Source organism: Micromonospora maris AB-18-032 (assembly GCF_000204155.1).
Classification (GTDB): Bacteria; Actinomycetota; Actinomycetes; order Mycobacteriales; family Micromonosporaceae; genus Micromonospora; species Micromonospora gifhornensis.
Genome location: NC_015434.1, coordinates 1087505 through 1145175, shown reverse-complemented (window position 1 = coordinate 1145175; position 57671 = coordinate 1087505). Strand labels below are relative to the sequence as shown.

The following is a 57671-nucleotide window of genomic DNA, read 5'->3' as shown; positions in this document are numbered from 1 at the left end:
GCTGCACGATCGCCGTGCATGCCCCGGAAGTAGCGGGTTTCGGTGTATGCCTGTTCACCCGCGTCACCGACGGTCACCCCGACCCGCCCGTAACCACGGAACACCGACCAGGTCTTCTCGTCCTTGTCGACGAGCCCGTCGTCATCCGTATAACGCCAGGCGGCGCCGTCGTGGTAGCTGTACGAGTAGGCCTTCCGTGGGCTGCCGAACGGCGGCGACCCGCCGGTGTGGTCGATCTCGTAGATCGTGGTGACGACGTACTTGTGGAACCAGTCGGTCACCGCCGACTGGTAACCCTCGGGGGTCCACCGCACCGGATAGCACCGTCTGGTGTTGGTCTGCGCGGTCGGGGTGCTGCCGGCGACGCAGTCCTCCTGCGAGTAGGTGATGTTGATCGTTCCGCCGGTCTCGTTGCGGATCCGGGCGATGCGCCACCAGTTCATCGCCGCGGCGAAGTCGATGGTGTCGACCCGGTTCGCCAGCTGGATGCCGGTGAGTTCAACGTCGGGCAGCGTGGTGCTGCCGCCGACCAGGCCCTCGTGGGAGATCTTCTCCAGCCAGAGACCAGCCCGGGTGCCGTCGCCGGGGTCGGGGAACCCGTGGGTCAGGCTCCACCGCTCGACGTTACTGAATCCACTGCCGCTGCGAATCTGCGTGGTGACCGCGCTCAACCGCTTGCTGGACCAGAACGTCGGGCTGAACTTGTCGACACAGGTCGAGCCGGTGCACTCCGAGTCCCACGGAGTGTCCGGCCACCGCACCTCGTTCTTGGTGGTGCAGTTGCTCAGGCACCGATCCGCCTCGGTGAAGACCACCCGAGCGCTGGCACCGTTGTCCAGCGCCGAATCACGGCCGGCGGTCACCCTGGTGCCGTAATCGATCCGCTTCAGGTAGCCACCACGGTCGTAGCTGACCGCGTCACTCGCGGTCTTGTTCCGGCCGTACTTGTTCGTCTCCTTCGTGTACCAGAACGACATCGAGTCGCCGTTCAGGTTGGCGACGTGTTCAAGGTTCCACCGCCAGGTGCGCTCACAGGAGGAATCGGCGAACGCAGGCTTCCGGCAGGGCTCGTTCACGTCGTTGCCGAACACCGGCGCGTTCCACGCCGAGTTCGTCACCGGGTCACCAGAGGTCCAGCCGGGCAAACGGTTCGAGCCGAACCGGTACTCCGTGCCGTCGGTGGTGGTGAGCGTCCAGAATTCGCCGTCCTCGTCGCCGTTGGCCGCGCCCGTGTGCCGAACGATCCGCGCCCCGTCATCAGTACGCAGGTGCCACCTTTGCTCGGACGAGTTGTAGAGCAGTTCGCCGGAGAAGCCGTCAAGGTGCAGCGTCGCGTTGTCGGTTTCCCAGCACAGGTCGTACGTCTTGGTGGTGTTGTTTCCTCCGGTGTCCTTGGCGCAGGAGCGGTACCGGCGCTCGATGTAGCCGCCCGGCCAGAACTCGAACCCCTCGCCGACCCAGGACGGCTGGTTGTTCGACGCCGCGTGCCGGCCGTCCACCGACTGGGACGAGTAGCCGAACGCCAGATCGGGCTCCAGCCCGCCCGGTGCCGGCGGCACCCGCATCGGGTACGACCAGTTGAAGGAACCGGTGTTCCCTCCGACCGACCAGGTCGACGACGGTTGCAACGGGGTCGCCGAGTAGTCACCCGCCGGCCCGGTAGCGCCTGCGGCCACCGCCACCAGCGTGCCCGCCGCCGCTACCGGAAGTTGGGCCGACACCGTCTGGGCAACCGGGTTGTTCCGCGACTTCAGCGGTGTTCCGGCACAGCGCTGCTGCTCCGGCGTGGTCAGTGCGCACTCCGGCAGGGTCACCAGCCGCAGGCGGGTAGCCCAGTCGGCGCCGTAAGCGGTGGCGAACGACGAGTAGTCGACTGTCATCCGCAGGTCAGCCGACCCGGCGTCGGCCCGGGCGGCATCAGTGGCAGCGGTGTCGGCCTGACCGACACGCATCAGCACACCCCGGATTCCGGCCCGCTCGGTGGCCTTTCGATCCAGGGTCTGCACCCGCACTCGCTGTATGTCCAGGATCTGCGCCCGCATCCGTTGGGAGGAAGCCGCCCCGACTCGTTCGACCCGAACCGGTAGGCCGCCGACCCGCGCCGAGGTGACCGTGGCGCTGCTGTCCAGTTCCGCTACGGCGGTCGCGGCCGACGGCCAGATCGGCGCCGGTTTGGCACTGGCGCTGCGCATCGCGGCGGCTCGTGTCGGCGCGGTGGTCGCCACATTGGTGACCGGCACCGTGGGCACCGGGCGGGCCTCGGGCTCGACCGACAACGGGTCGTCGGGCCGGGCCGACGCGGGGGCTTGCAGCAGAGTCACGGCCAGGACGGTCGTGATGAAGCCGGAAAGGGTCGAGCGGCGACGTCGCCGCCATCGTGCCGAGTTCGACAGCGAATGTAACCGAGGGGTTGCCTTCACCGGTGATACCTCCGAGGCCGAGTTGGTTAGCCAGGGGCAGGGACGGATGGACGGGATCGCCGGGACCGGTCCGATCGGACCGGTCCCGGGCAACTGGTCGGGCCTACGGAAGGCGTTCGATTCGCAGTCCGGTTCCGGGGTGGAGCACAGGCTGTCGGTAGGTGTAGCGCAGAGCGCTGGTGCCGTCTGCGTTGTCGATACCGATCGTCGAGGCACCGCCCTGCTCGATGTGGGTGCCGTCGTTGTCGGTGTAGGCGAAGGTGTAGCCTCCCGCCTCGTCCATGATCACCTCGAAGGAGATCCTGGTCGTCGGGTCCTCGTACGATCGGACGTTGCGCCACTCGACGATGAATCGGCGGTTCGGCCCGCTGCCGGTGGTGGCCGTCCGGACGCTGGCGTCGGCGTCGACGATCCAGTCGTGCCACAGGGGGTAGATCGCCGCCTTCGGCAGTTGTGACTCCGCCGATGACGGGATCGGCCAGGCGTCCGGTGACGAGGCCGCGGGTTCGACGAACGTGAGCAGGCCGTTGGTGTCGACCCATGCGGTGGTGTACGTCTGGCCGTAGTGGGTGACCGGGAACGGCAGGGTGATCGGGGTGTAGGCGTCGTCACCGGTCAGCGGCAGCACCGTGCCGTCGGCCGGCACGAAGCTGACCGGCTGTTCGGCGATCGTGTAGCGGGCGCCGGACGGTGTGGCGCCCCGGTCGAAGTTCACCGCGCTCGTGGTGTTCGTGCCGACCGTCACCGGCGTCACCGCCGACCCGACACAGGGTCCGGAGCTGAGCGTCACGATCACCGCGTACGTCCCGCCGGGCACATCGTCGAACTGGTACCCGCCGCCAGCGCTGGTGGTGGCGCTCCGGCCGGCCATTGCCACGGTAGCCCCGGCCACCGGCGTTCCCTGGCAGGTCACCGTGCCACTGACAACGCCGCTGCCCGGCGGGTTGGGCTTGAAGAAGATGCCCTTCCCGGTGGCGAGCACAGCTTCCTTGTGTGAGTACTGGAACGCGATGGTGCCTGCACCGTTCTCGATGCCGACTGTGGCCGCCGACCCCCGTTCACCTGCGTGAGCGGGGTTGATGTCGGCATAGGTGAACGTGACGTCGCCGTTCTCGTCGAAGACCGCCGAGAAGGAGGCCCGGGCCGAAGTGTCACCGTAGAGATGCACGTTGCGCCACTCCACCACCCACCGCCGGTTCGGCGCGGTGCCACTGGTCGCGGTGGCGATCCGGGCCGCCGAGTCCACGATCCAGTCGTTCCAGTGCACGTAGACGGCGGCGTTGGGTCGGCCCTCCGACAGCGGCGATGGGATCGGGGTCGAGTTGGCGTAGATCCAACCGTGGAAAGCCGGGTTCCGGAAGGTCATCACACCGTTGGCGCTGATCCAGGCCGAGGTGTACGACTCGCCGTACAGCTTGATCGGGAATGGCGGGTTCTTCTGCCACACCGTGTCGTCGCCGCTCCACGACTCGGTCACATTGCCCGGGATGAAGGGCTGCGACCCGGTCCTGCACCCATAGCCAAACTCGTCGCCATCGATCATCACCGAGAGGTCGATCCAGCTGGTGGTTCCACCGGCGAAGTTGAACACTTCCCGGGCGTACTGGCCGGCACAGCGGTCGTCACCGGTCGCCGCGGCAACGACGTGCTCACCGATCGGCACACCGGTGAACTCGTAACTGCCGTCTGCGGCGGTGGTGGTAGTCGCCCCCGACGGCGTCAGGGTCACCGTCCGACCGGCGACCGGCTCACTGGTGACCGCAGTGGTCACCGTGCCCCGGACCGTGCCCGACGTGTTCGGGCTGTAGACGATCGACCCGTTGCTCGGCACCACTGCCGTCTGGAAGGAGTACAGGGCAGCGACCTCGGCCCGCTCCGTGCTCTCCAAGCCGACAGTGGCTCCCGCACCCTGCTGGATCGGGGTGGTCAGGGTGCCGTAGTGGAACCCGATCCGCCCGTCCTCGTGCAGCATCAACTCGAAGGTCACCCGGTTGTTCGGCGCGGCGACCCCCTGCATCAGCACGTTCCGCCACTCCACCACGAACCGCCGATTCGGTGCGGAACCCAGCAGCTCGGTACGGATGCTGGCCGACGAGTCCACGTTCAGGTCATCCCAGAACGGGGCGATGACCCCGTTCGGAATCGCCGCCGTCGGCATCGTCGGGTTCACCCAGATCTGTTGCACGTTGCCCGGCTCGGCCCCAAAGTTGATCAGGCCATTGGTGTGCAGCCATGCCTTCGAGTACGGCCGGCCGTGATAGGTGAACGGGAACGGCAAGTTCAGGTTTGCCCAGGCGTCGTCGCCGGTCAGCGCCACCACATTCGACGCCGCCACGTAGCCCGACGCGCCTACCACACAGGCGTACCCCATCGTCCCGTGGTCCGGGCCCAACCGGAGATCGACCGTGCGGTTGTCGTCCAACTCCACCTGGTCCTCGGCGCTACGGCCGCAGCGGGCCCCGACCCGGGTCGAGACGGTGTAGCTGTCCGCCACCAGATCCTCGAAACCCCACGCCCCACCCGGGCCGGTTGTCGTCGACAACCCACGCGGGTCGAGCGTCACCGTCGCACCCACCACCGGGTTGCCGTTCTCGTCGCGCAGCACCCCGGAAAGGTCATGCAACTCCAGCGTGCCGTCCTCCTGCGGGTGCACGAAGGTGACCGCCTGCCCGCTGGCCAGCGCAGGCTCGTCCACCGAGTACGCCAGACCGACCTCCCCGTCCGGCGCCTCGATACCGACCGCCGCGTAAGCACCTCGCACGGGATCGCTCGTGAGACCGTCGTAGTTCGTGGTGATCGTGCCGTCCGGCGCCAGGACCACCTCGAACGAAAGCCGCTGGGCCGTATTGCCCTTGCGGTGCACGTTGCGCCACTCGACCACGAACCGTTGGTCCGCTCCGCTGCCGGTGCTCGCCGTTCGCACACTCGCCGACCCGTCCACCACCAGGTCGTCCCAGAACGGGGCGATCAGCGCGTTCGGGGCTGCCGGCAGCGGCCAGGTGCCGTTGGTCTTCGGATGCGACCCACCGGGGTCGATGAAAGTGAGATAGCCGTTGGTGTCCACCCACCCGGACAGGTACGCCTGACCGTAGAACGGGAAGGCGAACGGCAGCGACACCTCGGTCACCGCATTGTCACCGGTCAGCGGCAGCACCGTCTCGTTGGCAGTGGCGAACGAGGCCGTCCGGCTAGCGCAGGTGTAACCGGAGTCGTCCGTGTACGGCGCGAGGTAGAGATCTCGCCACCGCGGCGAACCAGCGGTGATGGTGATCGTCGCGCTGGCGGTCAGGCCACATCGGTCGCCGTAGCTGGCCGTGAGCGTGTACGTGCCCGGTGGCATTCCGGTGAAGGCGTAGGCCCCGGAGTTGTCGCTCGTCGTCTGGAACCCGCCCGGTTCCAGCGTCACCACCGCACCCACCAGCGGACTGAAGTCGGCGTCGTCCAGCACCGAACCGCTGAGGCTGGTCGCCGCGGTCACCTCGAAGTACGCCTGCGCGAGTCCGCTACGCCGGTTGCCGTCATCGACGGCCACCACGAACAGGGAACGCTCGCCAACCACGCTGCCCACATTGATCGACACTGTCGCCGTGCCACCGGGTGCGGATGCGGACACCTCGGTGTCCACCGCAGTGCTGCCAACGCTGTAGCGGAACTTCGTGACGTTGGTGTCCCCACCCGCGTTGAAGGTGACGGCAAGCTGGCTGCCCGTGTTCGCCTCGGTGCCACCGGGGAATGCGACCACCGCCGGCAGCGGGACCGCCAACTCGGCGAGGTTGGCCGCGCTCTCCGCGAAGTTGTAGATCCGCACGTCGTCGATAGCACCGGCAAAGAATCCGTCGTCCCCGCCATTCCACTTCCGCTTACCCACGGTCACATTCGTGGCCGCGTTGAAGCCACCGCTCAACGTCGCGGTCGCCGTCTGCGCGACACCGTTCACGTAAAGCCGCAACGTGCTCGTCGACGCGTCGTAGACCGCCGCCAGGTGGGTCCACCTGCCCGCCGTGGGGGCACTGTTGGACAACACCGAGAACAGCGCCGGATTGTCCGCGTCCGCACCCGCCATGGTGAACCGCCAGCGGTTGTCCGGGCCCGAATAGCCAAGCGTGTAGGCGAACACCCGCAACCCGTTGGCCGAGACAATGGTCCGCTGGCCGGTCACCCCGTTCGTCGAATCGACCCGAACCCGCGCCGTGACGGTGAAGCTGGAATCCGTGCGCATCGAGGTCAACACGTTCGTGTCCGGATGCGGGTAGCGAACCGCCCCGGTCACCACCCCGTGTCCCGTCGTGCCGTTCACCGACAACGCGCTGCCCACCCCCGACCGACCGGCCGTCCGCGACGCGCCACCGGCCAGGGAAAGGTCGTTGTCGTGCTCGGTCACGTCGCCAGCGCTCCCGCTGGCCTCGTCGAATGTCCAGTGCGCCGCCGGGCCGGCGCCGGCCCGCACGACGAAGGTGTACGTCCTGGGCGTCGCCGAGTAGCGTCCGGCATGGTCCTTCGACCACACCCGCAAGGTCTGCGTCCCGTCTCGGACCGGCTTCACCGTGAGGGTCGCACCGTAGTCTCCGCTACGGGCAGGGACCGTGGCGGCGTTCAGGTAGGTCCCGGAGTCCAGCGTCCAGGCGTACTCCTTCACCTCGTGCCGACGCAGCGTCGGAGCAGTGACCTCGAAGGTGCCCTCGATGCCCACGCCGCCGCGTGGCGTGCTCCCCGTCGGGTAGTCGGTGGAGGCCACGTTGGAGGGCGTTTCCGGGGGCGTCGCATCGACAACGAACTCACAGGTTCCCGACCAGTCGCTGTAGTGGCTCCCATCGTGGGTACGCGACTGCCAGACGTACGTACCACCGTCGACCAGCTTGCTGGCCGGGATGGCGCGCGACACCGTGGAGGGGTTACCCGAGGCCTGCGAGATGCGGTCGGTGTCGTTCCGTGAGCCGCCGAGCGGCCACCAGTGGAACCAGGTGGTCAGCGACTGCTGACCGGTGTCCGGGTCCGACTGCCGGGCGGCGAGGGTCGGCGTCAGGGTCAACACGTACGGCCGCGCGGAGCCGGTCGCGCAGGCCCTACCGTCCGACTTGCGGTCCGTCGGCGCGGCCGGCTTGGTGTTGTAGGTGATGGCCAGTTTCGGCGAGGAGTGGTTGAACCGCTTCCACTGGTTCTTGGTGCTCTCGTCGACCGCCCGCAGCCCGACGGTCATGGTCGACTTCTTGTCCTGCTCCGCCACCTTCTTGACCATCGAAAGGACGTTGAACTCGATCGGGCCGACGCCCAGGCAGCCGTGGACCGCGCCGTTCTTGCGGTTCGCGGCGGTCTGTGCGGTGTAACTGCTGTTCCAGGTCGGCTGTTTGTTCCACGTCGTGCTCGACGAGATGTCACCCGTCAGCCAGAGCTTGGCGTTCGACTTCGGGCTGCACGTCCAGGAGTGGCGTTGTTCGATCCGGAAGGTGGCGGCCTGGATGATCTTGCCCTTGACGCCGGAGACGTCCATCCGGAAGAACGACCGGATGATGTGGTCACCGCATCCCGCGCAGTCCTCGGTCCGGCCCGCGCCGGCCGAGCCGTTGGTGGAGCCGTTGTTCAGCGCGCTGGCGTTCTTCCAGAACGAACTGGTCTTGTACTTGCTCCACACCGTCGTCCACGAGCTACCGGAGATGTTTCCCGTCCACGCCGGGTCGATGTAGATCGGGAACGTCGCCGTCGGGCTGTTCAGCAGCGCCTTGTCCGGCACGATCGTCAGGCTGTTCCGACCGATCTTGACGGGCATCACCGCCCGCCGAGCACCCTCGGCCGGCTCGCGCGCCGCCGCGTCCGCCGATTTCGCCTTCGCGTCCTTGTCAGCCGCGGCCGTGGCCGGATCCTCGCCCTTCCGGCGTGCCGGAGCAGCTCCAGCCGGCGGAGAGCTCAGCCTCAGCTCATCGCCGGGTAGGTCCGAATTGACCGAGGAGTCCCACATCAATGGTGCCGGGGCCGTGAACACGGCGGATCCCCGGTCGTCGTGTGCGACGAGCGTCCCCCCGTCGCCTTCCTTGACGGTCACCCCTTTGGTCGACATCCCGAACCGGAGTTCGGACAGCCGGGAGTTCTTCGCGGCCCTCGGCGTCCGGACCACGAGTACATGGGAGAATCCCAACGCGCTGGCGGTGACCTGAAGATCCGTTTCCGGCAGCACCTCACGGTAGATCGCGGTGTCTCCCGACAACTCCGGTGCAGGCAACGGATCCGGCCAGGACACCGACAACTCCCGGCTCCCGTCCACGACCCGCGCCAACGGTCCGTCGCCACCTGTGGAGAGGAAGACCGGCAGCACCGACGCCTTCGGCGAAACTCCCTGCGATGTCGCCTTCAGTGTGGTGTTCACCGGTACCCACGATGACCCGCGCCGCACCCGCACCGGCGCCAGACTCTCCTCCAAGGTCCGCGACCCGTCCGGGTTCAGGAAGGTCTGCGACACCTCGGTTCGCTCGGAGAGAATCTCTACCCGACTCTGACAGATCGCCACCATCGACTCGGCGCTGCGCGCGTCCGGCTGCTCATCGACGCAGGCTGGTTCAGCCGGCGCCGCCGGCTCGGCAGCGGCGGGAGAGGTCGCCACGAGCGAGCTGGCCACCATCACGAGCGCGGCCAGCCCGGCCGTACGGGCTCGCCAGACGTACCTGTGCCGATTGTTCCGGCCACGGATTCCCAGCGCGGTCGACATTGATGCCCTCCGAGTCTGCGTTCGAGCGGTGAGATGTGCCCTTGACGTCGGCACAGGGATAGGAGTGGCCGTGCTATTGCTACGGCTGCGCCAGGTCCTAGATGGGGTCAGCGGAGGTGAGCCAGCCGGTGGTGAGCCAGCCGGTGGTGAGGCGCGCTGGCAGATGCCGAGGCGGGTCAGGCCCAGGAACTCGTTATCGCCATTGACGAAGCCCGTGAGGCCGGGACAGGCAAGATGGTTGCCACGCCGATCGCCGTAGGAGTCTGACGGCATCCGGAAGACAACGCCGATGGCGATGTTCTGGGGCGCGCTGGGAGTCGTCGGCAAGCCAGGTGAGCCCGCCGAGGGTGCCGGCGGCGATGATGCTCGACACGGCGCAAACCGCCAGCCCTTACGTCACCCTCTGCTGCTAACTCCGCCGTCCACGCACGCCGCGACACGCCCATGCAGATACCAGCCCCCGTGATCATGCACATCGATGCGCTAACTGTAGGAGGGGACACGATCTGTGTAAATAGCCGTCACACGCAGCGACCACAAATCGGGCATTTGAGCTTCGAAATCGCCGAACGTGATCACGGGATTCCTGCCAGCACGAGCCCGCCCAGCTCACGCCCGTCACCGGAGTGCAGTGTCGGGCGCTGGGTGACCATGGCCGCGACCACGAGATCACGGAAAATCGGCACCAGTCGATGACTGGTGCCGATTTTCCTGCACAAATACAAGGTGGAGCCGAGGGGACTCGAACCCCTGACCCCCACACTGCCAGTGTGGTGCGCTACCAGCTGCGCCACGGCCCCTTGCGGTTGTCCCCGGTCACCCGGGCACTGGAAGAACTATACACACGGCACCCGGCATGGTCATCTCGCGGGGTCCCCGTCGGGCGGGTCAGTTGAGCGTCACGTCCGGCGGGAAATGCGCCACCGCGGCCATCATGCCGCCCTGCCGGCGCAGCACCATGGGCCACAGGTCGTCGGGGCGCTCGACGAAGGCGTCGCCGGGCAGCGCGTCCAGCACGAACCAGGAACCCTCCTCGATCTCCTGCTCCAGTTGCCCACCGCCCCAACCGGCGTACCCGGCGAAGACCCGGATGGTCTGCACGCTCTCCCGTAGCCGGTCCGGGTCGACGGACAGGTCGAGGGTGCCGACGGCTCCGGAGACCTGGTGGAAGCCTTTGAGGCGGCGTACCGGCGAATGCATCCGGGCCAGGCAGATCGCCGACTCGGGCTGCACCGGGCCGCCCTCGAACAGCACCGCCGGGTGCCGGGCCAGATCACCCCAGTCGCGCAGCACGTCGGCCACCGGCACCTCGGTCGCCCGGTTGAGGACCACGCCGAGGGCGCCGCCGGGCTCGTGGGCGACCAACAGGACCACCGTACGGTCGAAGTTCGGATCTTTCAGTGCGGGCGTCGCCACCAGTAGTTTCCCGGTCATCGACTCCATGGCTCGCCCGCCGATCGCCTGCCCCTCTCCCTGCATCACGTGTACCCGTCAGCCGTGTAGCAGCCGAGAGGGCCGGTCATGAAGACCGTCAACGAGCCCTGTCGATGCCATCCGCGCTGTCGTAGCCATGTCTGGCACGATAGCTTGCGTCCCCGGCCGTGGCGACGGTCTGATCGTCGTGTGATCGACAGTGATGCCCGCAACGCCGAATGGCCCTGTCGGCCGAAGCCGCCCGGTTAGATTCAGGGGCGATGGCAACGGTCCGTGACACCACCTACGAGCTGCTCCGTGCGCTGGGCATGACCACCGTGTTCGGCAACCCCGGGTCGACCGAGGAGCCGTTCCTGCATGCCTTCCCCGACGACTTCCAGTACGTGCACGCGCTGCACGAGGCGTCGGCGGTCGGCATGGCCGACGGGTACGCCCAGGTCACCGGACGACCGGCGCACGTCAACCTGCACACGGCACCCGGCACCGGTAACGCCATGGGCAACATCGTCACCGCCTGGCACAACCGGACACCGCTGATCGTCACCGCCGGGCAGCAGACCCGGCAGATGCTGCTGCTCGAACCGCGCCTCACCGCCCGCCGTCCCACCGAGCTGCCCCAGCCGTACGTGAAGTGGGCGTACGAGCCGGTCCGGGCGCAGGACGTGCCGGCGTCGCTGATGCGGGCGTACGCCACCGCGATCCAGCCGCCCGCCGGGCCGGTCTTTCTCTCCCTGCCGCTGGACGACTGGGCGCAGCCCGCCGATCCGCCACCCGCGGTCCGGTCCGTGGCGACCCGGTTCGCGCCCGACCCGCAGCGGCTGCGGCAGTTCGTCGCCGCCCTGACCAGCGCCCGGTCACCGGTCATGGTGCTCGGTGCGGCGGTGGACCGCGCCGACGCCTGGGACTCGGCGGTGGCCGTGGCCGAGCGGCTGGCCGCGCCGGTCTGGTCGGCGCCTGCGCCCGAGCGGACCGCCTTCCCCGAGAGCCACCCGCATTTTCAGGGCGTGCTGCCCTACGCCGCCGGGCCGCTGGCCGAACGGCTGCACGGGCACGACACCGTGCTGGTGGTCGGTGCCCCGGTGTTCCGGTACTACCCGCACGTGCCCGGCGACACCGTGCCCGAGGGCGCCCGGCTGCTGCACGTCACCGACGATCCGGAGGAGGCGGCTCGCGCACCGGTCGGTGACAGCCTGCTCGGCGACGCCGGACTCACCCTCGCCGCCCTGGCCGAGCTGCTGCCGTCGGCGGACCGACCACCGCCGGCCGCCCCACCCGATCCGCCACCGGTCGAGGATTCCCTCCCGCTGAGTGCGGACGCGCTCTTCGCCGCGTTGGCCCGGTACTGGCCCTCCGACGGGGTGCTCGTGCAGGAGTCGCCGTCGAACCTCTCCGCGCTGCGTCGCCGGCTACGGTTCAGCCGACCCGGGTCGTACTTCACGATGGCCAGCGGTGGGCTCGGTTACGGGCTTCCGGCGGCGGTCGGCATCGCGCTGGCGCAACGGGACACCGGCCAGCACCGGCCGGTGATCGCGGTGATCGGCGACGGCTCGTTCCACTACTCGGTGCAGGCCCTGTGGACCGCGGCCCAGCTGCGACTGCCGCTTGTCGTCGTCGTACCGGTGAACCAGCAGTACGCCATCCTCAAGGCGTTCGCCGAACTCAAACACACTCCCGGCGTACCCGGGCTGGATCTTCCCGGCATCGACGTCAGCGCGGTGGCCCGTGGTTACGGCTGCGCCACCGCGGTCGTCGAGAGCCCCGACCAGCTCAGCGAGGCCCTCGACGTGGCGCTGCGCGCGGACGGCCCGACGGTCCTGCCCGTACCCATCCGCACCGACATCCCCCCACTGCTCTAGGGGTGAGGTGTAAGGAAGGTGCCCTTCTTAACGCCTGGGGTATAGGAAGGGCCCCCTGTTAACGCCACAGGGCGCTCACGGCGCTCAGTTGCCGCCGATGCGCAGCGGTGCGCCGGTGAGCGCGTCCAGGACGGGCCGGGCGCCCAGCGGCTCCTTGAGCGTCACCTCGACCGGCTCCATCCTGAGCATCGCGTCGCAGACGTCGGTGGAGCGCACCACCGTGCCGCCCACCACCACGATGTCGTCGCGCTCCTGCACCAGCGGGGTGATGTCGGTGTCGCAGCTGCCGACCCCGAGCCGGAAGGCCAGCCGCGTTCCGTCCACCTCCACGATGTCCTGCGCGGCGACCAGCCCCTCCGGGGCGGTGTCGGAGGGTGCGACCGGCTCGGGCACCGCATCGACCGCGTGCGGTGCGACGGCGGCGGCGGCCACCACGGCGCCGATCTCCTCGACGGTGAACAGCCAGGCCGGCACCTGCGCCTCGCCACGGCTGGTGCGCAGCGGCGCGGTGCCCAGTTCGACCTTGCTGATGGTGAGCGCGACGCACTCCCCCTGCGGCCGGCTGGCGACCGTGTCGTCCGGTTTGCCGCCGGGCGCAGGCGGCGGCGGGATGGCGGGCTCCTTCGACCCCGGGCACGACGGGGGGTCGCTGCCGCGGGTGAGCGCCAGGAACGCGTCGGTGGCGCTGACAAGTGGTACGCGCAGCTGCCCGTCGGGGAAGCGGATGGTGCCGTCGTCGGGCTGCCGCACGGGCAGGTCGGCCGGCTTGCGGTACCAGCCGGCCTGGAACGCCGTCTGGGTCGCCGGCGTGAAGTTCGCCTCGCCGATCAGCACCGCGGGGTCCTGCAGCGGTACGTAGCCCTCGCGCCAACCCGGCCCGGGTTGCCACGCCTCGGCCACCGCGGTGGCCCGGCGGTCGAACGGCCCCGGGTCGTCAGCGGAGCTGATGGGACCGGTCGGTGCGGTTCCGGTTCCTGCCGGCGCGCAGCCGGCTACGACGATCATCAGGGGCAGACCCAACCGGGCGGCGAAGAGACGCATACCCCGTCTGACGGGTCTGGCCTGCACTTGGTTCCCACGGCACACCGGTCGGGCCCTTCTGGCGCAGACGTGCCTCTGGGGCACGAACGTGTGATCAACCTTTCAGCGTAGACGCGACTGCGCGCCCCGGCCGGGTGGCCGGGGCGCGCAGTCAGGTGGTGGAGGTGCCGGGAATCGAACCCGGGTCCTTCGCCGCCTTGTCAGGGCTTCTCCGAGCGCAGCTCGCTGTGCCTCTACTCGGCCCCTCCGATCACGCGAGCGAGTCGGTGTGACGGGCCCAGTCGCTGATTGATCTCGCCGCACGGACCCCGCGACCGGGTCCGATTGGCCAGCCTTCTAGCTGATGCCGGCTAACTGGGTCGAAGGCGCTCCCAGGCCGACAGACTTGCTACTCGCCTCAGGCGGCGAGAGCGAAGTCAGCGCGATTGTGCTTGGCGCTTATTGGTTTCCGACGAACGATTCTCGAGACGACGTCGGCTTCCTCGGCTCGCTTCCCCTGCCGCAACGTACGAAGTCGAAACCAGTCACCCCCTCGACAGGCCGCCAACTTCCGGCGGCTCCGACAAGCGTAACGCCTGCCGCAACCCGATTCATCCCCAGGCCACGTCGCCGACGCGACCGAAGGGCGAACCGGACAACTCACTCAGCCATGCCCTTTCCTCGCCGACCGACCGCACGTTGGATCTCCCGGTCGGCGTCCCGCTTGGCGAGGTCCTGGCGCTTGTCGTACGCCTTCTTGCCCTTGGCCAGGCCGATCTCGACCTTGGCCCAGCCGTCGGAGAAGTAGACCTGCAACGGCACCAGGGTCAGCCCGCTCTCCCGGGTCTTGCCGATCAGGCGGTCGATCTCCAACCGCTTGAGCAGCAGCTTGCGGGTACGCCGAGGCTCGTGGTTGGTCCAGGTGCCCTGGGTGTACTCCGGGATGTGCATGCCGTGCAGATACAGCTCACCGTCGCGCTCCTGGGCGAACGCGTCGACAAGCGACGCCCGCCCGGCCCGCAGCGACTTCACCTCGGTGCCGGTCAACGCCATGCCCGCCTCGTACGTGTCGAGGATGGCGTAGTCGTGGCGGGCCTTCTTGTTGGAGGCGACGACCTTGCGCCCCTTTTCCCGTGGCATCGCCGCGCCACCTCCTTTCGTTGCCCGCTCCCCCGCCCGACGTGCCGGCCGGAGAGCGGAGATCATGCTACCCGAACGACAAGGGCCCTTCCGCGCGGTTTATTCCAGCGCCGAAGAGCCCTTGCGACGGTCGTACCGAAAGCTAGACCCGCAGGTAGAAGCGGAGCGTGACCCAGGCGGTGACCGCGCTGATCAGGCCACCGACGCCCGCCATCACCGGGAAGGTCAGCAGCACCTCGCTCCAGCTGACCGGGGCGAACAGGCCCTGCAGGGCGCTGAGGGCGTCGTCGAAGAGGAACTTCTTCAACGCGACCAGGGCACCCAACCCGAGCACCGAGCCGATCAGGCCGGCGACCACCGCTTCCAGGACGAAGGGTGCCTGGATGAACCAGTTCGAGGCGCCGACCAGCTTCATGACCGCGACTTCACGCCGTTTGCTGTACGCGGCCACCTGAATCGTGTTCGCCACCAGGAGCAGCGCGGCGACGGCCATCGCGATGGCGGCGGCCAGCGCGACGTTCTGCCCGGCCGTGAACAGGTTGAAGATCTTGTCGAGCACCTGACTCTGGTCGACCACCTGGTCGACCCCCGCGGCCGAGGAGTACTGCTCCGAGATGGACTTGTACTGCTCCGGGTCGACCAGGTTCAGCCGGTACGACTCGGGCAACTGGTCCGCCTTGACCGCGCTGAGCAGGTCCGGCGAGTCCCGGAACATCTCCTGGAAACGCTGGAAGGCCTCGTCCTTGTTGACGTAGGTGACCTGTGAGATCAGCGGGTCGGCCTCCAGCCGGGAGCCCAGTGCCGCACGGTCCTCTTCCGAGATGTCGGTCTTCAAGAAAATCGACACCTGGATGTTCTCGAAGTACAGGTCCTTCATGTCGGCGACCTTGGTGTAGATCAGGCCGCTGGCACCGAGCATGGTCAGCGAGACGCCCAACGTGATGATCATCGCGATGGTCATGGTCACGTTGCGCCACAGTCCGACCAGTACCTCGGACAGGACGTATTTCATCCGCATCGGGATATTCCTCCGGCTCTCCGGCGTGAGGTGTTCGTCGTCAGATCGGGGTGCGGTGGGCTGCGCTCGTCACCCGTAGACGCCGCGGGCCTGGTCGCGGACGATGCGGCCGCTCTCGATCTCGATGACCCGGCGGCGCATCTGGTTCACGATGTTGGAGTCGTGCGTGACCATCACGACTGTCGTGCCGGTGCGGTTGATCCGGTCCAGCAGGCGCATGATTTCGATTGACGTGTCCGGGTCCAGGTTTCCGGTCGGCTCGTCGGCCAGCAGGATCAGGGGACGGTTCACGAACGCCCGGGCGACTGCGACACGCTGCTGCTCACCACCGGAGAGCTCGTGCGGGTAGCGATGCTCCTTGCCACCGAGACCCACCAACTCCAACACCTCCGGCACGACCCGGCGGGCCACCGCCTTGGTCTTGCCGATCACCTCGAGCGCGAAGGCCACGTTCTCGTACGCGGTGCGGTTGGGCAGCAGCCGGAAGTCCTGGAAGACGCAGCCGATCGAGCGGCGGAAGTGCGGGCGCTTCCAGGACCGCATCGAGGTGACGTCCTTGCCGTTGACCACGACGCGACCCTTGTTGGGGGTCACCTCGTGCAGCAGCATCTTGATGATCGTGGACTTGCCGGAGCCGGATGGGCCGATGAAGAAGACGAACTCGCCCTTGTCGATCGACACGGACACGTTGTCGAGCGAAGGCCGCGACGCCTTCGGGTACGTCTTCGTCACTTGCTCAAGCTGAATCACGGGTGGTGAGTCTACGCCGTGTAACTGTCGTGCCAAGTCCTACGCCCCGCCGTTGCGGGGGAAGTCATTGATCCAGCACGTCATGTGGAGATCGATGACGCACTCCGCCCACGACCGGTCACGCAGCGTCGCCGGCGAGCTGCTGCTGCTTGCGCCAACGGATCCCGGCTTCGATGAAGGAGTCGAGGTCACCGTCGAAGACCGCGCTCGGGTTACCGGTCTCCTGCTCGGTACGCAAATCCTTCACCATCTGATACGGGTGCAGCACGTACGACCGCATCTGGTCGCCCCACGAGCCCGCGGCGTCGGTCTTCAGGCCCGCCATCTTGGCCTGCTCCTCCTGCCGCTTGCGCTCCAGCAGCCGGGCCTGCAGCACCCGCAGCGCGGACGCCTTGTTCTGCAGCTGCGACTTCTCGTTCTGGCAGGTCACCACGATGCCGGTCGGGATGTGGGTGATCCGCACCGCCGAGTCGGTGGTGTTGACGCTCTGCCCACCCGGCCCGGACGAGCGGTAGACGTCGATCCGCATCTCGTTCTCGGGGATGTCGATGCTGTCGGTCTGCTCGACCACCGGCAGCACCTCGACGCCGGCGAAGCTGGTCTGCCGACGGCCCTGGTTGTCGAACGGGCTGATCCGCACCAGCCGGTGGGTGCCGGACTCCACGCTCAGCGTGCCGTAGGCGTACGGGACCTTGACCGTGAAGGTGGCCGACTTCAGGCCCGCCTCCTCGGCGTACGAGGTCTCGTAGACCTCGGTCGGGTAGCCGTGCCGCTCGGCCCAGCGCAGGTACATCCGCAGCAGCATCTCGGCGAAGTCCGCCGCGTCCACGCCGCCGGCGCCCGCCCGGATGGCCACCAGCGCCTCCCGGGAGTCGTACTCGCCGGAGAGCAGGGTGCGGACCTCCATCTCCTGGATGGCCTTGGCCAGCCCGGTGATCTCCGACTCGACCTCGGAGAGGACCCCCGAGTCGGCCTCGGCCTCGGCCAGCTCCAGCAGCACGTTCGCGTCGTCGATCCGCGAGCGCAGGCTGCCCAGCTTCTCGATCTCGCCGTTGACGTACGACAGCTGCGAGGTCACCTGTTGGGCCCGGGCCTGGTCGTCCCACAGGTCCGGGGCGGACGCCTCCTGCTCCAGACGGGCCTTGTCCGCCCGCAGGCGGTCCAGGTCGAGCACCGCCTCGATGTTGCGCAGGGTGGCGTCGAGATCCTTGAGCTGGTCGGCGTAATCGGCAGCGGTCACGACAGACAAGGGTACTGCTCGGACGAGGAGTGAGCTTGCGAGCCCCGCACTCCGAGCCAAAATGGCTCCGCTCGGACGAGGAGTGAGCTTGCGAGCCCCGCACTCCGAGCCAAAATGGCTCCGCTCGGACGAGGAGTGAGCTTGCCAGCCCCGCACTCCGAGCCAATTGAAAGCTGGTCAGCTGCTGACTGGTGCGTTCTTGAGCCAGGACAGGGCGGCCTTGTGGTACGCCACGGCGAACTCCAGCGCGCTCGCGTCGTACGTGTCGCCTTCCTTGCGAGCGGCCTTGACCTGCTCGCGGACCCGGGCCAGCGCCTCGGTGTGGTATTCGTTGGCCGCGGCCTGGAGGCTCTTCAGCTGGGTCGCGGAGTGTAGTTGCCCGAAGGCGATCCGCAGGGCGATCGGGTTGCGGATGGTGTCCCGCCCCGGATCCTCGGCCAGCCAGCGGGAAAAGGTCCGCTTACCGGCTGCCGTGATCGCGTACGGTTGACTCATCCGCGGCCCGGGCTTACCCAGCCGGACGAGGCCCTTCTCGGCCAGCACCGGCAACTCCCGGTAGACCTGGCTGCGGGTCATCGACCAGTACGGCGCCAGCCGGCGCTCGGCGGCGGCCATCAACTGGCCACCTGTCATGGGGCCCTCGTGGAGCAGCCCGAGCAGGGCCGCCGCCGTGGGGTTGACTCCGGATTCCGCCATGCCGTTCACGCTGCCACTTTGACGGGCCGGCGTCCAGGATTTCACCGTTTCGCCACCCATTGGGGTTTCCTATGTGCACTGTCGGTGCGCGACGGTCCACCCGGCAGCCCCGCCGACGGCACCACCCGACCACGACCGACCCGCCCCCACGAGCGGCCTGTCCCCGCGAGCGGCGATGTTAAGAGGGGCCCCTTCCTATGCACCAGGCGTTAAGAAGGGGCCCTTCCTTACACCTCAGCCCATGTGGGGGTAGGTGTGGTCGGTGGGGGGCACGAAGGTTTCCTTGATCGTCCGGGGGGACATCCAGCGGACCAGGTTGTGCCAGGAACCGGCCTTGTCGTTGGTGCCGCTGGCGCGGGCGCCACCGAAGGGCTGCTGCCCGACGACCGCACCGGTCGGCTTGTCGTTGATGTAGAAGTTGCCCGCCGCGTACCGCATCTTCTCGGCCACCGCGTCGACCACCCGCCGGTCGGTGGCGAAGATCGAACCGGTCAGCGCGTACGGCGCGATCGCCTCGGCCTGGGTGACCACCTCGTCGAAGCGGGCGTCGTCGAAGACGTGCACGCCGAGGATCGGCCCGAAGTACTCGGTGGTGAACGTCTCGTGCGCCGGGTCACCGCATTCGAAGATGGTCGGGCGGACGAACCAGCCGACCGAGTCGTCGGCGGTGCCGCCGGCGATGATCCGGCAGCTGTCGTCGGTGGAGATCAGCTCCAGCGCGGCGGTGTGCCGGGAGAACGCCTTGTCGTCGATGACCGCGCCACCGAAGTTGCGGAAGTCGGTGACGTCGCCGTAGGTCAGGCCGTCCGCGGTGGCGGCCAGCCGGTCGCGCAGGCCACCTTCCCAGATCGACCGGGGAACGTACGCCCGGGAGGCCGCCGAGCACTTCTGGCCCTGGTATTCGAAGGCGCCCCGGATCAGCGCGGTGTGCAGGGCGTCGACGTCGGCGCTGGTGTGCGCCACCACGAAGTCCTTGCCGCCGGTCTCGCCGACCAGCCGGGGGTAGCCCCGGTAGCCGGCGATGTTCTCGCCCACCGTGCGCCACAGGTGCTGGAAGACCTTGGTCGAGCCGGTGAAGTGGATGCCGGCCAGGTCGGGGTCGGCGAGCACCACGTCGGAGACCTCCTCGCCCCGACCGGTGACCATGTTGATCACGCCGGGGGGCAGGCCGGCCGCCTCGAACAGCCGCATGGTGAAGTGCGCCGCGAACTGCTGGGTCGGGCCCGGCTTCCAGACCACCGTGTTGCCCAGCAGGGCCGGAGCCGAGGGCAGGTTGCCGGCGATCGCGGTGAAGTTGAACGGGGTGACCGCGTAGACGAAGCCCTCCAGCGGCCGGTGGTCGAACCGGTTCCACACGCCCGGCGAGGACATCGGCTGCTCGGCGAGCAGCTTGCGGGCGAAGAACACGTTGAACCGCAGGAAGTCGATGAACTCACAGGCCGAGTCGATCTCGGCCTGCACGGCGGTCTTCGACTGGCCGAGCATGGTGGCCGCGTTGAGGGTGTCGCGCCACGGGCCGGCGAGCAGTTCGGCGGCGCGCAGGAAGATCGCGGCCCGCTCCTCGAAGGGCAGTGCCCGCCATCCCGGGGCGGCGTCCTTGGCCGCCTTGACCGCAGCCCGGGCGTCGTCGTGGGTGGCGTGCCCGGTGACCCCGAGCACGTGTGCGTGCCGGTGCGGCTGCACCACCTGGATCGGCGCGCCGCCGGCCATCCGCTGCTCGCCCGCGATGGTCATCGGCAGGTCGATCCGCTCGGCGGTCAGCTCGGTGAGTCGCCGCTGGAGCCGTTCGGCGTCGGCGCTGCCCGGCTCGTAGGTGCGCACCGGCTCGTTGTGCGGCTCGGGTACGGAGAACACGGCGTCCATCAGGGCTCCTGGCGATCTCGACGACGGTGGCGAAACCGGCCCCAAGGGTGGCGGGACCGCGCGCCAATCTTCCCACGACCAGCTTCGACCGATCACCCCCTGGCCGTTGGACGACCGTAGATCCGGAGGCAAGCAGAGGAGTCAGGCAGAGATTCGTACCTTGAGGGCCACACAAACCGAAGGAACATAGATCATTTCAGGTACGCGCAGGGCTCAGGCTCCTCCTCCGCCGGGCCGCGTACGCTGGATTGCCGGTGACGTGCCCGGGCCGGATCGCCAGGTCCGGGCGGCGAAGGGGAAACGATGAGCAACCAGCCCGGTGGGCCGACCGCCGCGCAACCCGACCGGCCGCAGACCACCGACGAGGTGGCTGCCGACGGGCCGGATCCCGCCCCGACCCAGGACGCCGACGGGTCCGTCGAGCTGCTCAGCGACGCCGCGGACGGCTCCGCCCCACCGCCACGCGCGCCGGGCACCCTCGGGTTGGCGCTGCTGGCGACCGGTTGGCTGGCCGCCATGCTCTGGTCCACCCGGGAGGCGATCCAGTCGGCCACCGCCGGCGTCACCGCGATCAGCCTGTCCGCCTTCGCCCTGCCCGGCGTGATCTCGGCCGCCCTGGTGGCCGGTGCTGCGGTGGGCCTGGCGGTCAGCGAGCCGGTCACCCGCCGGGGCGATCGGGCCACCCTGCGCTTCGCGGTGGCGGTCGGCGTCGGCCTGCTGGTCGGGCTCGCCGCCGCCCTGGCCATCGAGCTCAGCTACGACGGCAACACCACCACCCGCACGATCGCCGGTACGACCGCCGCCGCGGCCGTCATCGGCGGCGCGTTGGCCGGTGCGCGCAACGGGGCGGTCATCGGCGCCGTGGCCTCCGCCGCCCTCGGCACGCTGCTCTTCGTCGTGGGCTTCAGCGTCGCCCGTGATCCCCTGTTCAACCTGTTCGGCGCGGGCGACAGCCAGCAGTCGCTGGTCACCGCGGCCACCTGGGTCTCGCGTACCGAATCGCTGCTCGCCGGACTCCTCGCCGGCCTGCTGGCCTTCGGCTATCTCACCTGGGCCCGGCGGCGAGCCGCCCGCCGCGACACCACCGTCACCGCCCTGCGCTGGCCGGCGTACCTGGTCGCCGGGGCCGGCCCCGGGCTCCTGCTGCTGCTCGCCGAGGTGATCATCCGGGTCGGCGGGCGTTCCCTGATCGACCTGGCCGCCGCGCTGAGCGAGGCCGACGCGGTGGCGCAGACCTCGCTGGGCACCTCCCGGGTGGACAACGGGATCTGGGTGCTGTTCGTGGGCGCACTCACCGCCATGATCATATTTGGCCGTACGCTGTCCCCGGCCCCGGAGACCGACCCCGAACCCGTCGAGGCCGGCGCAGCGCGCTGAGCGCGCGGGTCACCCCTGGTCGGCGGCGTCACGCAGCAGCAGCTCCAGCTCGCTGGGGTCGTACCACTCCAGCTCGTGGTCCTCGACACCATCGACGGTGAACTGCGCGTCCGGGTCGCCGGCCAGCGCCTCCATCACCACCTTCGCGGCGGCGGTGACATCCGGTACGGCGTCGACGCCGTCGACGTGCAGGGCCGCCACGGCGTTGGCCGCCACCACCCCACGCAGCTCCACCAGGCTCGAACCCAGCTCGCCGTCACCCCGGCCGAGCGCTGACGCGGGCAGATCCGCCGAGACCACCACCCGCCGACGCGGTGCCGCAGGATCATGATGGAGCAGTTGCAGGGCGTCCTGCGCGGCCCGGGTGAAGGCGACGTACTCCAACTCCTCCTCGTCACCCTCCGCGTACCACTCGCGCAGCATCGGAGTCACCGCGTGCGCCTGGGTCGCGGCAAGGCCGTGCTCGGGCAGCCTGGTCAGCATCGGTACGGTCGCCGACAGGTACACCCGGACAAGCTGGTCGGTCACGGTCGGTCTCCCCTGCTCTGCTCCGGTCGGCGACTGCGCCGCCCCGGGCGCACGCTCACCCTGAACGTCATACACCCCCCGCCACCGTGGTGAAAGCTCGGGGCGACCGGTGTGTCCAACGCGGCACCCAACGGTGGCACGCTCAGCGCCTGCTTACGATGTCACCCCTCGGCGGCAGACCCTGTCGTCCCTCGATGGCAAACTTAGGCAAACGACGCCAACCCGGGGAGTTCACGTGGAGACCAGGTTCCTGCTCCTGTCCGACGTGGCCGCCGAGCTGAACGTGTCGGATTCGCAGGTTTACCACATGGTGCGCAGCGGCGAGCTGCCTGCGATCAAGATCGGCGGCCGGGGTCAGTGGCGCGTCGAGCGCGCCCGGCTGGAGGAGTACATCCAGCAGAAGTACGCGGAAACCGCCGAGTGGGTACGCGGGAATCCGCTGACCGAGCGCGAACCCGAGTAGTCGCACCACGCCCGAAGGCATTGACCGACGACTCTGCCATGCCACAGAATGAGGTCTATCGAGAGCAAACGAAGGCAAACGTAGGAAACAACCGGATCGAGCGAGAGGGCCAGGGCGATGATCGATCCCCGGCGACCTGGGCCGAGCCACCCGCCTGTGCGGTTGCGGCCAGCACCCGCGTACGACCCGCCCTTCGTCGACGAGAGCGCCGGATGGCCCGAACCGGGCGACGGCCAACTCGCCCTCGACCTCTTCTCCGCCCACCAGCGATCCGCTCGGCATGCCTCGGAGCGCCCACCCCACCCGCGGGTCACCGCCCGCCCGGTCCCCGTACGCCCCGGCCACGATCCGGTCCGGCAGCTACCACCCGGCGCCCTGGCCACCGCCACCCCGTCGGCCACCCGGGTCGCCCACCGCTTCGTCGCAAACTGCATCGAGGTCTTCAACGGCTTCCGGCCGCCGGTGCAACTTCGCCGTCAACTGGACCCCACACGCAGCGCCCAACTGCTGCCCGAGCTGGCTCGCGCCACCGCCCGCGCCGTCCCGACGCGCCGCCGTACCCCCCGCCCCACCCTCCGGCTCCGCCGCCTGCGCGTCTGCGAACTCCACCCCGCCGCCATCGAGGCCGCCGCCGTACTCACCGGCGTCGTCGACACCAACTGGGCCATGGCACTACGTCTGGAACACCGGCGCGGCACCTGGCTCTGCACCGACCTCCGCGTCCTCTGACACCCTGACGTCCCCCGCAGCCCGCACTGACACCCTCGGCAGCCCCATCCCGATCCGCGTGCTTACCCACTGGCCAAGTCCGACCCAACCTCAGCCCCGCATCGTCGCCCTGCTCACCCGGCACCCAGCCCCGATCACCGACCTCCCGCCCAGGCTGGCCTCAACATCGGGACGCTGGAGCGACCCAACTGCCGCAGCAATCACCCACAGCATCCTCAAGAGCGCGCTCGATCCTGGATCGAGTGGTCACCTTGCCGCTCCGAAACCACTCGATCCCACATCGAGCAGGATCTTGCCCCGCCAACCCGCACCAGCACCCCGGAGCGCAACGCGAAGGCGGCGCGGAGGGCCAGCGCGAAGGATCAGCGCAAGGGCCAGCGCGGAGCGCAACGCGAAGGCGGCGGGGAGGGCGCAGAGCGGGGAGGAGGCCGAGCGGGGAGGGCGCAGCAGGGAGGAGACAACGGAACGGCAGTGTGGGAAGGGCGACGCAGGGCAGGGGGAATGTCGAAGCCCCGGACACCGCGTCAGCGGTGGCCGGGGCTTCGGGGGTGCTCAGTCAGCTGGCCGAGGTGCCACCGGGGGCACCGTGGCAGCGCTTGTACTTACGCCCGGAGCCGCAGGGGCACGGTGCGTTACGGGACGGGCCGTTGCTGGCTGCGGCCTGCCCGTTGGCCGCCGTCTGGCGGGCCGTGCTGGATGCCACTCCGGCACCGCGCAGGCCATTGGCCTGACGCTGCGGCGCGGCCGGGGCGGTGCGGCCGGGGGCTGCCGGTGCGTCGGGCTCCGGGCCACCGATGCCGAGCGCCGGGGCGCGCTGGTCGTCGCGCTGCACGGCGACCGCACCGGCGCCGGCCTCACCGTCGATGGTGGGGGCGGAGTACTGAAGGCCCTGCTGCTGCGGTGCACGGCCGAGGCCCTTGGCCCGGATCTCCACCGGCTTGTCCAGCAGCTGGACTTCCTCTTCCTCGGGCTCCGGCTCGTTGACCTGAACCTCGAGGTTGTAGAGGAAGCCGACCGTCTCCTCCTTGATGCCTTCCATCATGGTGGCGAACATGGCGAAGCCCTCGCGCTGGTATTCCACCACCGGGTCACGCTGGGCGTACGCCCGCAGCGTGATGCCCTCCTGGAGGTAGTCCATCTCGTAGAGGTGTTCACGCCACTTGCGGTCGATGACCTGGAGCAGCACCATCCGCTCCAGCTGCCGGGTGCCCTCGGCACCGAGCTGCTCCTCACGACGGTCGTACGCGGCGTGCGCGTCCGCCCGCAGTCGGGAGATGAGGAAGTCGGCGTCGATGCCGGCCCGGGAGCCGCCGGCCTCCTCCTCCATCTCCTCGATGGTGATGCCCACCGGGTAGAGCTGCTTGAGGCTGGCCCAGAGCTGCTCGAGATCCCACTCCTCGGCGTAGTTCTCCGACGTGGCGCCCTGGACGTACGCCTCGATCACGTCGTCGATCATGTTGCGGACCTGCTCGGAGAGGTCCTCGCCGTTGAGTACGCGCAGCCGCTCGGCGTAGATCACCTGGCGCTGCTGGTTCATGACCTCGTCGTACTTGAGGACGTTCTTGCGGATCTCGGCGTTCTGCCCCTCGATCTGGGCCTGCGCGCTCTTGATCTGGCGGGTGACCATCTTCGACTCGATGGGCACGTCCTCCGGGATGTTGAAGCGCTCCATGACCGCCTCGACCGCACCGGAGCGGAACCGCTTCATCAGCTCGTCCTGCAGCGACAGGTAGAAGCGCGACTCGCCCGGGTCACCCTGCCGACCGGATCGACCGCGCAGCTGGTTGTCGATCCGCCGGGACTCGTGCCGCTCGGTGCCCAGCACGTAGAGCCCACCGGCGGCGGCCACTTCCTCGGCCTCGGCCTCGCAGGCCTGCTTCCACTTCGGCAGGACCTCTTCCATCGCCTTGTCGTACTCTTCGGCGTTCTCCACCGGGTCGAGCCCGCGCTGGCGCAGCTCGCTGGCGGCGAGGAACTCGGCGTTGCCGCCGAGCAGGATGTCGGTGCCTCGACCGGCCATGTTGGTGGCGACGGTGACCGCGCCCTTACGGCCGGCCTGCGCGACGATCTCCGCCTCGCGGGCGTGGAACTTCGCGTTCAGCACCGAGTGCGGGATGCCCCGGCGGCGCAGCAGCTGGGAGAGGATCTCGGAGTTCTCCACCGAGACGGTGCCGACCAGCACCGGCTGCCCGGCCTGGTGGCGCTCGGCGATGTCCTCGATGACCGCGTTGAACTTGGCCTTCTCGGTCTTGTAGATGACGTCGGCCCGGTCCTGCCGGACCATCGGCCGGTGGGTCGGGATGGTCACCACGCCGACCTTGTAGACCTTGTTGAACTCGCCCGCCTCGGTCTGGGCCGTACCGGTCATGCCGGAGAGCTTGTCGTAGAGGCGGAAGTAGTTCTGCAGGGTGATGGTGGCCAGGGTCTGGTTCTCCTGCTTGATCTCCACCCCCTCCTTGGCCTCGATCGCCTGATGCATGCCCTCGTTGTAGCGGCGACCGTGCAGAATGCGGCCGGTGAACTCGTCGACGATCAGGACCTCGCCGTCGCTGACGATGTAGTCCTTGTCGCGCTTGTACAGCTCCTTGGCCTTGATGGCGTTGTTCAGGTAGCCGACCAGCGGAGTGTTCACCGACTCGTAAAGGTTGTCGATGCCGAGACGGTCCTCGACCTTGGCCACGCCGCGCTCGGTGACCGCGATGGTGCGCTTGGCGTAGTCGACCTCGTAGTCGCCCTCGCCGTCCTTGCCGGCCTGCAGGCGGGCCACCACGGCGGCGAACTCGCCGTACCAGCGGGCGGAGTGCTCGGCCGGACCGGAGATGATCAGCGGGGTCCGGGCCTCGTCGATCAGGATGGAGTCGACCTCGTCGACCACGGCGAAGTTGTGGCCGCGCTGGACCAGCTCGTCCTTCGACCAGGCCATGTTGTCGCGCAGGTAGTCGAAGCCGAACTCGTTGTTGGTGCCGTAGGTGATGTCGCACTCGTACGCCGCGCGGTGCTCGGAGGCGGGCCGGTTGGGCAGCACCACACCGACGGTCAGGCCGAGGAACTGGTGCACTCGACCCATCCAGGCCGCGTCACGTTGGGCCAGGTAGTCGTTGACGGTGACCACGTGCACGCCCTTGCCGGACAGCGCGTTGAGGTAGACCGGCATGACCGAGGTCAGCGTCTTACCCTCACCGGTCTTCATCTCGGCGATGTTGCCGAAGTGCAGCGCCGCGCCGCCCATCACCTGGACGTCGTACGGTCGCTGACCGAGCACCCGCGCCGCTGCCTCCCGGCAGACCGCGAACGCCTCGGGCAACAGGTCGTCCAGGGTCTCGCCTTCGGCGAGCCGTTCCCTGAACTGCTCGGTCATGCCGCTCAGCTCTTCGTCGGTGAGGTTGACGTAGTCGTCCTCGATCGAGTTGACGGCGGCGGCGATGGCCTTCAGCCGGCGCACCATGCGCCCCTCGCCCGCGCGAAGGACCTTTTCCAGAATCGACACGGATCAACGCTCCCCTAGACAGTCTCGAACCATCGTAGGCGTTTCATCGGGCCAATGGTCACTGGTGGCGGCCCTCGGCCATCGCGAAACCGACATAACGTCCGACGCTCCAGGCTACGCGCCCGGTTTACCCGTTACGCCGTGGGCGAACGATCCGGCACGATGGGTCGAATGGAGCCCGTGGAGATCACCGAGGCCGGACTGACGCTCCGGCCGTGGCGGCCGACCGACGCCGACGACCTGCATCGCGCCGGCCAGGATCCGGAGATCCAGCGCTGGATCGACTTCCCCCGACCCTACCGGCCGCAGGACGCACAACGGTTCATCGCGGGCCGCACGCGCCAGTGGGCGGAGGGCACGGCAGCCGCCTTCGCGGTCTGTGACGCCGCCACCGGCCGACTCCTCGGCGCCGCTGATCTGCAGCGAATCGACCGGAGCCGGCAGCTCAGCGAGATCGGCTACTGGACCGCCCCGTGGGCGCGCGGTCAGGGGGTGGCGGTACGCGCCGTCCGCGCCCTCGCCCGGTGGTCCTTCGCGGAACTGGACCTGCGCCGGCTGCTCTGGACGTCCCGCGCGGGCAACCACGCCGCCCGGCTGGTCGCCCTGCGCAGCGGCTTCCGGATCGAGGGTCGGCTGCGCGCCGCCGACCCGGCACCCGGCAGCTACGAGTGGGTCGGCTCGCTGCTGCCCGGTGAGGTGCCGGCACCCGGCGAGGTCGGTCCGGCCGGCCCAGGCTCCCTGGAGGCTCGCCGAGCCGCCGTCTTCGGCCGGGCCCAGCCCACCCTCTTCGCCAGCACATCGCGACGCGAGTTGCGCCTACGTCCGCTGGAGGACCGCGACCTCGACGCGTTGGTGATCACCTGCCAAGATCCGGAAACCCTGCGGTGGACCACCGTCCCGGAGGCCTACGACCGGTCGGCGGCCGTGTCCTTCCTGGCCCACTGCGAGGACTGCTGGGCCGGCGGCACCGCCACCTGCTTCGTGATCGCCGACGAGCAGGACCGCTACGCCGGCTCGATCGACCTGCGGCTGTCCTCCGGTGACCCGCTGCTGGCGACCGTCGGCTTCATGACCGCGCCGCACGCCCGGGGTCGCGGCTACCAGACGGCGGCGCTGGCGGCGCTTACCACCTGGGGCTTCGCCACGCTCGGGCTGGCCCGCATCGAGTGGTGGGCCAAGGTCGGCAACGTCGCCTCCCGCCGGGTCGCCGAGAAGGTCGGCTTCGCCATGGAGGGCACCGCCCGGGCTGCGCTGAACCACCGCGGCACCCGGGCCGACGCCTGGGTCGGCGCGCTGCTGGCCGAGGACCTGGTCCCGCTGAGCAGCGCGGCACGGACCAGCGCAGGTACCAGCAACCGGCCGGCAGCGGGCCAGGTGACGGTGTGACGCCGGAGACGATCGAAGCCCACGGCGTACGCCTGCGGCCGTTCCGTCCGGCCGACGAGGCCGATGTCGTCGCCGGCTGTGCCGACCCGCTGACCCAGCGGTTCCTCGACGGCCTGCCCAGCCCGTACACCGAGGCCGACGCCCGGTGGTGGATCACCGAGGGTGCTCCCGCGGCGTTCGCCGCCGGTGGGGCCGCGTACGCCGTCGCCGATCCGGCCACCGACCGGCTGCTCGGCACCATCGGGCTGAGCCACGCGATGCCACCGCGACGGCAGGCCGAGATCGGCTACTGGGTGCATCCGGATGCGCGGGGACGTGGGGTGGCAACGGCGGCCACCCGGGCGCTGGCCGAGCGCGCCTTCACCGACGGCATCGAAAGGCTGGAGTTGCTCGCCCAGGTCGAGAACGTGGCCAGCCAGCGGGTCGCGTTGGCCACCGGTTTCCGACCCGAGGGGATACGTCGAGGTGGTGGCCGGGCGCGCGATGGAGGCCGACGGGACCTGGCCGTCTGGGTACGGCTGGCCGACGATCCGCCCGGACCGTACCCCCGGCTGCTGCCCGACCTGCCCGGTGGGCGACTCACCGACGGGGTGATCGTGCTGCGGCGGCTCGGGCCCGAGGACACCGACGAGATGTACCGCCTGAACACCAGCCCGGACGTGGTGGCCAGCCGGGTACCACCGGGTCCGCCGGCCCGCGAGGAGATCGTCCGGCGCAGCGTCGGTGCGGCGCACCAGTGGCTGGTCGGTACGGTCGCGTCGATGACCATCCTCGACGCGGCCTCGGGGTCGGTGGCCGGAACCTGCATGTTGCTGCACGACCAGCCCGGCGGGCAGGGGATGCTCGGCTACAGCCTGTTCCCGCAGTGGCGGGGACGCGGCTTCGCCACCCGCGCGGTGCGGCTGCTCGCCAGGTGGGGCTTCGAGCAGGTCGGTCTGGCCCGGTTGTGGGCCGGCACCCTCCCGGAGAACCAGGCCTCCCGGCGGGTGCTGGAACGGGCCGGCTTCCGCTACGAGGGGCTGTTGCGCGCCCGGCTTCCCGGCGCGGAGGGCAGCCGGGGCGACTCGACCGTGTACGGGCTGCTCCCCGGCGAACTGCGGGACTGACCGCGGACGGAGCGGTGCGGGCCGGGGCGCTGCCGCCGGCCCGCACCGACGCCGGTCAGATGTCCAGCGAGATGATGCCGTAGTCGTAGGCGTGCCGTCGGTAGACCACGCTCGGACGACCCGATTCCTTGTCCTGGAACAGATAGAAGTCGTGGCCGACGAGTTCCATCTGGAACAGCGCGTCGTCGACGGTCATCGGCTCGGCCGGGTGCACCTTCTCCCGGGCGATGTGCCACGGCTGGTCGTCGTACTCGTCCTCCTCGGCGCGTTCGGCGACCGCAGTGGCAGCGCTGGCCGGTGCGCCCAGGGCGGCGGAGGGGAGGTCGGTTACCGGCAGGCCGGCGGTGGCGGCGGCGACCGACAGCGGCGCGTGCCGGCCGCGGTGCACCCGGCGCCGGTCGGCGGCGCGGCGGAGTCGGGCGTCGAGCTTGGCGATCGCGGCGTCCAGGGCGCTGTAGAAGTCGCTCGTGCAGGCCTCGGCCCGGATCACCGGGCCCCGGGAGAAGCAGGTGATTTCCACTCGCTGGCAGTGGTCGGCCTGGCGCGGATTGCGCTCGTGGAAAAGCTCCACCTCGGCACGAATCAGCTTGTGGTCGTAACGTTCGATCTTCGCCAGTTTTTCTGCTACGTGCACCCGGTAATGATCCGGCACTTCGACGTTACGGCCCTTGACCACGATGTCCACCGTGACCTCCTTGCTCGGACGGTCTTTGCTCCGAAAACTCCGGTCGCGCGTCCGGGGAGGGGCCCCGCTCGGCGTCGACCGGTCAATACGGCTACGCCTCCTCTCACCGCCGGGGGTGGGTGGCTGACCTCCTACCCTCGACAAGCAAACGCTAACTCTTGTTTGCCCGCTCGTCATCCCCAGCCCTCGACAACGGCCGGAATTTTGCAAAGATCACACACGAAGGAGTGAATTGGAAACACAATCCGTCACCGTTGGTGCCTTTTTTCGGTGGCGGCCAGCACCGCCGCCACCGACGGCGACATTCCTTGTACGGCCAGCAATTGACTGATCGCGGCAAGTGTCGACCCGGTGGTGACGATGTCGTCCAGCAGGACCACTGTCGCGCCGGGCGGCACCGGACCGGCGTCCGGCCGTACCCGGAAGGCGGCCAGCGCCGTCGCCGCCCGACCGGCGCTGTCCAGGGTGACCGAGTCCGGCCGGGGCAGCGCACGTACCGGCCGATCAACGCGTACCGGCCAGCCGGCCGCGTCGAGCCGACGGGCGCAGTGCCGGGCGAGCCGGCCGAGGTGATCGCCGAAGCGGGCCCGGGCCGCCGCCGGGGTGTCCGGCACCGGCACCAGCACCAGCGGCCGGGCCGAGCCGACCGCATCGGCCACGACCTCGGCGAGCAACGCGCCCAGCGGTCGGGCCAGACCGTGTCGGCCATGTTCCTTGTACGCGAGCAGGGTCTCCCGCAGCGGCCCGCCGTAGCTGCCGAGCGCGTGACAGGGCGGCAACCCCACCGGGGCCGGCACCGGTCGGACCTGCACGGGGCGCAGCGCGTGCAGCGCGGTCACGCAGTGCGGGCAGACGCCGTGCCGCAGCCCGGGCCGGCGCTGCCGGCAGCCGGCGCATTCGATGGGCAGGGCCAGGTCGGCCAGATCCGCCCACAGCCCGCGCAGCACGGTCGCCTCAGTAGAGGAAGACGGGGGCGGTGGGATTGCCCGGGCGGACCCCGGTCGGCGGCGCCGTGACGTCCTGGACCTGTTCGCGCACGATCCGCTCGAACGGGTTGTTGCGGTAGGTCACGCCGTTGGCCTCGTACATGAACGTGGCGGCGAGCGGCGAGGTCGGGGTGGCCGGGTGGGCGGCCAGGTGGGTGACCTCGGCACCGGCGTCGTCGCGCAGCCGGGTCTCCAGCGCCCCGTCGACGCTGACGTCGTAGATCGCGGGTCGACCGGCGGCCCCGGCCACCAGCAGGCGGCTCTCCGCCCACCAGTCGACCGCGGTCAGTCGGTTCAGTGAGGTCGCCAGGCGTCGGGCCGGGCCGATGGTGGGCACCCCGCCCTCCCAACTGATCGCAGCCACGTGCAGCGCACCGCCGACGATCAGGGCGATCCGGTGCCCGTCCAGCGAAGCCGCCACCGCGTCGACCCGGCCCGGCAGGCCGAGCTGCACCGGGCGCATGGCCCCCCGGTCGTCGAAGCGGTACAGCTCGCCGTCGGCGACCACCAGACCGGCCGGCTGATCGCTGTCGGTACGCAGCCAGACCGGCCGACCGATCACGGTGTGTGCCGGCCCCGTCATGAAGGTCTCCACCACGTCCCGGCCCCGGCCGACCCGCAGCCGCTGCCCGGCGCCGTCGCTCACCACCAGGGCGGCCAGCACGTCGCTGCCGGCGCGGCGCAGCCCGGCGGAGAGCACGTCGTGGTTCGCGTCGGCCGCCACCGGAACCCGGCCGATCGGCTCGTTGGCCACGGCGAGCGCGTGGATGGCGCCCTCGTAGACGCAGAACCGTCGGGCGCTGCTGTCGTCGAGCCGGTACAGCTGATTCGACGCCCGCTGTTCGCCCAGGTCGACCAGCTTCCGGGACTGGTTCAGGATCTTGATTTCCAGGATGCCGTCCAGTTCCAGCAGCGACCAGGCCAGCTGGGTGGCGAACTGCTCCAACCGGACCTCGTCGGCACCGGGCATGTCGAGGTTGACCTCCCACCGGCCGTCCGAGCCGGTGGCATTGTTGATCATCTCGGTGCGGTCGGGCAGCCCGGAGACGCCGACCCGCAGCCAGTCCGACGGGCCTGCGGTCAGCCAACGGACCACCTCGCTCACCCGACGCTCGGCGGGCACCGCCGAGGAGAGGTACCGCTGGTCGGGCACCAGCCGGGTCCGTTCGGAGTTCCAGAAGTAGATGGATTCGGCCTGGTAGTACAGGCGCAGCGCCTCGTCGCTGAGCAGCAACACGTTCGGCGGGCCGCTGACGTAGAACCCGGCGTCGTCCTGACCCGCCGGACCGGCATTGATCAGCCGGAACTCGTACGTCGTCTCGGTGGCCAGGGGCGGCACCAGCATGCCGTTGGCCCGCAGCAGGCCGACCTGCTGCACGCTGATGGTGACCTTCATGCTGTCGACGTCCGGCTCGATCACCGGGTCGTCGGTGAGGCGTACCACCGACAGCGCCACCTCGCTGCCCTGCTTCACCTGCAGGCCGCCGCGCTCCGCCACCGCGATGTACTGCTTGACCCGGTCGTACGCCCGATCCGGCTCGCCTGCCGCAGCGGCCAGGAAGTTACGGACGAAGGCCTCGGCGTCGCTTCCGCTGGCCTCCCGTGCCGGCGGTTCGCTGCCCCGACCCAGCGACCAGCTTGCCTCCGCCGCGGGCCCTCGCTGCTCGGTCTGCACCTCCGACCGGTCGGGGATGCCGCAACCGACCGCGCCGGCCAGCACCAGCGTCGCGCCGAGCGCACCGCTGAGCAGTCGTCGCCTCACGAAGCCACCTCCGCGCGCTGCTCAGGGACCGACTTCGCCGGCCCGACCGTGAGTGCGCCGTCCGGTCCCGGGCCGATGGCCAGCTGACTCTCGGTCGACGTCGCGCCGAACGACACGGCCGCGTCCGCCGGCACCAGCCGCAGCGGCGAGGTGATCAACCGGTCGCCGGCCCGCGCCGGCAGGGTGAGCCGGAACTGTGCGCCCTGCCCCGGCGCGCCCCATGCCTCCAGCCAGCCACCGTGCAGCCGGGCGTCCTCCAGGCTGATCGACAGGCCCAGCCCGGTGCCGCCGGTCTGCCGGGCCCGGGACGGATCGGCCCGCCAGAACCGGTTGAAGACCAGCTTCTCCTCGCCGGGCTTGAGCCCGACGCCATGATCGCGGACGGTGACCGCGACAGCGGTGTCGTCCATCCCCAGGGTGATGCGCACCGGCCGACCCTCGCCGTGCTCCACCGCGTTTCCGACCAGGTTGCGCAGCACCCGCTCCACCCGGCGCGGGTCGATCTCGGCGATCACCGGGGTCGCCGGCACGTCCAGTTCGATCTCCACGCCGACCCGTTCGGCCAGGCCGGAGAGGCGGTCCACCACCCGGTGCACCACCGGCACCAGGTCGGCCGGCTCGGCGTCGAGGACCGCGAAACCGGCGTCGAACCGGCTGATCTCCAGCAGGTCCGTCAGCAACTCCTCGAAGCGGTCCAGCTCGGCTTGCAGCAACTCGGCGCTGCGCGCCACCGACGGCTCGAACCCGTCCCGCTCGGCGAAGATCAGATCGGCGGCCATCCGTACCGTGGTCAGCGGGGTACGCAGCTCGTGCGAGACATCCGAGGTGAACCGCCGCTGCAGTCGCGACATCTCCTCCAGACGCAGGATCTGCCGTTGCAGGTTGGTGGCCATCTGGTTGAAGGAGGCGGCGAGCAGGGCCAGGTCGTCCTCGCCGTTGACCGCCATCCGCTGATCGAGCAGCCCGGCGGAGAGCCGCTGGGCGGTGCGGGCCGCCACCCGTACCGGCGTCACCACCAGCCGGGTCACCAGCGCCGCGAGCAGGCCGAGCAGCAACACCAGGGCAAGGCCGGTGAGCAGCACCGTGGTCCGCGCCTGGCTGGCCGTCGAATCCTGCAACGTCAGCGGTACGAAGTAGTAGAGCTCCACCTGACCGAAGCGGGTCGGTACCGGCGAGCCGTAGACCAGGTACTTGGTGTCCCGATCGCCGGTGAGCCTGCCGGTCTGGATCTGGTTGGCCACGTTGCCGCCGGCCACCGCCGCCCGCAGCTCGGGGCTGATCAACGGCCGGAAGTCCACCGCGGGCGAACTGCGCGGCAGGATCATGCCACCGACGCCGTCCGCGGTCAGCGCCACCACCACACCGCTGGTCTGCTGCGGGTCGCCGCCGGCCAGGTAGTTGACCGTGCCGTCGATGGTCTCCTGGAGCTGGGCCTCCTGCGGCTGGCTGTAGAGGCTGAACTGCTTGGCCGCGTACTCCGCTCCGCTGGTCAGCCGCAGCCGCACGTCGGTCTTGGCGTTGTCCAGCAGAATGCTGGTGATCTTGCCGGCGATCAGGTAGGCGAAACCGCCCACCAGCAGGCTCGACACCACGAGTGTGATGGTGACCACCCGCACCTGCAGCGAGCGCCGCCAGGTGTGGTGCAGGCCGGCGAACACGCGGGCGGCCCGACCGCTGAGCCGACGCCACAACTCCCGCCCCGCGCCGGGGCGGCGGGACGTGGTGTCGGGATCCGGAATCGGGGCGGCGGTCACAGTGCGACCCAGGCTATCCGGTACCCGCCTTGTAGCCCACGCCCCGCACGGTGAGGATGATTTCAGGTCGCTCCGGATCCGGCTCGATCTTGGCCCGCAGGCGTTGTACGTGCACGTTCACCAGTCGGGTGTCGGCCGCGTGCCGGTAGCCCCAGACCTGCTCCAGCAGGACCTCCCGGGTGAAGACCTGGCGCGGCTTGCGGGCCAGCGCCACCAGCAGATCGAACTCCAGCGGGGTCAGCTTCACCTCCTCGCCGTTGCGGCTGACGGTGTGCGCCGGCACGTCGATGGCGATCTGGTTGCCGGGCGGGCCGATGGTGAGCAGCTCCGGCGCGGCGTCCTCGCCCCGGCGCAACCGGGCCCGCATCCGGGCCACCAGTTCCTTGGGCTTGAACGGCTTCACCACGTAGTCGTCGGCCCCGGACTCCAGGCCGAGCACCACGTCGACGGTGTCGCTCTTGGCGGTCAGCATCACGATCGGTACGCCGGACTCGGCCCTGATCGCCCGCGCAACGTCTATGCCGCTCATTCCGGGCAACATGAGGTCAAGCAGGACGATATCGGGACGATTGTCGCGGAACGCCGCCAGCGCGCGTTCCCCGTCCGCCACGAAGGAGGGCATGAACCCCTCGCTACGCAGGACGATGCCGAGCATCTCGGCGAGCGCAGGGTCGTCGTCGACCACCAGTACCCGGGCTCTCATGGGGTTAATGTTTCCATCCCGTTCAGTTCAGGGGGTTCGGGCGTCATCCCGGCACGCTACTGCCGGGACCCACGCCGTGCCCAGCACCCGCCGGTACACCGCTCACACGAGCCGCCCCACCGGCCGGGGCTCCACCTGTCCGACTCGCGCGTGTCAACATGATCCCTGGCTGCGTCCCCGCGCGCCACCGCCCCCGCCTTCCACAGGAGTGCGCGTGCCCCACGCCGGCTCGATCGCGGTACTCCCCAACCGGCCGCTCACCGTCGGTGAACTGCTCGACTCCGCCGTGCTGCTGCTGCGCGGGCACCTGGGGGCACTGCTTCCCCTGGCCGGAGCGCTCGCCCTCGTCGAACAACTCCTCCTGCTGCCCCTGCGGTCCGCCGTCGGCGTCGATCCACCACTGTGGTGGACCCTGTCGATGAGCAGTCTGGGCCCCTTCCTGGTCCTGCTCGCCATCGGCGCAGCGACCGAAGCCGTGATCATCACGCTGCTCGGCAACCCGGCCGCCCGGGCCGCCGGCAACGCCCTGGTCGGCCGTCCGACAAGCATGCGGGACCTGCTCCGCCCCCGGGGTGCCCGCTGGGGCGCCACCCTGCTGCTCTGCCCGGTCGTCGGCGTCACGATGTTGCTGGCGTCCCTGCCCGGCCCGACCTGGTTCCTCGGATTCGCGCTGCTCGGCGGGGTGGCCCCGGCACTGGCCCTGGACCGGCTCAGGCCGCTGCGTGCGCCGATCCGTTCCGTCGACCTCGCGCTGCGGGTCGGCGGCCGTGCCGCCGGTCTGCGGCTGCTCGGTTACCTCGTCTGGTGGCTGCTCCGGGTCGGTCTCGCCTGGGGCATGTTCACCGGGTTGTCCAGCCTGAACCTGATCGCGGCGGGCTGGGCCGTCGCCGTGGCCATGCTGCTGTGGGCGGCCGTCAACATGGTCGGCTACGCCGGGCTGGCCTGCCTGGACGCGGTCCTGCACCTGGAGACCCGGATCCGCACCGAGGGGCTGGACATCCACCTCTCCCGGGCACCCGTAGACGCGCCGCGGACCACCCTGTTGGCGGTGGGCAGATGAGCTTCACCCGCTGGTGGACCGAGACCACGGCTGCGCTCGGTGATCACGTCCCACTGCCCCTTGTCGCGTTGCTGCTGGTGCTCACCACGATGCTGGCCTCCACCGGCTGGTACACCTACCCCGCCTGGGTGCCACGCCGGTTTCCCCGACCGCACCGGTTCCCCCGACTGCGTCGGCGCCGACGTCCCGCCCGGGCACCCCGGCCGCGCCGGGCCGACACCGACCCTGCCGTCGACCTTGCGTCGCCGCAGCCGACCGGACCACCGGCGCACCATGTCACGCTGGCCGACCGGCTGGCCGCCGAAGGACGCTACGACGAGGCGATCCGGGAGCGGCTGCGCGGCATGGTCCGGGAACTGTCCGCCCGTGACCTGGTGTCGGTACGCCCCGGCACGACGGTCACCGAGATCGTCGAGGCAGCCGCCACCCGCCACCCACCGGCCGGTCCGCCGCTGGCCGCCGCGGCGACAATCTTCGCCCGCGTCTGGTACGCCCAGCATCCCGGCACCGCCGACCACGACCAGCGGGTACGCGACCACGCCGCCACGCTGCACCGGCTGCTCACCGACGGGCCCGCCGACAGCAGCGACGGCGCGGTATCAGCCGGCAGCGGCGGGGTATCAGCCGGCAGCGGCGGGGGCGAAGGTTCCGGGGAGTACGTCCGGTGAGCGCGCCGACGGTACACCGACGGCGGCACCGCATCCTGATCCCGGTGTTGCTGAGCGCCCTGGTGGTCATCACCACCCTGGTCACCCACGCGATCGACCAGCCGGACCAGACCGACGCGGGATTCCTGTCACCGCTGTCGACCGGGGACGACGGCGGCAGCCGGTTGGCCGCCGGCCTGGCCGAACGTGGCGTGCAGGTGCAACGGGAGACCGACACCCTCGCGGCGCTGCGGGCGGCGAGGTCTCGCCCGGCCACCCTGTTCGTACCGGCCCCGGAACTGCTGCACCCGCAGACCGTCGACTACCTGAACCTGCTGCCCGGCCACACCCGGCTGGTGCTCGTCGACCCGCCCCGGCGGGTACTTGCCGCCGCCGGGATGCCACTGCGACCGGCAGGTCGGCGGTGGGCGGCCCGCGCCGTCACCCCACACCTCACCGGGCCCTGCGCACTGCCCGAGGTCACCGGCGCGACCGCCGCCGTCGCCCGGCAGCGGTACGCCCCCACCGGCCCGCCCGGCTCGGTGGACCTCTGCTACTCCGCCGGGCTGGCCCGACTTCCCGGTGCGGCCGAGAACGTGGTGGTGGGCGCCAGTGATCCGTTCCGCAACGGCCGCATCGGCGAGTGGGACAACGAGCTCTTCGCCACCGCTCTGCTCGCCACCACCGGCCGGGTGCTCTGGCTCGACCTCGACGGACCGGCACCTCCACCACCCACACCCAGCACCGTGCGGACCACACCGCCGTCCGAGCCGGACGAGGAACCCTACGACGAACCCGACGGCGACCAGGGCGACCTGGGTGCCGGCGACAGCACCGAGACCATGCCGCCCGCACCACCGGGCGGTAACGCCTCCGGCTCCGACGGACCGGGCCGGGAGCAGACCAGCAACCCGCTCTGGTCGGCCTTTCCTCCCTGGTTCTGGGCGCTGCTTGCACAGCTCGCGCTGGCCGCGCTGCTGATCGCCATCGCCCGGGCCCGCCGCTTCGGCCCGCCCACGCCCGAACCGCTGCCGGTGACCGTCCCGGCTGCGGAGACGGTGTTCGGCCGGGCCCGGCTCTACCATCGGGCGAAGGCTCACCAGAGCACCGCCGAGGTGCTCCGCGCCGCCGCGAAGGACCGGCTGGGGCGGCGGCTGCAGCTGCCGGCCGGCACCCCCGACGTGGCTGCCGTCGTGGCCGCCGAGACCGGCGAACATCCGGACACCGTCCGTGACCTGCTCCAGGGCGACGCCCCGGACACCGACCAGGAACTGCTGGAACTGGCGAAGGAACTGGATCGCGCGGCTCGCGACCCGCGACCGTCCCCAGTTCGGCCGCCGCTGCCCCGATCCGAAGGAGACCCCCGGTGACCCGACCCGCCACGCTCAGCGACCCGCTGGCCGCCGACCCCAGCCGGGCCGCGCTGCACCGACTGCGTACCGAGGTGGCCAAGGCGGTCGTCGGGCAGGACAGGGTGGTCACCGGGCTGATCGTCGCCCTGCTCTGCCGCGGTCACGTGCTGCTGGAGGGCGTACCCGGGGTGGCCAAGACGCTCCTGGTACGCACCATCGGCGCGGCGCTGGACCTGTCGACCCGACGGGTGCAGTTCACCCCCGACCTGATGCCGGGCGACGTGACCGGCTCAATGATCTTCGACGCCCGTACCGCGGCCTTCACCTTCCGGGAAGGACCCGTCTTCACCAACCTGCTGCTCGCCGACGAGATCAACCGGACGCCGCCGAAGACCCAGTCCGCCCTGCTGGAGGTGATGGAGGAACGGCAGGTCACCATCGAGGGCACGCCGCATCCGCTGCCCGACCCCTTCATCGTCGCCGCCACCCAGAACCCGGTGGAGTACGAGGGCACCTACCCGCTGCCCGAGGCGCAACTGGACCGGTTCCTGCTCAAACTCACCGTGCCGCTGCCCGCTCGTGAGGAGGAGTTGGGCGTCCTGCGCGCCCACCACGCCGGCTTCGACCCCCGGGACCTGGCCGCCGCCGGCGTACGCCCGGTGGCCGACGCGACCGACCTCGCCGTGGCCCGCGCGGCGGTCGGCCGGGTGCACGTCGCCGAGCCACTGTTCGGCTACGTCGTCGACCTGTGCCGGGCCACCCGCGCCATGCCCGCGCTCGAACTGGGCGCCTCGCCACGTGGGGCGACCGCGCTGCTCGGCACCGCCAAGGCGTGGGCCTGGCTGGCCGGGCGCGACCACGTGGTGCCCGACGACGTGAAGGCGATGGCCCGGCCCACCCTGCGGCACCGGCTGCGGCTGCGCCCGGAGGCCGAACTGGAGGGGGTCGGGATGGACGCCGTACTGGACTCGGTGCTCGCCACCGTGCCCGCACCACGATGACGTGGCGGGCGGCAGCACTGCTCGCGGCCGGTGCGCTGACCCTGCCCGCCTGGCCCGCGCCCTTCATCGGGGTGGCGGTGATGACCGGCGTGGTCCTGGTGTTGTGCGCCCTGGACTTCGCGCTGGCCGCACCGCTGCGCGGGCTCACCGTCGAGCGCGACGGTGAGCGTTGCGTCCGGCTCGGTGAGACCGCCACCGTCACGGTGCACCTGCACAACGACACCGGCCGGACGTTGCACGCCCAGATCCGCGATGCCTGGGTGCCGTCGGCCGGGGCGCAGCCGGACGTACCACCCGACCGCGTCGTGCACGTGCCCGCCGGTGACGTGGCGGCCCTGCCCAGCCGGCTCACCCCGACCCGCCGCGGTGACCGGCCGGCGGTGGCGCTGACGGTCCGCTCGCTCGGGCCGCTCGGGTTGGCGTTCCGGCAGCGCACCGGCCGTCCGCCCACCCCACCGTGGACGCTGCGGGTGCTGCCCCGCTTCGACTCCCGCCGGCATCTGCCCGAGAAGCTGTCCCGGCTGCGAGTGATCGACGGCACGCAGGTCGGCCAGGGACGCGGCGCGGGCACCGAGTTCGACACCCTGCACGAGTACGTGCCCGGCGACGACGTACGGTCCATCGACTGGCGGGCCAGCGCCCGCCGGGCCGAGGTGCTGGTACGCACCTGGCGGCCGGAACGGGACCGGCGGCTGGTGTGCGTGCTGGACACCGGCCGCACCTCCGCCGTACTGCTCGGCGACGAGCCCCGGCTGGACGCCTCGATCGACGCGGCCCTGCTGCTCACCGCCCTGGCCGCACGGGCCGGTGACCGGGTGGACGTGCTGGCCGCCGATGCCGTCTCGCGTGCCTCGGTCGGCGGCGCCGAGCGACCGGCCCAGTGGCCCCGGTTGGCACATGCGCTGGCCCCCCTGCAACCGGCGCTTGTCGAGACCGACTTCCAGCTGATCGCGGGCGAGTTGCTGCGCCGCCACCGGCCGCGCAGTCTGGTGGTGCTGCTCACCTCGCTGGAGCCCGGGGCGCTCGGGTCGGGACTGCTGCCGGTGCTGCCCCGGCTCGCCGCCCGGCACCGGGTGCTGGTGGCGGCGGCCCAGGATCCGGTGCTGACCGCGCTCACCAGCACACCGCCCCGCCACCCGCGAGACGCCTACAACGCCGCCGCTGCCTGGCGTACGCTCGCCGAACGTGACCGCCTGACGGCGGCGCTGGCCCGCTACGACGTCGCTGTGGTGGACGTGCCCGCCCCTCGGCTGGCGCCGGCCCTGGCCGACGCCTACCTGCGCCTCAAGGCCGCCGGCCGGCTCTGAGCCGACCTCGTCGCGGCCCGCGCCGTCACCGATCGTCGACGTCGGCTCTGGCCCGGGAGCCGAGCAGCACGACGTAGGCCAGGAAGGCGAGCCAGGCGGCGGCACCGACGGCGATGCGTACGGCCGTCGGCACGGGTGCGGGGGTCACGAACGCCTCGATCACCGCGGCGACCGCGAACACCCCGACCAGGCCGAGGGCGACCAGGATGGCGTCGCGGCCCGCCCGAGCCACCGCCTGCCCCCGGGTCAGCTGCTCCGGTGGCGAGATCCAGGCCCAGCCGGTACGCAGCCCCACCCCGGCGGCGACGAAGACCCCGGTCAGCTCCAACAACCCGTGCGGGGTGATCAGGCCGAAGAAGACGTCCGCCCGGCCGTAGGAGATCATCACCCCACCGACCACCCCGATGTTCAGCACGTTCTGCCAGAGCAGGTAGCCGACCGGGACGATGAGCACCCCGGCGGCCAGGCACTTCGCCGCCAACCAGGCGTTGTGCGTCCAGAGGTGGAAGGCGAACGTCGGCGCGGAGAACTCCGTGTAGTAGCCGGCGAATCCGGATTCGACCAGGTGCGCCGCCTCCTCGTCACCGATGAAGGCCGCAGCGGTCTCCGGGTTGTCCGCGACGAACCCGATGAGCGTGAAGGTGAGCAGGGTGAAGACGGTGGCCACCGCGCACCACCACGGTGCCGCCCGCCAGACCGCCCCGGGAAAACCGGCAAACATAAACCCGCGTACCGCCGCCCAGGACGGCCGGGGCCGGCCGGTGAGCCGGGCGCGGGCCCGGAGCACCACCTGGGACAGTTCGCCCAGCAGCGCCGGATCGGGAGAGCGGCTGCGCAGCACCGACAGGTGAGTGGTGACCCGCTGGTAGAGCGCCACCAACTCGTCGACCTCGGCGGCGTCGAGACGCCGCCGGTCACAGAGCTGGCTCAGCCGACGCCACTCCCCGCCATGCTCCGCGACGTACGCGTCGAGATCCACCGCCAGCCACCCCCGTCCGCGCGATCATAGTGTTCACTGTCGTAGATGAGCACAGCAGCGCGGTGGACCGCCCCGGCCGCCGGTGACGCCGATCTGGTCAGCGGAGAGGCCGTACGGCTGGACGTGCGGGCCGCCCGAATCGGCTCCCGGGTGCTCGCGCTGCTGATCGACGTGCTGCTTCAGCTGGTCTTCGGCCTGCTGCTCGTCGTGATCACCGCGCTGACCCTGGCCGCCCTGCCGTACGGCCTGTTCGACGCGGCCCTGGAACGGGCGTTGCTCACCGTCGGGGTGGTCCTGCTGCTGATCGGTTACCCGGTGTGTTTCGAACGGCTCAACGAAGGACGCACGCCGGGCAAGGCCGCGGTCGGGCTGCGAGTGGTGAGCCACGACGGTGGCCCGGTGGGGCTGCGCCAGTCGCTGACCCGGGCGCTGGTCGGGGTCGCCGTCGAGTGGCCAGGGCTGGTGCTGCCGCTGCTGTCCTGGGTCGCCGGTGCGACGGTGATGCTGACCGACGCCCGGGGTCGACGCCTCGGTGACCTGGTGGCGGGCACGCTTGTCGTGCACACCCGCACCGCGGTCAGCTGGCGTCCCGTGCCGGCCCCGCTGCCGGTGCTGACCACCTGGGCGTACACGCTGGATCTGAGCCGGTTGGACCCGAGCCTGGCGCTGGCCACCCGGCAGTATCTGACCCGGTCCCACCAGTTCGCCGAGCCGGCCCGCAGCGATCTGGCCCGGCAGTTGTGGCGGGAGGTCGCCGCGACCACCGGTCCGCCGCCACCAGCGGGGCTGCCGGAGTCGGTCTACCTGGCCGCCGTGCTGGGCGAGCGGCACCGACGAGCCCGCCAGCGGCTCGCCGGTGAACGTGGGTTGACCGCCGCGCTGTGGCCGCAACTGGGCTCGACACCGACCTTCCGGTCGGCCGAGCCGACGCTCACCGCGCCGCTGCCCGACCCTGTGCCGACCTCGGTCCCAGGTCCGGTGCCGAGCCCGAGGGCGGTCGAGGCGGGGCAGGCCGCGCCGGGCGGTCTGGTCGGCGTACGCCCGTCGGTGCCGGCCCGCCGCAGCGGGGCCGACGGGACGGGCGGACACTGAGACGCGAACGATGCCGGTGGCCGGTGTCGAGCGGACACCAGGAGGCAATGGTGAGAGGTTTCGGGCCGTGGCTGGCGGTACTCGCGTTGGTGCTGCTGCTCAGCGCGCTGCGGCTACGTACCCTGGCCGCGTTGGTGTCGGTGGGTTGGCTGATCTGGTGCGTCTGGACCTGGATCCGCCCCGGCCGTCGCAGTAACCCACGTTGACCCGCGGCCCGGCCGGACATGCCGAACCGGGCCGACCCGAGGCAGGGTCGACCCGGTTCGACGACCTGATCAGTAGCGGTAGTGATCCGGCTTGAACGGACCCTCGACGGCGACGCCGAGGTAGGCGGCCTGCTCCTTGGTGAGCGTGGAGAGCTTGGCACCGAGGGCGGCCAGGTGCAGCCGGGCGACCTTCTCGTCCAGGTGCTTGGGCAGCACGTAGACGCCGATCGGGTACTCCTCGGTCTTGGTGAACAGCTCGATCTGGGCGATCGTCTGGTTGGCGAACGAGTTCGACATCACGAAGCTCGGGTGACCGGTGGCGTTGCCCAGGTTCAGCAGACGTCCCTCGGAGAGCACGATGATCGCGTGACCGTCGTCGAACTTCCAGAGGTCCACCTGCGGCTTGATGTTCTCCCGGGTGACGTCCGAGCGCTTGGCCAGACCGGCCATGTCGATCTCGTTGTCGAAGTGACCGATGTTGCCGACGATGGCCTGGTGCTTCATCCGGGCCATGTGCTCGTTGGTGATCACGTCGAAGCAGCCGGTCGCGGTGATGAAGATGTCCGCGATCTCGACCACGTCGTCGAGGGTGGCGACCTGGTAGCCGTCCATCGCCGCCTGGAGGGCGCAGATCGGGTCGACCTCGGTGACCACGACCCGGGCGCCCTGGCCACGCAGCGACTCGGCGCAGCCCTTGCCCACGTCGCCGTAGCCGAGCACGACCGCCATCTTGCCGCCGATCAGCACGTCGGTGGCCCGGTTGATGCCGTCGATGAGCGAGTGACGGCAGCCGTACTTGTTGTCGAACTTGCTCTTGGTGACCGAGTCGTTGACGTTGATCGCCGGGAAGAGCAGGGTGCCGGCGCGGTGCATCTCGTAGAGCCGGTGCACGCCGGTGGTGGTCTCCTCGGTGACGCCCTTGATGGTGGCGGCGATCCGGGTCCACCGCTGGCCGTCCTCGGCGAGCGAACGGTGCAGCAGACCGAGGATGACCGCGTACTCCTCGGAGTCGGCGGACTCGACCGGCGGTACGACACCGGCCTTCTCGAACTCGACTCCCTTGTGGACGAGCAGGGTCGCGTCCCCACCGTCGTCGAGGATCATGTTCGGGCCCTGCCCGTCGGGCCAGTCGAGCACCTGCTCGGTGCACCACCAGTACTCCTGGAGCGTCTCGCCCTTCCAGGCGTACACCGGAACGCCGGCGGGGGCGTCGGGGGTGCCGTCCGGGCCGACGACGATCGCGGCGGCGGCGTGGTCCTGGGTGGAGAAGATGTTGCAGGAGGCCCAGCGGACCTCGGCGCCGAGCGCGACCAGGGTCTCGATCAGGACGGCGGTCTGAATCGTCATGTGCAGCGAACCGGTGATCCGCGCCCCCGCGAGAGGCTGCGCCTCGGCGAACTCGCGGCGGATCGCCATCAGGCCGGGCATCTCGTGCTCCGCGAGGCGGATCTCCTTGCGCCCGAACTCGGCGAGTGACAGATCCGCCACCCGGAAGTCGCCTTCGGCGAGAGTGCGCGGCCGGGCATTCGGCGACGTGCCGCTGGCGGACGCCGGGAGGGTGCTGGTCATAAAAGCTCCTGTCGGACGATTGTGCTGCGCAACCTCCCACTTTACGCGCGCCTACCCGATCACGGCTGGCGTGAGGGCAAACAGCGCACGGGGCGACTAGTGACGGACGTTTCACCGCCCATCTCCAGCCGCCCCGCACATCCCCCCGGTTTGGTTCCCCCGCGCGTTCTCGGACCTTCGTCGCGATAACGCTACGCACTCATAGAGTCACACTCCGCATGCATCGAGTCAAGCTATTCCGGAAAAGTCGGACTCGCGTGTTGCCGGGTCGGGCCTGCTTCGACGCGCGCCGGCCAGGCCGGACACCCTGCGGTTCGATCAGACGACTCAGCAGAGGCCCGGCGACGCGACGTACACCTCACCCGCACCGCTGACCGTGAGTGACCCGCCGGCGGCGGACCCCACCGCGGCCTGCCCCGGCCCGAGCGTCACCGGGGCGACCACGTCGGCGACGTCGACCTGCCCGGACGTGCACAACACCAGCCACGGCCCCGGCACCGTCAAGGTGACCTCGGGCTGCCGACCCACCGTCACCCGGTGCAATGCGAAATCCGCCACCGGGACCGGCCAGGTCACCACCCCGTCCGCAACCGGTCGAGGCGCCACCACCGGCTGGTCGAGCACCTCGAAGCGAAGCACCCGGAGCAGCTCGGCCACGTCGACGCGCTTGCGAGTGAGCCCGCCGCGCAGGACGTTGTCACTGGCCGCCATCACCTCCACACCCGTACCGCGCAGGTAGGCGTGCAGATTTCCGGCCGGCATCCAGATGGCCTCGCCCGGCGCCAACCGCACCCGGTTGAGCAGCAACGCCACCACCACCCCCGGATCGGCCGGGTATGCCTCGGCCAGCAGCTCGACAAGTTCCGCGTCCGGCCCGACCACCGCCGCCTTCCGCACCGCCGCCACCAGCCCGGCACGGTCCGCCGCCGGCCAGGTCAGCAGCAGGCGTACGGCCTCGGCCAGCCCGGCCGCACCGGCGTCGAGCGCATCGAGCACCGGCCCCAACGCCGGTACGCCAAGCCCGGCCAACACCTCGGCCGAGACCGCCGGATCCCGGAAACCGCACAGCGCCTCCATCGGCCCGAGCGCCACCAGCAACTCCGGCTTGTGGAACGGGTCGACGTAGTTGCGGTGCCCGTCGCACCGGGCATCGTCGGCGGCGTACCCCGCTCGGGCCTGCTCGGCGTCCGGATGGGCCTGCAAGCTCAGCGGCGCCGCGGCGGCCAGCACCTTCAGCAGGAACGGCAGTCGCGCGCCGAACCGGTCGACGACCCGCTGGCCGAGCCAGCCGGCCGGATCGGCGGCGAGCACCTCGGTCAGGGCGACCCGGCCACCGTCCCGGTCGACGCTGGCCGGCGCGCCCGGATGAGCGCCCAACCAGAGTTCAGCCTCCGGGCCCTCGCTGGGCACCGGACGCCCCTGCAACTCGGCGATGGCGCAGCGGGAACCCCACGCGTAGTCCTTGATCGGCCCGTACAGCAGTTCCACCGGTCAGCTCCCCGATCGACCGGACGCCTCCGCCGGCCCGACCTCTCCCCGGTAGATGTCCGGCTCCAGATAGATCACCCGGGCGGTTGGCACCGCCGCACGGATCCGGGCCTCCACCGCGTCGATACCGCGCGCCAACTCCTCGGCGGTCTCCCAGCGCGCCACCGCGATCTTCGCGGCCACCATCAACTCATCCGGACCGAGGTAGAGCGTCTTCATGTGGATGATCCGCTCGACCTCCGGCCCGCCGGTGACCGCCTGCTCGATGGCGGCGATCTCGGCCGGCTCGGCACCCTCCCCGAGCAGCAGGCTCTTGGTCTCCAGGGCGAGCACGATCGCGATCGTGACCAGCAGCAGGCCGATCATCGCGGTGCCCGCCGCGTCCCACCGGCCGTCGCCGGTGGCCAGGGTCATTCCCACGCCGAACAGCGCGAAGAGCAGACCGACCAGGGCGCCGAAGTCCTCCAGCAGCACCACCGGCAACTCCGGCGCCTTGGACCGGCGGATGAACCTGGTCCAGGACTGACGGCCCCGGACCAGGTTGGACTCCTTGATCGCGGTACGGAACGAGAACGACTCCAGCACGATCGCCACCAGCAGCACCGTCACCGGCACCCAGTGCCAGCTGGTGATCCCGTGCGGATCGGACCACTTGTGCCACGCCTCGTAGAGCGCGAAGACCCCACCCAGGCTGAACAGCACGATGGCCACGATGAACGCGTAGACGTAGCGCTCCCGGCCGTAGCCGAAGGGATGCTGCGCGGTGGGTGCCCGCCGGGCCCGCTTGCCACCGACCAGCAGCAACGCCTGGTTTCCGGTGTCGGCAACCGAGTGGATCGACTCCGCCAGCATCGACGACGACATCGTCAGCAGGTACGCCACGAACTTCGTCACCGCGATGCCGAGATTGGCCAGCAACGCCGCGACGATCGCCCTGGTGCCACCCCCGGCGCTCATGCCGCCGCCGTTCCGGTCACTGGTTGGCCAGCTCCTTCATCTCCGTGATCGCCGGCACCGCCATCGGATCCAGGCCGTGTGCCAGGGCCAGGTAGATCGAGGCGAAGTCCGGCACCGCCACCAGGGAGGCCAGCCGTTCCAGCGCCGAGCCGCCCTCGGCGGTCACCACATCGCACCGTACGCCCCGGCGCTCGGCGAGCGTCTGCACCGCGTCGGCGCGCCGCTCCTCCACCGCGAGGGGCTCGTCGGCGTCGTCCTCGGCGTTCAGGCCACCGTCGCGCAGCAGCACCAGCCGCAGCCGGGTGCCGTCGGGCGTCGACTCCTCCGGGTCGGCGAAGATGTCCCGCTCCCCTTCGGCGAGGCCGCCGAAGACGCCGTCGAGCAGACCGACCCGACCCCGACCCGCCTCGCCGAGCGCCCCGGTGACCACCGGGTAGCGGGCGTTGGCCGACAGGGTGTCACCGAACCGGCGAGCCGCGACCGAGGCGAGCGGGGACGAACCCCACACGATCGGGATGGAGCCGGCCAGGCCGAGGGCGAGCGACTTCGCCGGGTTGACGAAGGACTCCGCGGTGGGCCGGCAGCGGTCGGCGTCGGCGTCCAGCCGGGCCGCCGTCTCGGCGAGGTCCGCCTCGTTGACCTTCACCAGACCGAGCGCCCGGGCGGCCAGCAGCACCGGCACAGTGAGACCCCAGAGGCTGGCCCGCGCCGGCGCCCGGCGGGGCACCGGAATGAACGGGGCACGAGCCCGCTCGGCCAGTGACTGCAACTGGGAGTCGGCCGGACCGACGGCCACCAGCCGGGCACCACGGCGGTGCGCCGCCTCGGCCGCACCGAGCGCCTCCGGGCTGCGACCGGAGGCGCTGACCGCGATCACCACGTCGGCGGCACCGACCCAGCCCGGCACGCCCGCGCTGCGGTGCGCAATGACCGGCACCGGGCAGCGCGGCCCGGCGACCGTGGCCAGCACGTCACCGGTACGCCCGGCGGTGCCGATGCCGGCGATCACCACCGCGCGGGGACGGCCGTCGTCGGCGAGCATCGACAGGTTCGCCTCGGCGGCCAGCGCGGCGGACTCGCGCACCTGCGCGCCGGCCGAGGCGGTGTGCCGCAGCATGCCGCCCGGGTCCCGCTCGGCCAGCGCCTTCGGGTCGTCGAGCAGTTGGTCGTCGGCGTGGCGGTGGCCGCTGACCCCGGCCGTCCCGTCGATCACGACCGCTCCGCAGGGCCGCGCGCCTCGTCCAGCAGCAGCACCGGGACGTCGTCACGGACCTCGAAGATCCGGCCACACTCGGTGCAGGTCAGCGTCTGCGCCTGTGCGTCGTAGTCGAGCGGGGCATGGTGGGTGTCCGGGCAGGCGAGGATTTCCAGCAACTGCGGGTCGAGGGCCACGGCGCGGCTCCTTCCACGTATGCGGTTTCACCGATCGGCGGCACCGAACGGCGCGAGCGATCTTATCGGCGTACCCGGTCGAGCACGTCGTCGCGCAGCGACGTCATTCGCTGCGCAGTGGGCGCCTCGACATTGAGACGCAGCAACGGCTCGGTGTTCGAGGCACGCAGGTTGAACCACGCCCCGTCCGGGAAGCGCAGGGTCAATCCGTCCAGTTCGTCGACCTCGGCATCCGGGTAGGCGGCCCGCACCTCGGCGACCTTGGCGGCCTGGTCCGTCACCGTGGAGTTGATCTCGCCGGAGGCGACGTACCGCTCGTACTCGGCGGCGAGCACGGAGAGCGGCTGCGGCTGCTCGCCGAGCGCGGCCAGGGTGTGCATCGCGGCCAGCATGCCGGTGTCGGCGAACCAGAAATCCCGGAAGTAGTAGTGGGCGGAGTGTTCACCACCGAAAATCGCGTTGGTACGCGCCATCTCCGCCTTGATGAAGGAGTGACCCACCCGGGCCACCACCGGCTCGCCGCCGTGCTCACGGATGATCTCCGGCACCGCCTGCGAGGTGATCAGGTTGTGAATCACCGTCGAGCCGGGGTGCTTGGCCAGCTCCCGGGCCGCGACCAGCGCGGTGATCGCCGACGGCGAGACCGGCTCGCCGCGCTCGTCGATGACGAAGCAGCGGTCGGCGTCCCCGTCGAACGCCAGGCCGATGTCCGCGCCGTGCGCCACCACCGCGCGTTGCAGGTCGACCAGGTTGGCCGGGTCCAACGGGTTGGCCTCGTGGTTGGGGAACGTGCCGTCCAACTCGAAGTACATCGGCACGATCCGCAACGGCAGGGCCGCCAACGCGGCGTCGCCGAGCACGCTGGGCACGGTGTGCCCGGCCATGCCGTTGCCCGCGTCCACCACCACGGTCAGCGGCCGGATGCCGGACAGGTCCACCAACGTGCGCAGGTGCGCCGCGTAGTCGGCGAGCAGATCCTGCCGGTGCACCGGCGCGGTCGGCTCACCCACCGGCTCGCCCTTGTCCAGCAGCGCCTGCGCCCGCTCACGAACCTCGGCCAGCCCGGTGTCCTGCCCGACCGGGCGGGCCCCCGCGTGGCACATCTTGATGCCGTTGTACTGCGCCGGATTGTGACTGGCGGTGAACATCGCACCGGGCAGATCCAACGAACCGGAGGCGTAGTAGATCATGTCGGTCGAGGCGAGCCCGATCTCGATGACCGCACGCCCCTCGGCGCGTACGCCGGCGGCGAAGGCATCCGCCAACGCCGGACCGGAGGCACGCATGTCGTGCCCGATCAGCACGGCCTTGCCCGCATCGCCGGTGGCGTCGAGCATCTGCGCGAAGGCGGAGCCCAAGGCGGCGGCAACCCCCTCGTCCCACTGCTGCGGCACCGTCCCACGGACGTCGTACGCCTTGACGATCTGGGACAGATCAGACACCGGTTCCACTCCTCGACTGCGGTCCGTCAACAAAGCTGAGCGTATCGGAGGCGCGGCCCCCACCCCGGCTCAGCCGGGCAGCCCGCCCCCGTACCTCGGATCGTCACCTGGCACGGCGGGCGGCGGCGGGTCCTGCCACCCCGGCGACCCGCCCTGCGCCGGCGGCGCAGACACCGGCGGCACGGCAGCAGACCCCGACACCGGCGGTACGGGCGCAGAGCTGGAGACGCCAGGAGCGGTCTCGGTCGGGCTCTGGTCGCCGGCACCGGTCGGCCGCGCGCCGTACAGGCCGCCGGCGGGTCGGGCCGTCGGCGTACCGCCGTAAACGCGGGGCGTGGGCGGTCGACCCGTCCCGTACACCTGGCCGGGTGCTGCCGGCGGCACTGCCTGCGGACCGGGTGGCGGCAGCACCTGCGGACCGGGTGGCGTCGGCGCCGGAGATCGGGTGGAACGGTAGGTGGTGCCGGCCGGATTACCCGGCAGCGGGACGTCGACCTGCTCGCCACGCCGTCGCCGATCCCGGCGCGAGCGGAACACCAGCAGCCCGATGAGCAGGGCACCGGCCGCGACCATGGCGATGCCGACGTACATCACCGACGAGATGCCGCCGGACTGGTTGGCCGCCTGGCTCATCTCCCCCGGGGTGTCCGCCGCCAACGCCACCGTCGCAGTGGGCGCGGGCGGCGTGTCGACCACCTCGTCCAGGGTGGGGGTGGGAGACGGCGAGCGGGACGGTGTCGGGGCGACCCGGCCACCGTTCACCTGGGACTCCGCGACGGCGCGCCCCAGCAGGACACCGCGCGCCGTGACCGCCTCGCCCGTCACGACCAGCCGGCCCCCGGGAGCGTCGGCGCCGAACGCCACCCGGTAGCGGATCACCGTGCCCTTGCGCTTGCAGAGTTCGTCCCTGGCCGGGGCGACCGGCGCGGTGGTCACCAGCCCGTCGGTGCCGGAGACCGGCACGGACACCCATCGGCGGTCGACCTCCGCCTGGACAGTGACCTGCTCGGGTCGGACGCCGGGCAGACTCAGCCCCAGCGCGCCCCGCACCCGTACACAGCCGTCGGTACGTTTGCGTACCTCCAACCGGACGTCCTGGGCGGCGCGGCCCGCGGTGAAGCTGCCGGCCGACCGCACCCGCACGCGGTCCTCGTCGGCATGCGCCGGTGCGCCACCGAGCATCACCAGCCCGCCGAGGAACACGCAGACCGTCGCGAGCCGCGCCGCGCGGCGACCTACCGACATGAGCTCCCACCGTTCCTCCCCCGACGGGGGAACCGCCGGTCAGGCTACTACCGGCGCCCACACTCGGCTCGTCATCGACCACCCCGGATGTGCGACCCGCCACGCCGGCGACGGCCGCACACCACACCGGCGTGAGCCTCGCCCATGCCCGACGGCCACCTGCCTTCCCGGGCGGTCGATGACCCGTCCCGAACTGTCACGCTGCCCGGTCGTGGTCTTCCGAGACGGTCACTGGCCGACGCGGCCGTCGATCCGTTCGCGCAGCAGGTCCGCGTGGCCGTTGTGCCGGGCGTACTCCTCGATCATGTGCACCAGGATGTCGCGCAGCGGATACGCCTCGTCGCCGCGACGCCCCCGCATCCCGAGATCCGCCGTCTCCGCGACGAACCGCTCCGCGAACTCGACCTCCGCCCGCCAGGCCCGCCACGCCTCGTCGACCACCTCCGGGTCGGGCAACGCACCGTCGAAGTCCGCGTCCGGTTCGGTTTCGCTGCACCAGATGCGCGGCGCGTCCAGTCCTGCCATCGTGCGCCGGAACCAGCCGCGCTCCACCTCGGCGAGGTGCCGCACCAGGCCGAGCAGCGACATGGTCGACGGTGGTACGGACCGACGGGCCAACGCCGCCGCGTCCAGGCCGGAACACTTCATCTCCAGGGTCAGTCGCTGGTCGCGCAGATAACCGACGAGGGTTTCCCGCTCGCCGTCGAACCCACCGTCGGCACGCGGATCGTCCTCGGGTCGGACGAACATGTTGGACCAGCCGAAGCGTCGGATCGGATGGTCGGCCGAGGAATCGAAATCCGTCATGTCCCGACCCTTATCGTTCGTGCCGGGTTGGGCAAGCGCGTTTCGTCCCGGCCCAGAGCAGTCCACGTCACCTCGGCCGGGTGGAGACGCTCAGCCGGAATCGCCGAGCAGGTGCACCCGGTTGAGGTACGGATCGCCGTACCCCTCGAATTCCTCGGCGGGCGGATATCGGGGCAGATCCGGTCGCTGGCTGTAGATGCCCCGACGCAACCCGGCCAACGGCATCGGCCGGGCACCGCCGTCGAGCACCAGCACGTCCGCGTCGACCGCGTTGAACGGGTGCGCCGGCCCGTGGTACCGGTACAGCGGTTGATCACTGACCAGCCCGACCTGCGGGTCGACGTAGAGCACCGTGCCGTTCTGATTCAACGCCACCCAGATGTGCGCACCACCCCGCTCCAGATGGTTGACGACGAAGGCGAAACTGCCGTGCCCGCCGAGCACCAGTTGGTCGCGCAGGTTGCGGTAGCCGGTGTCCAGCGCCCGTTGCAGTTCGACGGGCGTACGGGCGGTGCCGTCGCAGAGCCGCTGGAAGCGGCCACCCGTGACATCCTCGACCCGCCCGGTGCCGTCCTGCTCGCCGTTGAGCGGCCGAGTCACGTCACCGGCCTGGTACGCGTCGAAGGTGCGTGGCGCCGCGACCCGGGGACGCCCGTGCACCCAGGTGTCGTAGAGCGACAGGGTGCAGTCCAGGCAGTTGATCCCTCGGGTCGGGTCCGCCCGCGGCCCACCGTCGTTCATCAACCCGAACCAGTCCCCGGCCCGAGGATCGGCGGTCCGCACCACGTTGCCCGCCTCGTCGCGGGGCAGTTGCTGTTCCACGTCCCGTTGGTGCAGAGCCAGTGGTGGACGCAGCCCGCCCGGCTGGCCGTACCGGCGGGACCGGTCGATCGGCGGTGGATGGTCGTCGCCGGTCAGGGCGGAACGATCGCCGGTGTCGATCGCGCCGACGGCGAGATCGCCGACGTCGTCGTTGATCCGATGGAAGTCCTCCGGCCGGTCGACGGCCACCACGTCGGGCACGACAGCACCCGACGCCACCGCATCGGCCAGATCCAGACACCGCCCGTACGCACGGGTTTCGGCCTTCGCTGCCTGTTGCCAGTTGGCTGACGCATCGCGATGGCCCGCCTGGTGGAGTTGGCGCGCATATGCTGTGAAGTCGCTGGCGCGCTGGTAGTGCTCGTCCGCCTGACTCCTCAGCCGGGAAACCTCACGAGACCGGCGGCTTTCCTCATGCCCGGCTCTTTGTGACTCGTAATAGCCCTGGTAACGACGCCGTTCGAGAGCCTCGTAGTCGGCAGTCCGGCTGGCTTCGGGATCGGGGCGTGTCGGCGGCGCTGTGGGTGGGGTGACACGCCCCGGAGAGTTCACCGTCGGCGCGTTCGGAACGAGCGCTTCGACAAGTGCGGAGCGGGGTGGCGCGGGCGAAGGCTCCGGCCGCGACGGTGGACCGCCGGGAGAACCTGCCTCCGGCCGTGTCGCCGTCGACGCGCCCGGCACCCGGTCCATCACCGGCCCTGCTGCTGCGGAGCCCGTCGCAGTCGACGATCCGCTGATGCCGACCGCGGCCACCGGGCCCGACGCATGGACCGGACCGCCCGGATGGACCGCACCGCTCGAATGGGCCGCACCGCTCGAATGGGCCGCACCGCTCGGAGGGGCGAGACCGCCAGCCACTCCGCCCGCCGCCGTCATGTCCGGACCGGTAGCGACACCTGGCACGACCGACGGTGGCGCGACCGTGGACAGCGCCGGCCCTGAGACGTCGACCAGTCCGGCCATCGAGGCTGGGCCTACGGCAGCAACGCTTGACTGAGCACTCGCCGGGACCTCGCGGCCCGGCCGGGTCGATTCCGGAGTCGAGCCCAGCTCAGTGGTCAGAGCCGAGCCCGGAGTCGGGGCCGACTCTGTAGTCAGGCCCGGATCCGGCGGGCGGTGCACCGTTTCGTTCAGGGCGGATCCGGCAAGACTCACCGGCCCACCGCCATGAGGCGGCTCCAGGTCCACACCGCCATCGGCTGCCGGCAGGGGCAGCGCGGGCCCGGCAGCCGGCGACGTCGAACCCATCGGCCCGACGGCAGGTGGTTCGGTCGAGGTCCGTTGAGCCGGGATCGCCGCGCCCTGCGCCGACTCCACGACGGGCGTTGGCTGCGTCGATGCTCCGCCGGCGAGCGGTAGCGTCAGCTCTGGGGCAGCAGGCGCCGGGATGGCCGGCCCGGGCAGCACCGACGGGAGCGCCGGACCGGACAGGGCGGCCAACTGGCCGTCGAGCCGGGCCTGCAACGCCCGGTCAGCCTGACCGGTGGCCGAGCCACGGGCACCCGAAGCAGCCGCCCGGGCGGCATCCTCCAGCGACGTCAACCCCTGCCCGGTGGCCAGACTCGCGGCCTGGTCGGCGATCACCTCGCCGGTCATCTCCCGGCCCAGGTGTTCGGCCATCCGGGCACCCCCACCAGTGGCGTGCCGGCCGAGACCGGCCAGTGACGCCGCCGCCCCGCCGGCCAGGCCGCCGATCGCGTTCGTGCTCAGGTCGGTCACGTCCAACTCGTGCCGACGGCCGGTGCTCTGCTGATAAACCTGGGTGGCCAGGTTGACCCCGGCCTCCTGGGCCGCCTCCGTCAACCCTTCTCGGGCGGCGTGCCGGGCCAGCCCGCGCGCACCCGTGGTGGTCACCTGCTTCGCCGCGCGTTCGCCGACTTCCTTGAGGCCCTGCTTCAGCGACTTGCGCGCCAGCTGGGCGAGCAGACGCCGGAAGATCTGCTGGACGATGAAGCGGGTCGCGGCGATCACCCCGGCGGCGGCCGGCGAAGCAGCCCCGGCGGTGAGCACCGCCGCCACCGCCAAGGCCAACAACTCGACCACCAGGATGCCCAGCTCGATCCAGACTTCGAGCTTGGCGCCCTCGATGTCGCACCCGCACTCCTCCACCACCCGTCCCAGGTCGTGGCTGACCGCGAGCAGCACCGGCAGTGGGGCATCCTCGCCATCGGCCACCCGCCGCCACGCCCCGCCGAACGCGGCCGCGACCGCACCGACGCCGCCGTAACCCTGGTGCACCTCGGCGGCGGCGGTGCTCGCATCCGCCTGCGGGCCGGCGAGGGATGCGGCCACCGCGTACCACTGGTCGGCCAGATCCCAGACGGCGCGCTCGTCGCCTTCCGGCCATTCGACGCCGATCACCCAGTCGAGGGCCTCGTAGATCCAGCCCGGCAGGTCCCACGGTGAATAGTCCAGCGGGTGCGGAATCGGGCTCGGCAACAGCGTCATCGGAGATTCCCGGCCCGGATCAGCGCCGGGGGCGCGGGTCGGAGATGCGGTCGAACCGGGCGCCGCTGGCCGCGTCGGTCTGTTGGTTGGTCTCGACCGAGCGGACCACGTCCCCGCCGAGTTCGGCCAGCCGTCGTCCGACGCCCGCCCAGACCCGCAGTGCCATCTCCTCGTAGCCCCGGTACTGCCGCTCGAACGCCGCGCCGATGTCGTCGCGGCCCCAGGGCCGCCGGCTGCTGGCCGCCGCTATCGCGGCACCGGCCTCGGCATGCCGACCGGCCACCGCCTCGCCCGCCCGGGTCAGGTCCGCGCCGCCGCGACGGGCCCGCGACGGGTCGAGCCAGAGCTGTCCGGCCATCACTCGCTCCGTCGCAGCACGGTGTCGGCCCGGCCGAGCAGGGTGCCGAAATCACCGGTACGCAGGAAGTCGGCGGCCCCGGACCGGGTCGGCAGGTAGGTGCTCACGAGATCCTGGGTGGCCGTCGTCGCGGCGGCGGCGGCCCGCCGTACCGTGGCGGTGATCTTCGCGCTCAGCGCCTTGGCGTCGTGGTCACGGTAGATCGAGGGATTCAGGTCCACCGCGATCAGCTCGCCCTGAGCGCCGACGGTCGCGGTCACCTGGCCGTCGTCGGAGCGCTGTGTCACCCGCAGCTCGGCAAGCCTGGTCTGCAGTTCGTCCAAACCGGACCGCAGCTGCTGATACTGCCCGTACACCTCGTCGAAGCGGGCCCGGAGGGCACGATTGGCATCACGGTTCACGCTGTCGGTCAACGCCACCCCTCTCGTAACCGTCGGTAAGCCGAACCATACCGGCTGCCACGAATTCGCGTTGTCCGGTAGGTTCGCGGTGTGATTGACCGCGAGCAGGCCGAGCAGATCGCGGCGGTATGGGCCCGCCGCGACTCACAGCGCCTGGGTCACGAGTGCCGTCCCATGGTCACGGAGTTCGACCTCGGGTACGTCATCACCTCGACGGTGTCCACTCAGGTCAGGTCCATGCCCGGTGACCTGCCGACCACCGTGGTCGACAAGGAGACCGGCGAGGTGACCACCTGGCCGCGGGTGCCGCCCGACGTGGTCGAGCAACTCTTCCGCCGCGGTCGCCCCACCGGCCCGCCGGCCCCCCGCACCGTGGATCCGGCCGGCCAACTGCTGCGCGAGATCCGTCGGCTACCCACGCCGACCACCGCGGCACACCTGACCATCGAGGGCCGCATCTTCACCGCGCACGGCGCGAAGGGCGACATCGAGCTCAACCATCATCCGCTGGTCCGCGCGTACCTCGACGGGCTGCCCGCCGGGCACCTGGTCCGTGGCGGCGACCGGCACGCCGAACTGGTCGTCGTCTCCGACGTCCTGCACGAGTACGACCACCGCCGCACCGCCGAAGGCATCGCCCCGATGGAGGCCGGAGACGCGGAGGCACTGCTCAGCGCGGCGCGATTTGACTGCTACCTCGTCCGGGAGGAGGGCGACCCGGCGGGTGGGCGGGTCGAACGCCCCTGCGACACCTGCATCAACTTCCTCGTCCACTTCAACGTCCTGCCCTGGTCCGAACGCGGCTGGACCGCACCGTGGTATCCCGAGCCCGCACCCGATCCCGAGCCGGGTCGCTTCCCGGCCGATGTGACGAACGCACTCGTCGCCGCCGGCTGGCGCCCACATTTCGGCGACGAGGTGGTGGCGACGTCAGCCATCCGAGATGTCAGAGAGGTGCGTGGCAAGACCCATGAACACGCCGTCCCTCCGGCCGCTCTGCGGACTCTGACCGCATTTCCGAGCCTGGTCGGGGCCAAGCTCGGCCCGGGGGAAGAGGTGTGGATCTCCCGGTTCGACATTCGGCCTCGGCAGGTCGCGCACACCGCTGACACGCTTGCCGACTTCGCAGCGGTGATCGGGGCACGACTGTTCCCCATCGGTACGGAGAACCAGCACAGCATCATCGCCGTCGACGAGCACGGCCGGATCTTCGCGCTGGATCAGGCCGGCGAGTGGTTCCTCGGCGCGAACATCGACGAGGCTCTCGTCACCCTGCTGCTCGGCCGCGCCCCGGCTCGGGTACGCGACGACGGCAGTTGGTGAACCACTCCGGCGTTAATAGGGGGCCCTTCCTCTACCGGAGGCGTTAATAAGGTGCCCTTCCTTACAGCGCTAGGCCGGTGAGGACGGTGACCCGGGTGTCGGTGTAGTCGTCCATGGCGCTGCGCAGCCCCTCCCGCCCCACACCGCTGCCCTTCACTCCCCCGTACGGCATCTGGTCGGCGCGGTACGACGGCACGTCGCCGACGATCACCCCGCCGACCTCCAGGGTGCGGGCGGCCGCGAAGGCGACGTCGAGACGGTGGGTGAAGACACCCGCCTGGAGGCCGTACGCCGAATCGTTGACGGCGGCGAACCCGGCGGCGTCGTTCTCGACCCGGTCCACGACGAGCACCGGGCCGAACACCTCCTCGGTGCACACCTTCGCGTTCGCAGGCACTCCGCTCAGGACGGTGGGTGGATAGGTCGCGCCGTCCCGCTGGCCGCCGGTCTCGATGGTGGCGCCTGCCGCCACCGCCTCGTCCACCCAGGCCTCCACCCGGCGGGCGGCGTCGACGGATACCAGCGGACCGACGTCGGTCAGTGGATCGGTCGGGTCGCCGGCACGCAACTCCCGTACGGCCGCGACCAGGCGGGGCAGGAACCCGTCGTAGAGCCACTCGTGCACGTACACCCGCTGCACCGCGATGCAGGACTGGCCGGCCTGGTAGTTGGAGA

Annotated in this window: 44 protein-coding genes, 1 tRNA gene and 1 other RNA gene (2 of these 46 running past the window's edge); 14 read left to right on the top strand and 32 right to left on the bottom strand. The window is 70.6% G+C overall.

What is annotated here, in order from left to right; translation table 11 throughout:
* The 4 genes from VAB18032_RS05290 to VAB18032_RS05275 form a co-directional block, all read right to left on the bottom strand.
* On the bottom strand, positions 1 to 2321 hold the 5' end (the start) of the coding sequence (locus tag VAB18032_RS05290) for an RHS repeat domain-containing protein (protein ID WP_013731756.1). The gene continues 3796 nt to the left of window position 1, outside the view; the window shows 2321 of its 6117 coding nt (coding positions 1–2321); the start codon lies at positions 2319 to 2321; its stop codon lies off the left edge, out of view.
* Between the two features lie 202 nt (positions 2322 to 2523).
* On the bottom strand, positions 2524 to 9444 hold the full coding sequence (locus tag VAB18032_RS05285) for a carboxypeptidase regulatory-like domain-containing protein (protein WP_244881187.1): 6921 nt from the start codon (positions 9442 to 9444) through the stop codon (positions 2524 to 2526).
* Positions 9445 to 9844: 400 nt separating this feature from the next.
* Positions 9845 to 9917, bottom strand: a tRNA-Ala gene (locus VAB18032_RS05280).
* 88 nt (positions 9918 to 10005) lie between these two features.
* Positions 10006 to 10596 carry a YqgE/AlgH family protein gene (locus tag VAB18032_RS05275; RefSeq protein ID WP_043723032.1) on the bottom strand — a complete coding sequence of 197 codons (591 nt, stop codon included), beginning with the start codon at positions 10594 to 10596 and terminating at the stop codon, positions 10006 to 10008.
* 215 nt (positions 10597 to 10811) lie between these two features.
* On the opposite strand from VAB18032_RS05275, the gene mdlC reads away from it, so the two are divergent.
* Positions 10812 to 12407: a benzoylformate decarboxylase gene (gene mdlC, locus VAB18032_RS05270; RefSeq protein ID WP_013731753.1), complete on the top strand. Its 1596-nt coding sequence runs from the start codon at positions 10812 to 10814 to the stop codon at positions 12405 to 12407.
* 84 nt (positions 12408 to 12491) lie between these two features.
* On the opposite strand, the gene VAB18032_RS05265 is transcribed toward mdlC, so the two are convergent.
* The 8 genes from VAB18032_RS05265 to pruA all read right to left on the bottom strand — a co-directional run bounded on the left by VAB18032_RS05265 (position 12492) and on the right by pruA (position 20134).
* Positions 12492 to 13448: a hypothetical protein gene (locus VAB18032_RS05265; protein ID WP_013731752.1), complete on the bottom strand. Its 957-nt coding sequence runs from the start codon at positions 13446 to 13448 to the stop codon at positions 12492 to 12494.
* Positions 13449 to 13604: 156 nt separating this feature from the next.
* Positions 13605 to 13980, bottom strand: a transfer-messenger RNA (tmRNA) gene (gene ssrA / locus VAB18032_RS30500).
* Positions 13981 to 14087: 107 nt separating this feature from the next.
* Complete coding sequence (gene smpB / locus VAB18032_RS05260; RefSeq protein ID WP_013731751.1) at positions 14088 to 14567, bottom strand: SsrA-binding protein SmpB; 480 nt, start codon at positions 14565 to 14567, stop codon at positions 14088 to 14090.
* A gap of 142 nt (positions 14568 to 14709) precedes the next feature.
* Entirely contained in the window at positions 14710 to 15585 is an 876-nt protein-coding gene (gene ftsX, locus VAB18032_RS05255; protein ID WP_013731750.1) for a permease-like cell division protein FtsX, read from the bottom strand.
* 69 nt (positions 15586 to 15654) lie between these two features.
* The gene (gene ftsE, locus VAB18032_RS05250; protein WP_013731749.1) at positions 15655 to 16335 is read right to left on the bottom strand and encodes a cell division ATP-binding protein FtsE; all 681 of its coding nucleotides are present in this window, start codon (positions 16333 to 16335) and stop codon (positions 15655 to 15657) included.
* Positions 16336 to 16453: 118 nt separating this feature from the next.
* Positions 16454 to 17575, bottom strand: coding sequence for a peptide chain release factor 2 (gene prfB / locus VAB18032_RS05245; RefSeq protein WP_013731748.1), 1122 nt, complete (start codon positions 17573 to 17575; stop codon positions 16454 to 16456).
* A gap of 177 nt (positions 17576 to 17752) precedes the next feature.
* Positions 17753 to 18271: a PadR family transcriptional regulator gene (locus tag VAB18032_RS05240; protein ID WP_043723029.1), complete on the bottom strand. Its 519-nt coding sequence runs from the start codon at positions 18269 to 18271 to the stop codon at positions 17753 to 17755.
* A 234-nt stretch (positions 18272 to 18505) separates the two neighbouring features.
* Positions 18506 to 20134 carry an L-glutamate gamma-semialdehyde dehydrogenase gene (gene pruA, locus VAB18032_RS05235; RefSeq protein WP_013731746.1) on the bottom strand — a complete coding sequence of 543 codons (1629 nt, stop codon included), beginning with the start codon at positions 20132 to 20134 and terminating at the stop codon, positions 18506 to 18508.
* Positions 20135 to 20437: 303 nt separating this feature from the next.
* Here pruA and VAB18032_RS05230 point away from each other — a divergent pair, with 303 nt between their 5' ends.
* On the top strand, positions 20438 to 21511 hold the full coding sequence (locus VAB18032_RS05230; RefSeq protein WP_013731745.1) for a hypothetical protein: 1074 nt from the start codon (positions 20438 to 20440) through the stop codon (positions 21509 to 21511).
* Between the two features lie 9 nt (positions 21512 to 21520).
* On the opposite strand, the gene VAB18032_RS05225 is transcribed toward VAB18032_RS05230, so the two are convergent.
* Positions 21521 to 22039, bottom strand: coding sequence for a DUF6912 family protein (locus VAB18032_RS05225; protein ID WP_013731744.1), 519 nt, complete (start codon positions 22037 to 22039; stop codon positions 21521 to 21523).
* Positions 22040 to 22274: 235 nt separating this feature from the next.
* On the opposite strand from VAB18032_RS05225, the gene VAB18032_RS05220 reads away from it, so the two are divergent.
* Positions 22275 to 22502: a helix-turn-helix transcriptional regulator gene (locus VAB18032_RS05220; protein ID WP_013731743.1), complete on the top strand. Its 228-nt coding sequence runs from the start codon at positions 22275 to 22277 to the stop codon at positions 22500 to 22502.
* 117 nt (positions 22503 to 22619) lie between these two features.
* The gene (locus VAB18032_RS05215) at positions 22620 to 23231 is read left to right on the top strand and encodes an Rv3235 family protein (RefSeq protein ID WP_043719766.1); all 612 of its coding nucleotides are present in this window, start codon (positions 22620 to 22622) and stop codon (positions 23229 to 23231) included.
* Positions 23232 to 23787: 556 nt separating this feature from the next.
* On the opposite strand, the gene secA is transcribed toward VAB18032_RS05215, so the two are convergent.
* The gene (secA, locus tag VAB18032_RS05210) at positions 23788 to 26718 is read right to left on the bottom strand and encodes a preprotein translocase subunit SecA (protein WP_043719763.1); all 2931 of its coding nucleotides are present in this window, start codon (positions 26716 to 26718) and stop codon (positions 23788 to 23790) included.
* Positions 26719 to 26889: 171 nt separating this feature from the next.
* On the opposite strand from secA, the gene VAB18032_RS05205 reads away from it, so the two are divergent.
* Positions 26890 to 28104, top strand: a complete 1215-nt coding sequence (locus tag VAB18032_RS05205) for a GNAT family N-acetyltransferase (RefSeq protein WP_013731740.1) — start codon at positions 26890 to 26892, stop codon at positions 28102 to 28104.
* On the top strand, positions 28101 to 29210 hold the full coding sequence (locus VAB18032_RS05200; RefSeq protein ID WP_013731739.1) for a GNAT family N-acetyltransferase: 1110 nt from the start codon (positions 28101 to 28103) through the stop codon (positions 29208 to 29210). Before VAB18032_RS05205 ends, VAB18032_RS05200 begins: the two co-directional genes overlap by 4 nt.
* A gap of 55 nt (positions 29211 to 29265) precedes the next feature.
* Here VAB18032_RS05200 and hpf read toward each other — a convergent pair whose 3' ends face one another.
* The 5 genes from hpf to mtrA all read right to left on the bottom strand — a co-directional run bounded on the left by hpf (position 29266) and on the right by mtrA (position 35100).
* On the bottom strand, positions 29266 to 29895 hold the full coding sequence (gene hpf / locus VAB18032_RS05195) for a ribosome hibernation-promoting factor, HPF/YfiA family (protein WP_013731738.1): 630 nt from the start codon (positions 29893 to 29895) through the stop codon (positions 29266 to 29268).
* A gap of 248 nt (positions 29896 to 30143) precedes the next feature.
* Positions 30144 to 30842, bottom strand: a complete 699-nt coding sequence (locus VAB18032_RS05190) for a ComF family protein (RefSeq protein ID WP_013731737.1) — start codon at positions 30840 to 30842, stop codon at positions 30144 to 30146.
* Between the two features lie 7 nt (positions 30843 to 30849).
* Entirely contained in the window at positions 30850 to 32643 is a 1794-nt protein-coding gene (locus VAB18032_RS05185; RefSeq protein ID WP_013731736.1) for an LpqB family beta-propeller domain-containing protein, read from the bottom strand.
* Entirely contained in the window at positions 32640 to 34397 is a 1758-nt protein-coding gene (mtrB, locus tag VAB18032_RS05180; RefSeq protein ID WP_013731735.1) for an MtrAB system histidine kinase MtrB, read from the bottom strand. Before mtrB ends, VAB18032_RS05185 begins: the two co-directional genes overlap by 4 nt.
* Positions 34398 to 34410: 13 nt before the next feature.
* Positions 34411 to 35100 carry an MtrAB system response regulator MtrA gene (gene mtrA / locus VAB18032_RS05175; protein ID WP_013731734.1) on the bottom strand — a complete coding sequence of 230 codons (690 nt, stop codon included), beginning with the start codon at positions 35098 to 35100 and terminating at the stop codon, positions 34411 to 34413.
* A 214-nt stretch (positions 35101 to 35314) separates the two neighbouring features.
* Here mtrA and VAB18032_RS05170 point away from each other — a divergent pair, with 214 nt between their 5' ends.
* Genes VAB18032_RS05170 through VAB18032_RS05150 form a run of 5 tightly spaced genes read left to right on the top strand, consistent with a single transcriptional unit; the run spans position 35315 to position 40467 of the window.
* Entirely contained in the window at positions 35315 to 36160 is an 846-nt protein-coding gene (locus VAB18032_RS05170; RefSeq protein ID WP_013731733.1) for a hypothetical protein, read from the top strand.
* Positions 36157 to 36828: a DUF4129 domain-containing protein gene (locus VAB18032_RS05165; protein WP_013731732.1), complete on the top strand. Its 672-nt coding sequence runs from the start codon at positions 36157 to 36159 to the stop codon at positions 36826 to 36828. The genes VAB18032_RS05170 and VAB18032_RS05165 overlap by 4 nt, the downstream gene beginning before the upstream one ends.
* On the top strand, positions 36825 to 38177 hold the full coding sequence (locus VAB18032_RS05160; RefSeq protein ID WP_013731731.1) for a DUF4350 domain-containing protein: 1353 nt from the start codon (positions 36825 to 36827) through the stop codon (positions 38175 to 38177). Before VAB18032_RS05165 ends, VAB18032_RS05160 begins: the two co-directional genes overlap by 4 nt.
* Positions 38174 to 39160: an AAA family ATPase gene (locus tag VAB18032_RS05155; protein WP_013731730.1), complete on the top strand. Its 987-nt coding sequence runs from the start codon at positions 38174 to 38176 to the stop codon at positions 39158 to 39160. Before VAB18032_RS05160 ends, VAB18032_RS05155 begins: the two co-directional genes overlap by 4 nt.
* Complete coding sequence (locus VAB18032_RS05150; protein ID WP_013731729.1) at positions 39157 to 40467, top strand: DUF58 domain-containing protein; 1311 nt, start codon at positions 39157 to 39159, stop codon at positions 40465 to 40467. Before VAB18032_RS05155 ends, VAB18032_RS05150 begins: the two co-directional genes overlap by 4 nt.
* Before the next feature lie 25 nt (positions 40468 to 40492).
* On the opposite strand, the gene VAB18032_RS05145 is transcribed toward VAB18032_RS05150, so the two are convergent.
* Entirely contained in the window at positions 40493 to 41446 is a 954-nt protein-coding gene (locus VAB18032_RS05145) for a stage II sporulation protein M (protein WP_013731728.1), read from the bottom strand.
* Between the two features lie 45 nt (positions 41447 to 41491).
* Between VAB18032_RS05145 and VAB18032_RS05140 the strand changes: the two genes are divergently transcribed.
* Positions 41492 to 42538, top strand: coding sequence for an RDD family protein (locus VAB18032_RS05140; RefSeq protein WP_013731727.1), 1047 nt, complete (start codon positions 41492 to 41494; stop codon positions 42536 to 42538).
* Between the two features lie 50 nt (positions 42539 to 42588).
* Positions 42589 to 42744, top strand: a complete 156-nt coding sequence (locus tag VAB18032_RS32300) for a hypothetical protein (RefSeq protein ID WP_169804608.1) — start codon at positions 42589 to 42591, stop codon at positions 42742 to 42744.
* A 69-nt stretch (positions 42745 to 42813) separates the two neighbouring features.
* Here VAB18032_RS32300 and ahcY read toward each other — a convergent pair whose 3' ends face one another.
* The 11 genes from ahcY to VAB18032_RS05085 form a co-directional block, all read right to left on the bottom strand.
* Positions 42814 to 44313: an adenosylhomocysteinase gene (ahcY, locus tag VAB18032_RS05135; RefSeq protein WP_013731725.1), complete on the bottom strand. Its 1500-nt coding sequence runs from the start codon at positions 44311 to 44313 to the stop codon at positions 42814 to 42816.
* Positions 44314 to 44640: 327 nt separating this feature from the next.
* Positions 44641 to 45801 (bottom strand): mannose-6-phosphate isomerase, class I, encoded by a 1161-nt coding sequence (gene manA, locus VAB18032_RS05130; protein ID WP_013731724.1) that lies wholly within the window; start codon positions 45799 to 45801, stop codon positions 44641 to 44643.
* A gap of 3 nt (positions 45802 to 45804) precedes the next feature.
* On the bottom strand, positions 45805 to 46758 hold the full coding sequence (locus VAB18032_RS05125; protein ID WP_013731723.1) for a cation diffusion facilitator family transporter: 954 nt from the start codon (positions 46756 to 46758) through the stop codon (positions 45805 to 45807).
* A 16-nt stretch (positions 46759 to 46774) separates the two neighbouring features.
* On the bottom strand, positions 46775 to 47971 hold the full coding sequence (locus VAB18032_RS05120) for an SIS domain-containing protein (RefSeq protein ID WP_013731722.1): 1197 nt from the start codon (positions 47969 to 47971) through the stop codon (positions 46775 to 46777).
* Positions 47968 to 48150: a Trm112 family protein gene (locus VAB18032_RS05115; protein WP_013731721.1), complete on the bottom strand. Its 183-nt coding sequence runs from the start codon at positions 48148 to 48150 to the stop codon at positions 47968 to 47970. Before VAB18032_RS05115 ends, VAB18032_RS05120 begins: the two co-directional genes overlap by 4 nt.
* 62 nt (positions 48151 to 48212) lie before the next feature.
* Positions 48213 to 49592 (bottom strand): phosphomannomutase/phosphoglucomutase, encoded by a 1380-nt coding sequence (locus tag VAB18032_RS05110; protein ID WP_043723009.1) that lies wholly within the window; start codon positions 49590 to 49592, stop codon positions 48213 to 48215.
* 69 nt (positions 49593 to 49661) lie between these two features.
* Entirely contained in the window at positions 49662 to 50837 is a 1176-nt protein-coding gene (locus VAB18032_RS05105) for a hypothetical protein (protein WP_013731719.1), read from the bottom strand.
* 228 nt (positions 50838 to 51065) lie between these two features.
* Complete coding sequence (locus tag VAB18032_RS05100) at positions 51066 to 51644, bottom strand: DinB family protein (RefSeq protein WP_013731718.1); 579 nt, start codon at positions 51642 to 51644, stop codon at positions 51066 to 51068.
* Positions 51645 to 51734: 90 nt separating this feature from the next.
* The gene (locus VAB18032_RS05095; RefSeq protein ID WP_013731717.1) at positions 51735 to 54914 is read right to left on the bottom strand and encodes a toxin glutamine deamidase domain-containing protein; all 3180 of its coding nucleotides are present in this window, start codon (positions 54912 to 54914) and stop codon (positions 51735 to 51737) included.
* Between the two features lie 19 nt (positions 54915 to 54933).
* Entirely contained in the window at positions 54934 to 55272 is a 339-nt protein-coding gene (locus VAB18032_RS05090; RefSeq protein ID WP_013731716.1) for a hypothetical protein, read from the bottom strand.
* Entirely contained in the window at positions 55272 to 55691 is a 420-nt protein-coding gene (locus tag VAB18032_RS05085; protein WP_013731715.1) for a YbaB/EbfC family nucleoid-associated protein, read from the bottom strand. Before VAB18032_RS05085 ends, VAB18032_RS05090 begins: the two co-directional genes overlap by 1 nt.
* A 72-nt stretch (positions 55692 to 55763) precedes the next feature.
* Between VAB18032_RS05085 and VAB18032_RS05080 the strand changes: the two genes are divergently transcribed.
* Positions 55764 to 56996 carry an SUKH-3 domain-containing protein gene (locus VAB18032_RS05080; protein ID WP_013731714.1) on the top strand — a complete coding sequence of 411 codons (1233 nt, stop codon included), beginning with the start codon at positions 55764 to 55766 and terminating at the stop codon, positions 56994 to 56996.
* Between the two features lie 61 nt (positions 56997 to 57057).
* Here VAB18032_RS05080 and VAB18032_RS05075 read toward each other — a convergent pair whose 3' ends face one another.
* Positions 57058 to 57671, bottom strand: the final stretch of a protein-coding gene (locus VAB18032_RS05075) for an aldehyde dehydrogenase family protein (RefSeq protein WP_013731713.1). The gene runs 826 nt beyond the window's last position; 614 of the gene's 1440 nt are visible here — the last part of the coding sequence; its start codon lies off the right edge, out of view — the gene reads right to left on this strand; the stop codon is at positions 57058 to 57060.

Bases quoted from the DNA above. Each gene is read 5' to 3' on its own strand.
- VAB18032_RS05125 (WP_013731723.1), bottom strand. From the start codon at position 46,758: ATGAGCGCCGGGGGTGGCACCAGGGCGATCGTCGCGGCGTTGCTGGCC.
- VAB18032_RS05240 (WP_043723029.1), bottom strand. From the start codon at position 18,271: ATGGCGGAATCCGGAGTCAACCCCACGGCGGCGGCCCTGCTCGGGCTG.
- VAB18032_RS05100 (WP_013731718.1), bottom strand. From the start codon at position 51,644: ATGACGGATTTCGATTCCTCGGCCGACCATCCGATCCGACGCTTCGGC.
- VAB18032_RS05150 (WP_013731729.1), top strand. From the start codon at position 39,157: ATGACGTGGCGGGCGGCAGCACTGCTCGCGGCCGGTGCGCTGACCCTG.
- ahcY (WP_013731725.1), bottom strand. From the start codon at position 44,313: ATGACCAGCACCCTCCCGGCGTCCGCCAGCGGCACGTCGCCGAATGCC.
- mtrA (WP_013731734.1), bottom strand. From the start codon at position 35,100: ATGAGAGCCCGGGTACTGGTGGTCGACGACGACCCTGCGCTCGCCGAG.
- VAB18032_RS05265 (WP_013731752.1), bottom strand. From the start codon at position 13,448: ATGCGTCTCTTCGCCGCCCGGTTGGGTCTGCCCCTGATGATCGTCGTA.
- VAB18032_RS05205 (WP_013731740.1), top strand. From the start codon at position 26,890: ATGGAGCCCGTGGAGATCACCGAGGCCGGACTGACGCTCCGGCCGTGG.
- VAB18032_RS05090 (WP_013731716.1), bottom strand. From the start codon at position 55,272: ATGGCCGGACAGCTCTGGCTCGACCCGTCGCGGGCCCGTCGCGGCGGC.
- VAB18032_RS05275 (WP_043723032.1), bottom strand. From the start codon at position 10,596: ATGCAGGGAGAGGGGCAGGCGATCGGCGGGCGAGCCATGGAGTCGATG.
- smpB (WP_013731751.1), bottom strand. From the start codon at position 14,567: ATGCCACGGGAAAAGGGGCGCAAGGTCGTCGCCTCCAACAAGAAGGCC.
- VAB18032_RS05095 (WP_013731717.1), bottom strand. From the start codon at position 54,914: ATGACGCTGTTGCCGAGCCCGATTCCGCACCCGCTGGACTATTCACCG.
- VAB18032_RS05230 (WP_013731745.1), top strand. From the start codon at position 20,438: ATGAGCAACCAGCCCGGTGGGCCGACCGCCGCGCAACCCGACCGGCCG.
- VAB18032_RS05215 (WP_043719766.1), top strand. From the start codon at position 22,620: ATGATCGATCCCCGGCGACCTGGGCCGAGCCACCCGCCTGTGCGGTTG.
- VAB18032_RS05140 (WP_013731727.1), top strand. From the start codon at position 41,492: ATGAGCACAGCAGCGCGGTGGACCGCCCCGGCCGCCGGTGACGCCGAT.
- mdlC (WP_013731753.1), top strand. From the start codon at position 10,812: ATGGCAACGGTCCGTGACACCACCTACGAGCTGCTCCGTGCGCTGGGC.
- VAB18032_RS05165 (WP_013731732.1), top strand. From the start codon at position 36,157: ATGAGCTTCACCCGCTGGTGGACCGAGACCACGGCTGCGCTCGGTGAT.
- pruA (WP_013731746.1), bottom strand. From the start codon at position 20,134: ATGGACGCCGTGTTCTCCGTACCCGAGCCGCACAACGAGCCGGTGCGC.
- VAB18032_RS05105 (WP_013731719.1), bottom strand. From the start codon at position 50,837: ATGTCGGTAGGTCGCCGCGCGGCGCGGCTCGCGACGGTCTGCGTGTTC.
- ftsX (WP_013731750.1), bottom strand. From the start codon at position 15,585: ATGCGGATGAAATACGTCCTGTCCGAGGTACTGGTCGGACTGTGGCGC.